The following is a 45,470-nucleotide window of genomic DNA, read 5'->3' as shown; positions in this document are numbered from 1 at the left end:
CGATCATCGACAACGGCGAATTCAATCACGGCCTCACGTATTCGGGCCATCCGGTGGCGGCGGCCGTCGCGGTCGCGAACCTGAAGCTGCTGCGCGACGAAGGCATCGTCGAGCGCGTGAAGACCGATATCGGCCCGTATTTCCGGCGCCGGTTGCGCGACACGCTGGGCGACCATCCGATCGTTGGCGAGATCTCGGGGGGCGGGCTGGTCGCGGGCGTTCAACTGGCGCGCGATCGTGAGCGGCGCGAGCGTTTCGATGCGAGTGTCGATATCGGCACGATCTGCCGCGACTTCTGCTTCAACGGCAACCTGATCATGCGCGCGACTGGCGACCGGATGCTGCTGTCGCCGCCGCTCGTGATCCGCGAGGCGGAGGTCGACGAGATCGTCGACAAGGCGAAGCGCGCGTTCGATGCGACGGCGGAGCGGGTGGGGGACGTGCGGTAAACAGGGCGGACCTGCGTGAGGAGGGCGCGGCGTCGAATGACGCGGCGCCCGTATCGCGCCGGGCACGCGCGACGCCAAAACGAAAAGGGCCTGCGTCGTGAGACGCAGGCCCTTGAATTCTTTGGTGGGCGCCGTCGCAGGTAAAAGGCGAATCGGGCTTGTTCTTTCGTAGCGTCAATGAAACAAACTGCCGCTGGTTTAGTGAAGTGCCTGTCAACGGTGACAGGTAGGCCGACGTGACCGGTATGCGAAAATTATGCGCTTGATCCGGAGCGTTGCCCATGCCGACATGCCCGAGCTTCTTTGAAGCCTTCCAGACGAACATGACCGCACTGCATATGCCCGTTCCGACAACGCTTTTCGCGACGCTACAAACGTCGGTTGCGGCTGTCAGTACGATGATGGGGACGCTAAAGGCGCTTGGCCCCGACGCGACGGTGGGCGAAATGCTCGGTGCGACCACGCTAGTCGAAAAGGTCGGTGTTGTCGGCTCGATCCTTGGCAGCGCTACCTGGGCGCGGTCATCGGTAGCCTGATGGTCGCAACCGATTCGACATTAGCTTGCGGCGCAGGCAAGGGCAACGCGAACACGTCGCTTGCAGTCGCTCGATGGGGCACACGCTATGGGCTGACGATTCATCCGCTCGTCATGGCGCAAATCCTGCGGCATCCGGAGGTTCTCGCGCCCGGCCCTCATAGCTATTTCGGGTTGAAGATGAACACGGCGATCCGAGGTGCGCGATGAAGTGGATTGCCGACCGCCTACTTCTCATCGGCACGGCGATAGTCTGTTTCGCCGTTGCTTGGGCCATCATCGCCGGAACCGGCGAATGGTTCCCCACCGTCATGATGCTGATCGCGTTCGCAACGCTATGGGGCGATAACGCCCGCCTGCGAAAACTACTCGAACAAAACGGCATCGATCCGCGACGGCGCAAGCGTTAATACGGGAATCGTAAGGGGCGGTGCGCGGAAACGTGATGGCGTTGTGAGCGGGTTAGGCTTAGAGTCACCGCAAAAGAAAAAGGCCCTCGGCTTACGCCTGAGGGCCTTTGTTCTTCGGGCTTCACACACCGATGAATCCTTGGTGGGCGGTACTGGGATCGAACCAGTGACCCCTGCCGTGTGAAGGCAGTGCTCTACCGCTGAGCTAACCGCCCAAAGAAGAATCAAATTATGTCAGAGCTTTTGGGGTTCGTAAAGCCCTTTCTGCAAATTTTTTCAAATGCCCCGCAACCACCGGTTCGCCGGCCGCGTGCTCAGCCCGCGAGCGCGGGCAGTGCGTCGATCGATGCGCGCACGTAGTCGGCAAAGCGCAACGCCACCGGTTCGGCGGTGCCGCTGCGTTTCAGCGCGAGCGTGCGCGATTCGAGCGACGCGTCCTTCAGCGGCACGAACGCGAGCCGGTCGCTTTTCGCCTGCTGCAGCACGCGCGGCACCAGCGCGATACCCATCCCGAACTCGATCATCGACAGGATCGTCTGCCACAGCCGCGCCTCGTGGCGGATCAGCGGACTGAACCCGGCGTTCACGCACTGCGCGATGATCAGGTCGTGATAGTGCGGCGCGGCGTCGCGCGGAAACAGGATGAACGGTTCCGCGGCCAGCGCGGCGAGTGCGACCTGGCGGCGCCGCGCGAGCGGATGCGCCGCGGGCAGGCAGCACACGAACGGCTCCGCATAGACGGGCACCGATTCGACGTCGGCTGGGAAGCGGCCCCAGTGCGCATAGCCGAGATCGATCTGGCCGCGCTGGATCGCCTGCACCTGCGCGTGCGTGTTCATCTCGCTCAGCACGACCTCTACGCCCGGATAGTCGGCCTCGAAGCGCCGCACCGCATCGGGCAGCCCGCGATACAGCATCGAGTGGACGAAGCCGATCCGCAGCCGCCCCCCGAGGCCGGATGCCGAACGCACCGTGAGCCGCTCGGCTTCGGCCGCCTGCAGCAACAGTCGGCGTGCTTCGCCGAGCAGCACCTCGCCCGCGTTGGTCAGCGCGACGGTCTTGTTGGTGCGCGAGAAGAGTTGCACGCCGAGTGCGTCCTCGAACTTGCGGATGTCGAAACTCAGCGCCGGCTGCGAGATGAACAGGCGCTTCGCCGCGCGCCCGAAATGCAGCTCCTCGGCGACCGCCACGAAGTAGCGCAACTGCCTCAGTTCCATGGTGTCTCCTCCCGGCGTCGACATCGATAAGCGATATCTATCGTACCGGACAAATCCTGTATTGGACGCTTATCGACTGCACGCCTACGCTCTCCGGAAGGCTTGATGCAGGACCAGCCGGCCGTGGGTGGCACGCGGCCCCGGCAACTGCGCAGGCAACCCAGGAGACGCATGCATGAACGACACCGCTCGCACGCCGGACGCCGGCGCATCCAACATCCCCGACAGCCGGGGCCTCAATTTCTTCACCGTCGATCCCGATCTCGGCGCGTTGCTGAAGCTGCATCTCGGCGACGCGCACTATGCCGAACTCGAGCCGCGGCTGCGTGCGCTCGGCGCGCGCGTATCGGGCGAGCTCGACGAATGGGCGTCGCGCGCGGACAAGCATCCGCCCGTGCTCGAGCATCGCAACCGGCGCGGCGAGGCCGTGCAGCGGATCGACAAGGATCCGGCGTACGTCGCGCTCGAACGCGTCGCGTATGCGGAACTCGGGCTCGCGTCGCTGAGCCATGGATCCGACACCGTGCCGCCGCTCGTCAAGTACGCGCTGACGTTCCTGTTCGTGCAGGCGGAATTCGGGCTGTGCTGCCCGGTCAGCATGACCGATTCGCTGACGCGCACGCTGCGCCGTTTCGGCGATCCCGCGCTCGTCGCGCGCTACCTGCCGAGGCTCGCGTCGCGCGACTTCGACACGCTGTATCAGGGCGCGATGTTCATGACCGAGCAGGCGGCCGGCTCCGACGTCGGCCGGATCGCGACGCGCGCGACCTGCGAAACCGACGCGCACGGCGAGACCGTCTGGCGCCTGACCGGCGACAAGTGGTTCTGTTCGAATGCGGACGCCGATCTCGCGATGGTGCTCGCGCGGCCCGACGGCGCGCCGGACGGCATCAAGGGCCTCGCGCTGTTCCTGCTGCCGAAGACGCTGCCGGACGGCACGCGCAACCGCTACCGGATCGTGCGCCTGAAGGACAAGCTCGGCAGCCGTTCGATGGCGAGCGGCGAGATCGCGCTCGAAGGCGCGCAGGCCTGGCTGATCGGCGAGATCGGCCGGGGCTTTCACCAGATGGCCGACATGATCAACATGTCGCGTCTGTCGAACGGCGTGCGCGCGGCGGGGCTGATGCGGCGCGCGCTGAACGAAGCGCTGCACGTCGCCGCGCATCGAGAGGCATTCGGCCGCAAGCTGATCGAGATGCCGCTGATGCAGCGCCAGTTGATGAAGATGCTGCTGCCCGCGGAGGCCGCGCGCGCGATGTTCATGCAGATCGCGATGCTGCTGCCGCAGGCCGATGCAGGCGACGAGCAGGCCGCGCGCTGCGTGCGGATCCTGACGCCGCTGATCAAGTTCCGCGCGTGCCGCGATGCGCGCCGCGTGACGGGCGATGCGATGGAAGTGCGCGGCGGCACCGGCTATATCGAGGAATGGAGCGACGCGCGGCTCGTGCGCGACGCGCACCTCGGATCGATCTGGGAAGGCACGAGCAACATCGTCGCGCTCGACGTCGCGCGCGCCGCGCAGCGCGAGCATGCGCTCGACGCGCTGCGCACGTTCCTCGGCGATCGTCTGGGCGCGGCGCCGCTGCCCGACGCGAGCCGCACGGCGCTGCGGCGCATTCTTGCGCGGGCGTGCGATGCGCTCGCACGGGTCGCCGGGGAAGGCGACGACGCGCGTGTGCGGCAGGCCGCGTCCGCGCTGTATTACGCGAGCGCGGCCGTGTTGATGGCCTGCGAGGGCGCACGGCTCGCGCCGGATTTCAGGCGTCTCGCGCTCGCGCACCTGATCGTGCGGCACAAGCTGTTGCCGGTCGATCCGCTCGCGCCGGCATCGCGCGACGATGAATCGGCTGCGTCCGATGCGCTGCTGCGCGGCACGCCGGTGCCGCTCGACATGGCGCTCGATCTGCTGCCGGAGGTCGAGCGATGAGCACGGCGACCGAGAACACTCCGCGCGGCGCGCTGCACGGCCTGAAGGTCGTCGACCTGAGCCGCGTGCTCGGCGGCCCGTACTGCACGCAGGCGCTCGCCGACCACGGCGCGACGGTGATCAAGATCGAGCCGCCCGACGGCGACGAGACGCGCGGCTGGGGGCCGCCGTTCCTTGGCGAGACGGCCTGGTATTTCATGGGCGTGAACCGCAACAAGGAAGGGCTCGCGCTCGACCTGTCGCGCGACGAAGGGCGCGCGATCCTGTGGCGGCTGCTCGAAAGCGCCGACGTGCTCGTCGAGAACTTCAAGCCGGGCACGCTCGCGCGCTGGGGGATGGACTACGCACGCGACCTGCAGCCGCGCTTCCCGCGCCTGATCCATTGCGCGGTGACGGGCTTCGGCGACGACGGCCCGCTGGGCGGGCTGCCGGGCTACGACGCGGTGATTCAGGCGATGGCCGGGCTGATGAGCGTCAACGGCGAGCGCGATGGCGCCGCGACGCGCATCGGTTTGCCGATCGTCGACATGGTCACGGGGCTCAACGCGCTCGCCGGCATCCTGCTGGCGCTCGCGGAGCGCGACAAGAGCGGCCGCGGCCAGTCGATCGACGTGGCGCTGTACGACTGCGGCGTGTCGCTGCTGCATCCGCATCTGCCGAATTTCTTCGGGTCGGGCCGCGTGCCGGAGCGCAGCGGTAACGCGCATCCGAACATCGCGCCGTACGACAGCTACCGCACGGCGACCGTGCCGATCTTTCTCGCGGCCGGCAACGACCGGCAGTTCGCGCGGCTCGTCGCGCATCTCGGCGCGCCGGCGCTCGCCGACGATCCGCGCTTCGTCGACAACCGCAGCCGCTGCGCGCACCGGCCGGAGTTGAAGGCCGAACTGGAACTGCGGCTCGCCGCGCATGCGTGCGAGCCGCTTGCGCGCGACCTGATTGCGGCCGGCGTGCCGTGCGGGCCGGTGCGCACGGTGGCCGACGTCGCGCACGATCCGCATGCGCTGCATCGCGAGCTGTTCGTCGAGATCGGCGCGTATCGCGGCACCGCGTCGCCGGTGAAGCTGTCGCGCACGCCGGCGACCTACCGGTCGGCGCCGCCCGCGCTCGGCCGCGACACGCGCGCGGTGCTCGACCGGCTCGGCGTCGATCGCACGCTCCAGCAGCAACTGCTCGATGCCGGCGTGCTGAAGGTCGCGCCGGACGAGACGTGACGGGCGAGGGCACCTGCGGACGAGCGCCGTCCCGAACCGACCGATCGCAACGTCAGCGTCAACCCCAGGCAACGCAACGTAGCGCAACCCCGCCAGCCGGCGGCGCAAGGCCGGCCAACCGGCCGCGCTCGACAGCCGCGCCGCCGATCACAAACTTGGAGACATCGATGAGCCGTCCGCAATCCTCGCCCGCCGCACCGCCGCGGCCCGGCCGCGCCGCCCTCGCGGCGTTCGTCGGCACCACGATCGAGTGGTACGACTTCTACATCTACGGCACGGCCGCCGCGCTCGTGTTCGGCAAGGTGTTCTTTTCCAGCACGATGGATCCCGGCGTCGCGACGCTGCTCGCGTTCGTCACGTTCTGGGCCGGCTTCGCCGCGCGGCCGCTCGGCGGGATCGTGTTCGGCCATCTCGGCGATCGCGTCGGCCGCAAGACCGCGCTCGTGATCACGCTGGTGATGATGGGGCTCGCGACGACCGGCATCGGCCTGCTGCCCGGCTACGCGTCGATCGGCGTCTGGGCGCCCGCGGGCCTCGTCGTGCTGCGCGTGCTGCAGGGCATCGCGGTCGGCGGCGAGTGGGGCGGCGCGGTGCTGATCGCGAGCGAGAACGCGCCGAAGCATCGCAGCATCCTGTATGCGGCGTTCGCGCAGCAGGGCTCGCCCACCGGCAACCTGCTGGCCACGGCCGCGTTCTTCGCGCTGAGCGCGCTGCCGACGCCGTCGTTCCTGATGTGGGGCTGGCGCATTCCGTTCCTGCTGTCGGCCGTGCTCGTGATCATCGGGATGGTGATCCGGTTGCGGCTCGAGGAGTCGATCGACATGCAGCGCGTGCTTGCGCGCAAGCGCACGGTGAAGCTGCCGCTGCGCGACGTCGTGCGCGACCACTGGGTCGTCGTGCTGCTGGCGGCCGGCACGCTGCCGGTGATCAACGTCACGTATTTCCGCAGCACGTTCGCGCTGTCGTGGGCGACGAAGACGCTCGGTTACGCGCAGGGCACGTTCCTCGGCATCCTGTCGATCTCGCTCGTCGTGCAATTCCTGATGCAGCCGGTCGGCGCGTGGTTCGTGTCGAAGGTCGACATGCGGCGCGCGATGTGCTGGATCCTGATCCCGGAAATCGTGCTGATGCCCGTGATGTTCCATGCGCTCGCGACGCGTTCGTACTGGGTCGCCGTCGCGGGCATGTGCATCTCGACGATTCCGTCGGCGATGTTCTACGGCGCGGTCGGCGGGGTGCTCGCGCGCGTGTTCCCGGCGAACATCCGCTACACGGGCCTGTCGCTCGCGTATCAGTTGAGCGCGCTGGTCGTCGGCGGCGGCACACCGGTGCTCGCGCAGGCGATCCTCAATGCGACCGGCAGCATCGTCGGCGTCGCGATCGCGTCGGGGCTGTACGCGCTCGTGTCGCTTGCCTGCATGCTGGTGCTGCTGAATCGCACCGGGTATCGCGCCGACGAGCTGTCGAGCGCCGAGCGCAGCGATGCGGCCGAGTGGGGTGTCGAGAGCACGGGGGCGGGAAGCCCCGCGGGCGAAGCCGTGCAACCGGACGATCGCGGCACGTTGAAACCGGCGGGTTGAGCCGGCAGGCATGGCGTCATGCGATGCGGTGAGGTGAGGTGGCGATGCGGCGATTCCACGGCATCGGGCGTCGGACGGCCCGCGTCGCGTTGCCTTCGCGCGCGTCGGATCACGCATCCCAAAAGCAAACGGCACCGTGCGATACACGGTGCCGTTCGGGCGTTTGCTTCACATCGCGACGACGCCGGCACGGCCGGCCGTCTCGCGTCGCGTCGTCGCTCAGCCTTCCGTCGGCGGCACGTAGCCGGACGCCTGGTCCGCGCCCTCGCCGAAGAAGTACTTCTCCGTCTGCTTCATCAGATACTGGCGCGCGCGCGGGTCGGCCATGTTCAGGCGGTTTTCGTTGATCAGCATCGTCTGCTGCTTGAGCCAGCCTTGCCACGCTTCCTTCGAGACGCTCTCGTAAATGCGCTTGCCGAGTTCGCCCGGCAGCGGCGGGAAATCGAGGCCTTCGGCTTCCTTGCCGAGCTTCGCGCATTGGATCATTCGAGCCATCGTGTACTTCTCCTGTAATCGGTCTGGGGGGAAGGGCAGGCGTGCCTGCGCTCAGAGCTGCTTCATCAGCACGAGCGACTTGCGCTGCCAGTTATAGAGTTTGCGACGGTCTTCCGGCAGGTCGTCGACGCTGACCTTGACGAAGCCGCGCTTGAGGAACCAGTGCTCGGTGCGCGTCGTGAGCACGAAGATGTGCGTGAGGCCGCGCGCGCGGGCGCGCTGCTCGATGCGCTTGAGCAGGCGTTCGCCGTCGCCCGAGCCTTGCGCTTCCGGCGCGACCGTCAGGCACGCCATCTCGCCGATCTTTTCCTGCTGATACGGATACAGCGCCGCGCAGCCGAACAGCACGCCATCGTGCTCGATCACCGAGAAGTGGTCGATGTCGCGTTCGATCTGGTGGCGGCCGCGCCGCACCAGCGTGCCGTCGGATTCGAGCGGCTCGATCAGCGACAGGATGCCGCCGACGTCGTCCGGCGTCGCCTCGCGCAGGCTTTCGAGGTTCTCGTACGAGATCATCGTGCCGACGCCGTCGTGCAGGAACAGTTCGAGCAGCATGCTGCCGTCGAGCGATTGCGGGATCAGGTGGGCGCGGGTCACGCCGCCGCGGCATGCGCGGATCGAATGCTTCAGGAAGAACCCGTCGTCGCCCTGGATGTTGCCGGAATCGAGCAGCTCGGCCGCCGCGTCGAGCGACATTTCACGCACCAGCTCGCCTTCGTCGTCGACGATGCCGGGCCCTTCGGTCAGGAAGATGATCTTGTCGGCGCGCAGCGCGATCGCGGCCGCCGACGCGACGTCTTCCATCGACAGGTTGAACGCCTCGCCGGTCGGCGAGAACCCGAGCGGCGACAGCAGCACGAGCTTGCGGCTCGCGAGCGAATGACGGATCGATTCGGCATCGATCTTGCGCACGATGCCCGTGTGCGCGAAATCGACCCCGTCGAGAATCCCCACCGGCCGCGCGGTCACGAAGTTGCCCGACACGACGCTGATGTGCGCGTGCGCCATCGGCGAGTTCGGCAGACCCTGGCTGATCGCGGCCTCGATGTCCAGACGCACTTCGCCGGCCGCTTCCTTCGCGGATTCGAGCGCGCGCGCATCGGTGATGCGCAGCCCGTGCGAAAACTCGGATTCGACGCCGTGCAGGCTCAGTTGCTCCTCGACCTGCGGGCGCGACCCGTGCACGAGCACGATCTGGATGCCCATCGCCTGCAAGAGCGCGATGTCGGACACGAGCGCGTTCAGCAGCCCCTGCTGCACCACCTCGCCGCCGAACCCCACGACGAACGTGCTGTTGCGGAACTTGTGGATATAGGGCGCGACGGAGCGCATCCAGTCGACGAACTGCGCGTGGCTGGCGGCCGAATCGTCGGCTACCGGCGGCGTCGCGGCGCCGGTCTGGGCGGGAGGGAGGTCGGTTTGGGAATTCATGGGCGGGATTATAATGCGCCCCCATGTCGAATGTTTCTAAAAGTCCCGCGCCGACGCGGGCCAATACGCCGTCGGCGAAGCACCCGGATGGTGCGGCCGATGCGCGCGAGCAGCAAGGCCAGCCGCCGCGCCGGCAGCAGGACAAGCCGGCGGGCCAGCCGGCACCCGCGCCGCGCGGGCCGCGCCATGACGAACGGCGCGGCGACGCGCGCCAGCCGGCGGCGAAGGGCGCGCAGCAGCCGGCGGGCGAGCGCGCCCCGCGCCGCGAGCGTGCGCCGCGCGCCGCCGTTCCGCCGAATGCCGTCCCGCCGATCACCTACCCCGAAAGCCTGCCCGTGTCGGGCAAGCGCGACGAAATCGCGCGCGCGATCGCCGGTCATCAGGTTGTCATCGTCTGCGGCGAAACCGGCTCGGGCAAGACCACGCAGTTACCGAAGATCTGCCTCGATCTCGGCCGCGGCCTCGGCGCCGGCGGCACGGGCCTGATCGGCCATACGCAGCCGCGGCGCCTGGCCGCGTCGTCGACCGGCCGCCGGATCGCCGAGGAACTCGGCACGCCGTTCGGCGAGGTGGTCGGCTACAAGGTGCGCTTCACCGACAACCTCGCGCCGGGTGCATCCGTCAAGCTGATGACGGACGGCATCCTGCTCGCCGAGACGCAGACCGATCCGCTGCTGAAGGCGTACGACACGCTGATCATCGACGAGGCGCACGAGCGCAGCCTGAACATCGACTTCCTGCTCGGCTACCTGAAGGAAATCCTGCCGCGGCGGCCGGACCTGAAGCTGATCGTCACGTCCGCGACGATCGACGCCGACCGCTTCGCGCGCCATTTCGGCACCGACGAACGTCCGGCGCCCGTGATCGAGGTGAGCGGGCGGCTGTATCCGGTCGAGATGCGCTATCGGCCGGTGGCCGAGGATCGTCCTGCGGTGAAGAACGCCGAGGGCACGGGCGGCCGCGATCGCGTGAAGACCGCGCGCGAAGCCGAGCGCGACCTGATGGACGCGATCGTCGACGCGGTCGACGAGCTGTGCCGCGAAGGCCCCGGCGACGTGCTGGTGTTCCTGCCCGGCGAGCGCGAGATTCGCGAGGCGGCCGAGGCGCTGCGCAAGCACCATCCGCCGCACACGGAGATCCTGCCGCTGTTCGCGCGGCTGTCCGCGGCCGACCAGGACAAGGTGTTCAAGGCGTCGAACGCGCGCCGGATCGTGCTCGCGACCAACGTGGCCGAAACGTCGCTGACGGTGCCGGGCATCCGCTACGTGGTCGACACCGGCCTCGCGCGCGTGAAGCGCTATTCGTACCGGAACAAGGTCGAGCAGTTGCAGGTCGAGTCGATCTCGCAGGCCGCCGCGAACCAGCGCGCGGGCCGCTGCGGCCGCGTGGCCGACGGCGTGTGCATCCGCTTGTACGAGGAAAGCGACTATCAGGCGCGCGCGCGCTTCACCGATCCGGAAATCCTGCGCTCGTCGCTCGCGTCGGTGATCCTGCGGATGAAGTCGCTGCACCTGACCGCGATCGAATCGTTCCCGTTCCTCGAACCGCCGCCCGGCCGCGCGATCGCGGACGGTTATCAGCTGCTCAACGAACTGGGCGCGGTCGATGACGACAACGCGCTGACGCCGCTCGGCCGCGAGCTTGCGCGGCTGCCGCTCGACCCGCGCGTCGGCCGGATGATTCTCGCCGCGCGCGACCAGCAGTCGCTGCGCGAGGTGCTGATCATCGCGAGCGCGCTGTCCGTGCAGGACCCGCGCGACCGTCCGATCGAAGCGCAGGAGCAGGCCGACCAGGCGCATCGCCGGTTCGCCGACGAGCGCTCCGAATTCCTGCAGTGGTTGAAGATCTGGGCGTGGTTCGAAGAGGCCGTCGCGCACAAGAAGTCGAATCGCCAGTTGATCGACGCATGCCGGCAGAATTTCCTGTCGCACCTGCGGCTGCGCGAGTGGCGCGACGTCCATTCGCAGTTGCTGACGGTCGTGCGCGAGCACGGCTGGCGGCTCAACGAAGTCGAGGCCACCTACGAGCAGATCCATCTGGCCCTGCTGACGGGTCTGCTCGGCAACCTCGGGATGAAGGCCGACGACGATCCGCACTACCTCGGCGCACGCGGGATCAAGTTCTACCTGTGGCCGGGCTCCGCGCTCGCGAAGAAGGCCGGCCGCTGGGTGATGGCGGCCGAGCTCGTCGAGACGAGCCGGCTGTACGCGCGCTGCCTCGCGAAGATCGAGCCGGAGTGGGTCGAGAAGATCGGCGCGCACCTGCTGAAGAAATCGCTGTCGGAGCCGCACTGGGAGAAGCGTCCGGCGCAGGTCAGCGCGTTCGAGCGTGCGACGCTGTACGGGCTGCCGATCTACCACCGGCGGCGCGTCGCGTTCGGCAAGCAGGACCCGGCGCGCGCCCGCGAGCTGTTCATCCGCGGCGCGCTGGTCGAAGGCGAATTCGACACGAAGCTGCCGTTCTTCGCGCACAACCGCAAGCTGCTCGCCGATATCGAGCAGCTCGAGCACAAGTCGCGCCGCCAGGACGTGCTGGTCGACGACGAACTGATCTACGCGTACTACGACCACGCGATTCCGGAAGGCATCCATACGGGCGCCGCGTTCGAGCGCTGGTATCGCGACGAGGTGAAGAAGGGCGGCCAGCCCGACGACAAGCAGCGGCTGCTGTATCTGTCTCGCGACGACCTGATGCGCCACGAGGCGGCCGGCGTGACGACCGACCTGTTCCCGAAGCGCGCGACGATGGCCGGCGTCGAGATGGCGCTCACGTACCACTTCGAGCCCGGCACGCCGCGCGACGGCGTGACGCTCGCGGTGCCGCTCTACGCGCTGAACCAGGTCGACGCGCGCCGTTGCGAATGGCTCGTGCCCGGCATGCTGAAGGAGAAGGTGCAACTGCTGCTGAAGTCGCTGCCGCAGAAGCTGCGCCGGCACTGCGTGCCGCTGCCGGAGTACGCGGCCGGCTTCGTCGAGCGGATGGGGCGCGAGCGCTTCGGCGCCGGCGGGCTCGTCGAGGCGCTGATCGCCGACGTGCGCGGCGAGACGCAGGTCGCGATGAAAACGGCCGACTTCAAGCTCGAGACGTTGCCCGCGCACCTGTTCATGAATTTCAAGGTGATCGACGAGCACGGCCGCCAGCTCGCGATGGGGCGCAACCTCGCGCAGCTTCGCCAGGAGCTGGGCGCGCAGGCGCAGCAGCAGTTCCAGAAGATCGCGGCGGCGTCGACGATCGCGACCGGCGGCGACGCCGGCGCGGGCGACGCAGGCGACACGCCGGCGCCCGCCGCCGCGCCGGGTTCGGCGGCGAAGGGCGGCAAGCCGGGCAAGGGCGCGGCGCCGCAGACGGCCGCCCCGGCGGAAGGCGGCGCGACCGCGCTGTACGAGAACCTGACGACGTGGAATTTCGGCAAGCTGCCCGAGCTGCTGGAAATCCGCCGGCGCGGCCAGACGCTGTACGGCTACCCGGCGCTCGTCGACCGCGGCACGCATTGCGACGTCGAGGTGTTCGATTCGCCGGAGGAGGCCGCGCGCATCCACCGGGCCGGTTTGCGGCGGCTGTTCGCGCTGCAGCTGAAGGAGCCGATCAAGTTCCTGGAAAAGAACCTGCCGGGCCTGCGCGAGATGGCGATGCAGTACATGTCGCTCGGCACGCAGGACGAGCTGCGCGACCAGTTGATCGACACGGCGCTCGACCGCGCGTGTCTGCAGGACCCGCTGCCCGACGACGACGCGAGCTTCCACGCGCGCCGCGACGAGGGCCGCAGCCGCCTGAACCTGCTCGCGCAGGAAATCGCGCGGCTCGTCGGGCAGATCCTGGCCGAATACGCGGGCCTCGTGAAGAAGCTCGCGCAGGCGAAGCCGTTCGCGCAGGCCCATGCGGACCTGCAGCAGCAACTGGCCGCGCTGGTCGGCAAGCGCTTCGTGATCGATACGCCTTACGCGCAGCTTGCGCACTTCCCGCGCTATCTGAAGGGCATCGCGCTGCGGATCGACAAGCTGAAGGCCGATCCGGCGCGCGACGCGAAGCAGTCGGCCGAGCTGCTCCCGCTCGCCCAGCAGTACCAGCGCGCGGTGTCGCAGCGCGGCGGCGTCGCCGATGCGCGGCTCGCGGAATTCCGCTGGCTGCTCGAGGAATTGCGGATTTCGTTGTTCGCGCAGGAACTGCGCACGCCGATGCCGGTCTCTGTCAAGCGCCTGCACAAGGTCTGGGAGTCGATGCAGCGCTAGCGCGACATCGGTTGGCCGGGCTGGACGGGCGGCCGGCCCGGGCTCGCACCGCGGCGCCGGCGGCAGTAGCTCGTCCGGCCGCCGCGGCGTGCGGCGAGGTGACGCAACGGCGGCGCAAAAGCGGTGCAACACCGGCATGGGTCAACCGGAGGGGCCCGCCGAACGTTCTACAATGACAGCTGTTCCACGACGTGAGTCTTCATGCGCACTTTCCTTTCCTTCGGCCGCACGCTTGCGCTGGCCGCCGCCGTGCTGGCGCCCGCCGCACACGCGAATAACGTGATCGTCCTCAATTCGGCCGAAGCGACGCTTTCCCTGATCGACGAGCAGACCCGCGAAGTCGTGTCCACGATGCCGACCGGCAAGGAACCGCACCACTTGATGGCGACGCCCGACAATTCGTCGCTGATCGTCGCCAATTCGGTCTCGAACAGCCTGATGTTCGTCGATCCGAAGACGGGCAAGCTGCAGCGCACGGTCGAAGGCATCGAGGATCCGTACCAGCTCGGCTTCTCGCCCGACAAGAAGTGGTTCGTGTCGACCGGGCTGCGCCTCGACCGGCTCGACATCTACAGCTACGACGGCCGCGACCTGCATCTCGTGAAGCGCCTGCCGCTCGCGGTGATGCCGAGCCACCTCGCGTTCACGAAGGACAGCAAGACGGTGCTCGTGTCGCTGCAGGTGTCCGGCGAGATCGCGGCGGTCGACCTTGCGACGCAGACGGTCAAGTGGAAGATGCCGGTCGGCAAGGTGCCGGCGGGCCTGTGGATGACGCCCGACGACAAATACCTGCTGGTCGGCATGACCGGCGCCGATTACGTCGCGGTCGTCGACTGGCGCAATCAGAAGGTCGTGAAGACGATTCAGACGGGCAAGGGCGCGCACAACTTCCGCTCGCTCGCCGACGGCACGCACGTCGCGATCACGAACCGGGTCGCGAATACGATCAGCATCATCGACGAGATCACGCTCACCAAGGTCGGCGACATCACCGGCCTGCTGCCGGGCCCGGACGACATGGAGCTGTCCGCCGACAAAAAAACGCTGTGGGTGACGTTCCGTTTCGCGAAGAAGGTCGGGATCATCGATCTGGCGTCGCGCAAGCTGGTGCAGACGATCGCCGTCGGCCGTTCGCCGCACGGCATCTACTTCTACGACCGCGCGCCGTGGAAGGCGGCGAACGGCGCGTGACGGGCGGAGGCGAACGATGCTGCACCTGATCGATGCGTTCGTGTCGGACGTCCAGACCTGGCTGTACGTCGACGTCGTGCAGCCGTTCCTCTTCAAGTTCAACCTGATGGACTACGACGAGGACACCTACGACGCGCTGTACTGGGTGATCGTCGGCGCGCTGCAGATGGTGCTGATGTTCGCGCTGCTGCGCCCGCTCGAGGCGCTGCTGCCGGTCGAGCGCTGGAAGAACCGCCGCGCGGTGCGGGTCGACGTGATCTACACCGCGATCTCGAAGCTCGGCATCTACGCGCTGTTTTTCTTCTTCGCGCTGCAGCCGGTATTCGACAACCTCCAGGCGTGGCTGCGCCTGCACGGCGTCGCGAACGTGAACCTCGACTATCTGTGGCCGGGCGTGACCTCGCGGCCGATCGTCGCGTTCGCGATCTACCTCGTCGTGCTCGACTTCGCCGGCTACTGGTATCACCGCTGGCAGCACAAGTTCGGCATCTGGTGGGAGCTGCACGCGGTCCATCACAGCCAGCGGCAGATGTCGCTGTGGTGCGACGACCGCAACCACCTGCTCGACGACGTGCTTCAGTCGTGCTTCTTCGCGGCGATCGCGCTCGTGATCGGCGTGACGCCGTCGCAGTTCGTCGTGCTGACCGCGGTCACGAACTTCCTGCAGAGCATCCAGCATACGAATGCGCGGCTGTCGTACGGCCGCATCGGCGAGCGCCTGCTCGTCAGCCCGATCTTCCACCGCCGGCACCATGCGGTCGGCTATGGCCACGAAGGCACCAAGTACGGCTGCAACTTCGGCGTGCTGTTCCCGTGGTGGGACATGATGTTCGGCACCGCGTCGTGGAACCGCACGGTCGAGCCGACCGGCATCCGCGAGCAGGTCGAGGGCGTGTCCTACGGCGACGGCTTCTGGTCGCAGCACGGCCTCGCGTTCGTGCGGATCTTCCGGCGCCTGTTCTCCGCCAAGCGCGGCGCGGCGTCCGCCTGATCCCGAGCGGGCCCGTCTCCCGTTGAACGACTTTCCCATGCGGCCCGCCTGCGCTTTGGCGCACGCGGGCCGCGTGGTTTATCCTTTCCCCGTTTTTCTCCGTCAATCCAGATTTCATAGGCTCGCATGAACGACCTGCTGCGTTCCTTCGTCCGGGCGCTCGCCAGCGCGCTGCACCCGCGCATGCTGTGGCTCACCCTGATGCCGTTCGTTGTGTCGGCGCTGCTGTGGGGCGTCGTGCTGTGGTTCTCGTGGCAGACGCTGCTGGATCTCGCGCGCGGCGCGCTCGACGGTTTCGTGCTGACGGCCGCGCTGTATCGCGCGTTCGATGCGATCGGCATGTCGCAGCTGCATGCGGTCGTCGCGCCGTTCGTGGTCGTATCGCTCGCGATTCCGCTGATCGTGCTGACCGTGCTGCTGCTGATCGCGACGATCTCGATGCCGGTCGTGATCAAGCACCTGTCGAACCGGCAGTTCGCGGCGCTCGAGCCGAAGCGGGGCGGCACCTTCTTCGGCAGCGTGGTCAATTCGCTCGGCGCGGCGATCGTCGGCGTCGTGCTGCTCGTCGTCACGATCCCGCTGTGGCTGATCCCGCCGTTCTTCGCGCTGCTGCCGCCGGTGATCTGGGGCTGGCTCACGTACCGCGTGATGACCTACGACGCGCTCGCGCTGCATGCGAGCCGCGACGAGCGCCGCGCGCTCGTGCGCCGGCACCGCTGGCCGCTGATCGGCATCGGCGTCGCGACCGGGCTGCTCGGCACCGTGCCGACCTTCGTGTGGGTGTCGTCGGTCTGGATGATGGTGCTGTTCCCGTTCGTGGCAGCGGCGATGATCTGGGTTTACGCTTTCATCCTCGTCTTCTCGGCGCTGTGGTTCGGGCACTACTGCCTGCGCGCGCTGGAAGACCTGCGCGCCAGTGCGCGCGCCACCGCAATCGACATGGGGCAGGCATGAGCATCGGCATCATCATCATCGGCGACGAAATCCTTTCGGGCCGCCGGCAGGACAAGCATCTGGCGAAGGTCATCGAGCTGCTCGGCGCGCGCGGGCTCGCGCTCGACTGGGCCGAATACGTCGGCGACGATCCGGCGCGCATCACCGCGACGCTGGCGCGCGCGATCGCGTCGGGCGACATCGTGTTCTCGACGGGCGGGATCGGCGCGACGCCGGACGACCATACGCGCCAGTGCGCGGCCGCCGCGCTCGGCGTGCCGCTCGAGCTGCATCCGGACGCGAAGGTGCTGATTGCGGAGCGCATTCGCGAAACGCACACCGACCCGGCCACGCCGGTCGACTTCGAGTCGCCGGAGAACCAGCATCGCTTCAACATGGGCGTGTTCCCGGCCGGCGCGACGATCATCCCGAACGGCTACAACCGGATTCCGGGCTTCTCGGTCGGGGATCTCCACTTCGTGCCGGGCTTCCCGGTGATGGCGTGGCCGATGATCGAATGGGTGCTCGACACGAAGTACGCGCATCTGCATCACGCGACGCCGCATGCCGAGCGCTCGCTGTATGTGTTCGAGCTGCCGGAATCGACGCTCACGCCGTTGATGGAGAAGATCGAGCGCGATTTCCCGGGCGTGCGCGTGTTCAGCCTGCCGAGCGTCGGCGACGCGGAGCGCGGCGGCATCTATGCGCGCCGTCACATCGATCTCGGCGTGAAGGGCGAGCCGGAAGCGGTCGCGGCCGCGTTCGTGAAGCTGCGCGAAGGCGTGCACCTGCTCGGCGGCGACGTCGTGGAGCCCGATACGCCGCGCGCGTGAGCGGCGGCCCGCAACGACACGGCCGCACCAAAAGCAACGGGCCGCGCAATGCGGCCCGTCATCGGCATGTCATCGCCCGGCTCGACGATGAGGCTGTCGCAACCGGTGGGCGCGGCGCGCCGTCAGGCGCCGATCCATGGCAGTTTGCGGAAGCACCAGCCGTCGACCGTCTTGCGGTGGCCTTCGGCGTCCTTCGCGCCTTCGAAGCCTTCGAGCAGGTCGAACGCCTTCGTGAAGCCGGCCTGCGCGGACGCGACCGCCGCGAGCTTCGAGCGCGCGGCGCTGCGGCACAGGAACAGGATGGGCGTATCGGCCGGGAGGGCCGCCTTCAGTTCGTTGACGAATTCGGCGTTCGGCACGCCGCCTGGGTAGCGCGTCCATTCGACGTGCAGGTACTGGCCGTCGCCGACGAGCGGGCGGCCGATCCAGTCGAGTTCGGCGCGCGTGCGCACGTCGACGAGGCGCGCCGACGGGTCGAGCTGCAGCAGTTCGAATGCCTCGACCGGCAGCAGCGCGCCGGCATAGTCGAGCGCGCCTTGTGCGCGGCGTTCGTCGGCCTTCGCGTAAAGCTGGTCCAGCGTACTCATGGCGGGGAGTCTCCGTATCGGTCAAACGGTCATTCTAGCGCGACGGCGCCGCACGGAAGTCCGCATGCGGCACGGTGCGCGTGGCGGCCACGGGATCACCAAAAAGGTGCAGAATGGCCGGTGTGCACCAGAATGGACGCATGGCGCCGACGGATCCACCGGATTGCACCATTTCGGTGCTATGGCGTATGCGCCGGTGCGGCGCCCGGCCCCGGAATCGCGCAACGAAGCTCCGCTGCGGCGCGGGCCGGCGTGATTCGCGTCGGTTTTGCGATGGTTGGCACGGAAGCTGCTATATAGAATTCGGTCGAATCGGGGCGCGCTGCGCCAAAGCAAGACCCCGGTCAGCTCGATAAACGAGGCGGTTTCCCAGGCCGCCGGAATTGTTCAATCAGGAGAAGAGGTTATGAGTAAAACCGTCGCCGACGTCATGCAGCTCGTGAAGGACGAGGACGTCAAGTTTGTCGATTTCCGCTTCACGGATACGCGCGGCAAGGAACAGCACGTGTCGGTGCCGGTTTCGGCGTTTGACGAAGACAAGTTCGAAAGCGGTCATGCATTCGACGGTTCGTCGATCGCGGGCTGGAAGGGCATCGAGGCGTCGGACATGCTGCTCATGCCGGATCCGAGCGCTGCCTTCGTCGACCCGTTCTACGAAGAGTCGACCCTCGTGCTGACCTGCGACGTGGTCGAGCCGGCCGACGGCAAGGGCTACGAGCGCGATCCGCGTTCGCTCGCGAAGCGCGGCGAAGCGTACCTGAAGAGCACGGGCATCGGCGACACGGCGTACTTCGGTCCGGAACCGGAATTCTTCATTTTCGACTCGGTCCAGTGGAACACGGACATGTCGGGCTGCTTCGTGAAGATCAACTCGGAAGAAGCGCCGTGGTCGGCAGGCAAGGAATTCGAAGGCGGCAACACGGGCCACCGTCCGGGCACGAAGGGCGGCTACTTCCCGGTCGCGCCGGTCGACACGTTCCAGGACATGCGTTCGGAAATGTGCCTGCTGCTCGAACAGCTCGGCATCCCGGTCGAAGTGCACCACCACGAAGTGGCGGGCCAGGGCCAGAACGAAATCGGCACGAAGTTCTCGACGCTGGTTCAGCGCGCCGACTGGACGCAATGGTCGAAGTACATCATCCATAACGTCGCGCACTCGTACGGCAAGACGGCGACGTTCATGCCGAAGCCGGTGGTCGGCGACAACGGTTCGGGCATGCACGTTCACCAGTCGATCTGGAAGGATGGCCAGAACCTGTTCGCGGGCAACGGCTACGCCGGCCTGTCGGAACTGGCGCTGTTCTACATCGGCGGCATCATCAAGCACGCCCGTGCACTGAACGCGATCACGAACCCGACGACGAACTCGTACAAGCGTCTGGTCCCGCACTTCGAAGCACCGGTCAAGCTCGCTTACTCGGCACGCAACCGTTCGGCATCGATCCGCATTCCGCACGTGTCGAACCCGAAGGGCCGCCGTATCGAAACGCGCTTCCCGGATCCGATGGCGAACCCGTACCTGTGCTTCACGGCGCTGATGATGGCCGGCCTCGACGGGATCCAGAACAAGATCCACCCGGGCGAAGCCGCGGACAAGAACCTGTACGACCTGCCGCCGGAAGAGGATGCAAAGATCCCGACCGTGTGCGCGGGCCTCGACCAGGCACTCGAAGCGCTCGACAAGGATCGCGAATTCCTGACGCGCGGCGGCGTGTTCACCGACGGCATGATCGACGCGTACCTCGCGCTGAAGGAGCAGGAGCTGGCGAAGTTCCGCATGACGACGCACCCGATCGAGTTCGAGATGTACTACTCGCTCTAATCGGCGATGGCGCTTCGATTCAGCGCCGTCATGCCGGTTCGTTCCCGTCGCGCGGCTTGCGGCGGGAACGGCGGAGTCTGAAAGGGGACGGCGTCCGGCCGTCCCTTTTTTGTTCCGACGATTTTCATTTTCTGCCCGGTGAGGCGCGACAAGCACGCAGATGGTTCTGAAGAATCTGATCAAGGCGAAAACGGGGCAGCCCGAACGACTGACGGACGACGAGCGGCTCGCGCGCTCGGGTCTGCTGGCGGGGCTCGAAGCGCTGCCGACGGTCGTGATCGTGCTCGACCGCAAGACGCTGCGGGTCGCGTTCGCGAACCCGTCCGCGGAGGCGATGCTCGACATCTCGCGGCGGCAGCTCGCGCAGCGGCCGTGGGGCGAGATTTTCCCGAACGCGAACGAGCTCGCGTCGACGATCACCGCGATCGGCCAGGAACGCTTTCACGCGACGCACCTCGATACCGTGCTCGACCGGCCCGGCCGCGAACCGCTGCACGTGCATGCGATCGTCGGCTTCCTCGAGAACGCGCCCGATTTCGTGCTCGTCGAGCTGTTCGAGAACGAACGGCAGTCGCGCACCGATCGGGAAGAGCGCATCCACGACCTGACCGCGGTCAACAAGCAACTGATCCGCAACCTCGCGCACGAGATCAAGAACCCGCTCGGCGGCATTCGCGGCGCAGCCCAACTGCTCGAATTCGAACTGGGCGAGCGCGAGCGCGGCGAGTTGCGCGAATACACGCAGGTGATCATCAAGGAGTCCGACCGCCTGCAGACGCTCGTCGACCGGTTGCTGGAGCCGCACCGGCATCCGCACATCGTCGGCGACGTGAACATTCACGAAGTATGCGAACGCGTGCGCGCGGTGATGCTCGCGGAATTCCCGCGCGGGCTCACGATCGAGCGCGATTACGACGTGAGCGTGCCGGACCTGCGCGGCGACAAGGAGCAGTTGATCCAGGCGCTATTGAACATCGTGCGCAACGCGGCGCAGGCGCTGCGCGAACGGATCGCGCAGGGCGACGCGAAGATCGAGCTGCGCACGCGCATCGCGCGCAAGATCACGATCGCGAAACGCCTGTACAAGCTGGCACTGGACTTGCACGTGGTCGATAACGGGCCCGGCATTCCGGAGGAGATCCGCGACCGGATCTTCTACCCGCTCGTGTCCGGACGCGACGACGGCAGCGGCCTCGGCCTCACGCTCGCGCAAACCTTCGTGCAGCAGCACGACGGGATGATCGAGGTCGAAAGCCGGCCCGGACGTACCGAATTTCAGATTCTGCTGCCGCTCGACCATTGAGCGGCAGCATTGCGATTCACCCATACCTGACCGACCTATGAAGCCGATCTGGATAGTAGACGACGACCAATCGATCCGCTGGGTGCTTGAAAAGGCACTCGCCCGGGACAGCTTCGCGACGAAGAGCTTCGCGAACGTGCGCGACGCGCTGGCCGCGCTCGACCACGAGACGCCGCAGGTGCTCGTGTCCGACATCCGGATGCCGGGCGGCTCGGGCCTCGAGTTGCTGCAGGCGATGCACGAGCGGCTGCCGGGCCTGCCCGTCATCATCATGACGGCGTTCTCCGATCTCGACAGCGCCGTCGCGGCGTTCCAGGGCGGCGCGTTCGAATATCTCGCGAAGCCGTTCGACGTCGACAAGGCGGTCGAGCTGATCCGTCGCGCGGTGGAAGAAAGCCTGCGCGGCGGTGCGCCGCAGGACGAGCGCGTGGCCGAGGCGCCCGAGATGCTCGGCCAGGCGCCCGCGATGCAGGACATGTTCCGCGCGATCGGCCGGCTGTCGCATTCGGCCGCGACGGTGCTGATCACCGGCGAATCCGGCACCGGCAAGGAGCTCGTCGCGCGGGCGCTGCACCGTCACAGCCCGCGCGCGAACGGGCCGTTCATCGCGCTGAACACGGCGGCGATTCCGAAGGACCTGCTCGAATCCGAACTGTTCGGCCACGAGCGCGGTGCGTTCACCGGCGCGCAGACGACGCGGCAGGGCCGCTTCGAGCAGGCCGAGAACGGCACGCTGTTCCTCGACGAAATCGGCGACATGCCGTTCGACCTGCAGACGCGCCTGTTGCGCGTGCTGTCGGACGGGCAGTTCTATCGGGTCGGCGGCCACAACCCGCTGCGTGCGAACGTGCGCGTGATCGCGGCGACGCACCAGAATCTCGAGTCGCGCGTGCGGCAGGGGCTGTTCCGCGAGGACCTTTACCACCGGCTCAACGTGATCCGGCTGCGCCTGCCGCCGCTGCGCGAACGCAGCGAGGACATCGCGCTGCTCACGCGCCACTTCCTGCAGAAGAGCGCGCGCGATCTCGGCGTCGAGCCGAAGCGCGTGTCCGACGACGCGCTCGCGTACCTGACGTCGCTGCCGTTTCCCGGCAACGTGCGGCAGCTCGAGAACCTCGCGAACTGGCTGACCGTGATGGCGCCCGCGCAAACGGTCGAGATCAAGGATCTGCCGCCCGACCTCGTGCCGGCCGGTGCGCCGGTCGTCGCGACGGGCGACGGCGCGGACGTGCACGGCAGCGGCAGCCACGCGACGGCGGCGCCTGCCGCGATCGGTGCAGCCCCGACGGCCGCGCCCGCCGCCAGCGCGGCGAACGGCGGCGCGCCGGCCGGCTACCCGCTGTGGGAGCACGGGCTGCGCACCGAAGTCGCGCGGTTGTTGCGCGAGAACTCGACCGACGTGATGGACGAACTCGCACGCCGCTTCGAGGCGGCCGTGATCCGCGAGGCGCTCGACTTCACGCGCGGCCGCAAGGTCGAGGCCGCGGAGCGGCTCGGCATCGGCCGCAACACGATCACGCGCAAGATCCAGGAACTCCATCTGGAGCCCTGACCGAGCACGATCCGCGGCATGTGCGGGCCCGCGCATGCCGCGATCGGACATAATCGCGGTTTGCACGCAGCTTGCCATTCCGCCGATCCTCCATGTCCGATTCCTTCCGCTGGCCCGCCGGGGCCGACCCGTTCCGTTTCCTCGAAGCGCTCGACAGCAAGCGCGCCCGCACGTGGGTCGACGAGCAGAATGCGCGCACGCGCGCCGCGCTGCGCGACGACGATGAATATCGCGCGCTGACCGCGCGTCTCGCGAAAGCGTATCTGCCGCGCGAACGCCCGGTGATTCCGACCCGCTGGCGTGACTGGGCGTACGACCTGTGGCAAGACGATCTCCATCCGAAGGGACTGTGGCGCCGCACGCGCTGGGCCGACTGGCGGGCCGGGCAGCCGGCGTGGGAAACGCTGCTCGACGTCGACGCGCTCGGCGCGGAGGAGGGCGAGTCGTGGGTGTTCGAGCAGGACGCGATCCTGTATCCGGACGGCGATCGGGTGCTGCTGTCGCTGTCGCCGGGCGGCGCCGACGCGGTCGTCGTGCGCGAATTCGATCTCGTCGAGCGCCGTTTCGTCGACGGCGGTTTCACGATCGACGCGCCGGGCCATCACACGGTCGGCTGGATCGACCGCGACACCATGTACGTGAGCTGGGATCGCGGCGAAGCGCATGCGACCGCGGCCGGTTATCCGTATGAAGCGCGGCGCTGGGTGCGCGGCACCGCGCTCGCCGATGCGCCCGTCGTGTTCAGCGGCGAGCCGGACGACATCAGCGCCGGCGCATGGTACGACCCGATCGACCGCCGCCATGTCGCGTGGCGCAGCGTCGACTTCTTCGACGCGCACGCGTACCGGCTGACCGACGCGGGCGAATGGGCGCGCTACGACGTGCCGACGCATGTCGAAGTCGGGTTCTGGGAAGGCTGGCTCGTGCTGGAGCCGCGCCTCGACTGGGATTGCAACGGCGTGCGCCACGCGGGCGGCTCGCTGCTCGCGATCCGCGAGCAGGCGTTCCTCGCCGGCGCGCGCGAATTCACGACACTGTTCGCGCCGCAGCCGACGACGTCCGCCTGCACGTGGACGCACACGCGCACGACGCTGATCGCGAGCTGGCTCGACGACGTGCACAACCGTACGATGCTGTGGCAGCCGCGGCAGGCCGACGACGGGTCGTGGACGTGGGACGCGCGGCCGTTCGACTGGCCGGGCGACGCGCAGATCGACGTCGAACCCGTCGAGTCGACGTTGAACGACGAGGTGTACGTCGACGTCGACACCTATCTCGATCCGCCCGAATGCTGGCTCGCCGACCTTGCCGATCGCGCGGCCGATGCGCGGTCGCGCCGCGTGCTGCTCGACCGGCCGCCGGTGCAGTTCGACGCGGCCGGGCTCGTCGTGCGCCGCGCGAGCGCACGTTCGCGCGACGGCACGGTGGTGCCGTACACGCTGATCGGGCCGCGCGATGCGCTCGATGCACCGGAAGGCGTGGCGCGCATCGCGCGGCCGTGCCTGCTGTCGGGCTACGGCGGCTTTGCGATTCCGAACCTGCCGGGCTACAGCGATGCGTTCGGGATCGGCTGGCTCGAGCGCGGCGGCGTGATGGCGTTCGCGCACATCCGCGGCGGCGGCGAGTTCGGGCCGCGCTGGCACGTCGACGCGCAGCGCGAACACCGGCAGCGTTCGTTCGACGATTTCATCGCGGTCGCCGAGAATCTGGTCGCGACCGGCGTGACGCGCGCCGCGCAGCTCGGGATCGAGGGCGGCAGCAACGGCGGGCTGCTGGTCGCCGCGTGCATGATGCAGCGGCCCGAGCTGTTCGGCGCGGTGCTGTGCCGCGTGCCGCTGCTCGACATGCAGCGCTATCCGAAACTGCACGCGGGCGCCGCGTGGCTCGATGAATACGGCGACCCGGACGATCCGCGTGAAGGCGCGGCGCTGGCCGCGTATTCGCCGTATCACCGCGTGCGCGAAGGCGTCGCGTATCCGCCATTGCTGCTGACGACGTCGACGCGCGACGACCGCGTGCATCCCGCGCATGCGCGCAAGATGGCCGCGCGCATGCAGGCGCTCGGTCACGAACGGGTGTGGTACTGGGAGAACACCGACGGCGGCCACGGCAGCGCCGACGATCTCGAACGCGCGGAAGCCGACGCAGCCGAATTCGGTTTCCTGTGGGCCCATCTCGGGCCGGCGCCCGCGCGGCGCTGATCGCGCGCGGGCCGCCTGGACGATCAGCCGACGATCGCGACGACGGGCGTGTGGTCGGACGGCTGTTCCCACGTGCGCGGCACGCGATCGACCTCGCACGACGTGCAGGTCGCCGCGAGCGCCGGCGACAGCAGGATGTGGTCGATGCGCAGCCCCGCGTTGCGGCGGAACGCCATCATCCGGTAGTCCCACCACGTGAAGGTTTTCTCGGGCTGTTCGAAACGGCGGAACGCATCGACGAAGCCGAGTTCGATCAGCTGCGCGAAGTGCGCGCGCTCCTGCGGCGACACGAGGTTCTGGCCTTCCCATTTCGCGGGATCGTGCACGTCGCGGTCTTCCGGCGCGATGTTGTAGTCGCCGAGCAGCGCGAGCTTCGGGTAGCGCTGCAGCTCGGTGCGCAGCCACGCCTGCAGCGCGTCGAGCCACTGCATCTTGTAGACGAACTTGTCGGAGTCGAGCGCCTGGCCGTTCGGGAAGTACGCGGACACGATGCGCACGCCGTCGATCGTCGCGGCGATCACGCGCTGCTGCGAATCGTCGAAGCCGGGGATGTTGCGCACGACGTCCGATTCGTCGACGGCGAGCGTGTCGCGCGCGAGGATCGCGACGCCGTTGTAGGTCTTCTGGCCGGTGAACCAGCTGCGGTAGCCGGCCGCCTCGAGATCGGCGCGCGGGAATTTCTCGTCCGGCAGCTTCAGTTCCTGCAGGCACAGTACGTCGGCTCCGCTTTGCGCGAGCCAGTCGAGCACGTGCTGTTTGCGGACGTTGAGCGAGTTGACGTTCCAGGTGGCGATTTTCATGAACGGGAAGGGTGCGTGCGGCGTGAATGCGAAGGCCGCCATCTTACCGCGAGCATGGGGTGCGAACGCGCGCGTCATGCGGGTTCGGGCACGAGTCGCGCATCGCCTCGCGGGCAGCGGACGCAGAAATTATGACAAAAGTATTGACGTGAGTACTTCCTCACCCTATAATTTATTTCTCTGACGCGGGGTGGAGCAGTCTGGCAGCTCGTCGGGCTCATAACCCGAAGGTCACAGGTTCAAATCCTGTCCCCGCAACCAAGCACACTAGGCGATGTGCCGCGCAATTGACCGATGCGCACTTCGTCTACGAAAAACCCGGCTCCGTGCCGGGTTTTTTGTTTTTCGCGTCCGGCTTCGTTATTTCGGTGCGCCGGGGCTCCCCGGCAGGAAGCCGTTCTCGAGCAGATAGGTCGTCGTGTTGACCAGCGTGGCCCGCCCGTTGGGCGTGCCCGACAGCACCGCGCACTTGTCCTTGCCCGTATTCAGCCGGATCGATCGCTCGGCCGTCGGGTAGTCCACATCCTTCAGGTAGAAATGCGGCAGCGACGTCGTGTGGCGCGCGTACGGCACGCATGGGCGTTGCATCGGGTCCTTCGACGCCGCGTTGAACGGCAAGTACTCGTCGAACAGATAAGCCGAGCTCGACAGGCCGCCCCAGTCGGCCGGCACCGCAATGCTGCCCGTCGGCGTCGTGGTGCCGGTGGCGACGTCCGTGATGAAGCCGTCGACGGTGGAGCGCCCGTCGCTGCGATCGGCCTGCTTCACGGTGATCTGCAGCCGATAGGCATGGCCGGTTTTCCACGGGTAAGCGATCGAGCACGACGTTCCGGCACCGCCGTCGGCGCCGCTGCGGCAATTCGCGGACAGCGGCCTCGTACCGGTGCCGAACGCGCTGACGATCACCAGGTTGCTGCCTTGCGTGCGCGGCTGGATGCCGGTGTAGATCGGGTGCCCGCCGTGGTCGGACGACACCTGGTTGGCCCAGTAGTAACTGCGGTTGGCGTTGGTCGGCACGACTTCGGGCGTGATCTCCCACGTCATGCGATCAAAGCCGTCCCTGGGCGTCGAGGCCGCCGATGCGGTGATGTTGGGGTCGGCGTGCGCCGTGAGCGTGGACGAGACGGCGAGCAACGCGCCGAGTGCGATGCTGAGTTTCTTCATCTTCCTGTTTCCTGTTGGTGGAAAAGAGACCGCGACGAGCAGCGTCGAATGGGCGCCGCTGCTCGCGTACCAATTTGCGGTCACTTTATTACCAATGGATAACCAGTCGTGTCGGCGCGCCCGCGCGAACCGCGTCGGGTGATTCGCGGGCCGGGCGCGCCAGGCCCGTGTGGCGGGCGAGAGCACGGAGTCGGGCGCGCGGCGAGGCGCGCCCCGGGAGAATGAATCCCGCGGCGCGGAACAATGCGGCGATGCCATCCGGCGACGGTTGCCGCTGCGCGATGGCGCGCGTCGTTCAGCGCGCGGCCCACTCGACGGCCGCCTTCGCGTGCAGCGCGGTCGTATCGAATACCGGCAGCGGCGAATCGTCCGCGCCGATCAGCAGCGTGATTTCCGTACAGCCGAGGATCACGGCCTGCGCGCCGTGCTTCGCCAGTTCGTCGATGATCGACACATACGTTGCGCGCGAGGCTGCCGAGACGACGCCATGGCACAGCTCGTCGTAGATGATCCGGTGCACGTCGTCGCGCCCGCGTTCGTCCGGCACCATCACGTCGAGCCCGAACTTCCCGCGCAGCCGTTCCGCATAGAACGGCAGCTCCATCGTGTAGCGCGTGCCGAGCAGGGCGACGCGCTCGACGCCCGCGTCGCGCAGCGCGTTGCCGGTCGGGTCGGCGATGTGCAGGAACGGCAGCGTCACCGCGGCTTCGATCGCGTCGTGCACGCGATGCATCGTATTGGTCGTCAGGACGACGAGATCGGCGCCGGCCGCTTCGAGCTGCCGCGCGGCGTCGGCCATCCGTTCGCCGAGCGCGGCCCAGTCGTGCGTGCGCTGCAGCGCTTCGATCTCGGCGAAGTCGACCGTGACCAGCACGCTCTTCGCGTTGTGATGGCCGCCGTGCAATGCCTTCGAGTGCCGGTTGATCATCCGGTAGTACTCCGCCGACGATTCCCAGCTCATGCCGCCGATCAGTCCGATCGTTTTCATCCGTCACCTTTGCGTTTCGTGTACCGCGGCAGACGAGTATAGGCGTCGCTGCCCGCGCCCGGCCGGTACGGTCCGCGCAAACCGGCCCGGTGCGGCGCAGCCGATCTTGGGTGGCCGGGCGGCCGGCTCCGGACAATACGCGGCAGTTGAAACCGGCACTGTGTTTTTGTACAGTATCGGCACCGTGAGCCCGACCACCATTCCGCCTGCCGATCCGCCCCAGCCGCCGCCCGGCGACGCGCTGCCGCGCATGCGCAAGATCATTCACTGCGACTGCGACTGTTTCTACGCATCGGTCGAGATGCGCGACGACCCGTCGCTGCGCAACCGGCCGCTCGCGGTCGGCGGCCGGCCCGACCAGCGCGGCGTGATCGCGACCTGCAACTACGAGGCGCGGCGCTACGGCGTGCATTCGGCGATGTCGTCGGCGCTGGCGATGCGCAAATGTCCGGACCTGCTGATCCTGCCGTCCGCGATGGACAAGTATCGTGCGGCGTCGCGGCAGATCATGGCGATCTATCGCGACTACACGCCCGACGTCGAGCCACTGTCGCTCGACGAGGCGTATCTCGACGTCAGCGGGTCGGAACGCTGCCAGGGCAGTGCGACGCTGATTGCGCGCGAGATCCGCGAGCGGGTGCGCGATACGGTCGGCGTGACCGTATCGGCGGGCGTCGCGCCGAACAAGTTCATCGCGAAGATCGCGTCCGACTGGAACAAGCCCGACGGGCTGTTCGTCGTGCGGCCGCACGAGATCGACGCGTTCGTCGCGGCGCTGCCGGTGCGCAAGCTGCATGGCGTCGGCAAGGTGACGGCCACGCGGCTCGACCGGCTCGGCATCCAGACCTGCGCGCAGTTGCGCGACTGGCCGCTGATCGACCTGCACCGCGAATTCGGCGCGTTCGGGCGCCGGTTGTACGAACTGTCGCGCGGGATCGACGAGCGGCCCGTGCAGGCCGACCAGGAGCGCAAGTCGGTCAGCGTCGAGACGACCTACGTGACCGACCTGACGACGCTCGAGCAATGCGCGGACGAAATCCGCCGCCTCGTCGTGCAACTCGACGCGCGCATCGATCGCGCCGGCGCCGCGCGGTCGATCCGCAAGCTGTACGTGAAGATCCGTTTCGCCGATTTCCAGCGCACGACGGTCGAGTGCGTGGCCGACGCGACGAATGCCGAGACGGCCGTCACGCTGCTCGCGAAGGGGTTGTCGCGGCGCGCGCAGCCGGTGCGGCTGCTCGGCGTCGGCGTGCGCATCGACGAGGACACGGCCGAGCGCCACGGGCAGTTCCTGCTGTTCGACGACGCAGTGGGCGACGACACGCCCGCGCCATGAAAAAAGGCACCGCCGAAGCGGTGCCTGTCGATGCAGCCTGCACGGCCGGAAGGGCCGGGCCGCGCGCTCAGTGCGCGGCCTCGGCCATCCCGTTGTGGCGCAGCAGCGCGTCGATCTGCGGCTCGCGGCCGCGGAACGCCTTGAACGACTCCATTGCCGGACGGCTGCCGCCGACCTCGAGGATTTCTCGGCGATAGCGCGTGCCGGTTGCCGCGTCGAGCACGCTGCCGCCGGTGGCGGCCGCTTCCTCGAACGCCGCGTACGCGTCGGCCGACAGCACCTCGGCCCACTTGTAGCTGTAGTAGCCGGCCGCGTAGCCGCCCGCGAAGATGTGGCTGAACGTGTTCGGCCAGCGCGAGAATGCCGCCTGCGGGATCACGTGATAGCGCTCGTTGATCTCGCGCGCGAACGCGGTCACGCCGGTGGCGCCGGCCGGGTCGAAGTCGACGTGCAGCAGCATGTCGAACATCGAGAACACGATCTGGCGCAGCGTGCCGAGCCCGCTCTGGAAATTCTTCGCGGCGATCATCTTGTCGAACAGCTCGCGCGGCAGCGACGCGCCCGTATCGACGTGCGACGACATCGACGACAGCACGTCCCATTCCCAGCAGAAGTTCTCCATGAACTGCGACGGCAGTTCGACCGCATCCCATTCGACGCCGTTGATGCCCGACACGCCGAGCTCGTCGACGCGCGTGAGCATGTGGTGCAGCCCGTGGCCGAATTCATGGAACAGCGTGATGACCTCGTCGTGCGTGAAGCATGCGGGCTTGCCGCCCACCGGCGCGGAGAAGTTGCAGGTCAGGTACGCGACGGGCGTCTGCACGTCGCTGCCGCGCTTCGCGCGCGAACGCGCGTCGTCCATCCACGCGCCGCCGCGCTTGCCTTCGCGGGCGTACAGGTCGAGATAGAACTGCGCGACGAGCGAGCCGTCGCGGTTCTCGACGCGGAAGAAGCGCACGTCCTTGTGCCACACCGGCGCGTCGTCCGGCTTGATCTTCACGCCGAACAGCGTTTCGGTGACGGTGAACAGGCCCTTCAGCGCGGCCGGTTCCGGGAAGTACTGCTTGACCTCGTTTTCCGAGAACGCGTAGCGCTGCTGGCGGAGCTTCTCGGCCGCGTACGCGACGTCCCACGGCGCGAGTTCGGCGAGGCCGAGCTCCTTCGCGGCGAACGTGCGCAACTCGTCCCAGTCCCTGTCCGCGTGCGGGCGGGCACGTGTCGCGAGATCCTCGAGGAACGCGATCACCTGCTGCGGCGATTCGGCCATCTTCGGCGCGAGCGACACTTCGGCGAAGTTGCGGTAGCCGAGCATCTGCGCCTCTTCGCGGCGCAGCTTCAGTGCGTCGGCGACGATCGCCGTGTTGTCCCATTCGGCCTTGCCGGCCCCGTACTGCGGCCCGAGCTCCGACGCGCGCGTCGCATAGGCACGGTAGAGCGTTTCGCGCAGCGCGCGGTTGTCCGCGTACTGCAGTACCGGGAAGTACGACGGGAAATGCAGCGTGAATTTCCAGCCTTCCTTGCCGTCCTTCTGCGCGGCTTCGCGGGCGGCCTCGGTCGCGTCGCCGGGCAGGCCGGCGAGCTCGGCTTCGTCCTTCGCGAAGTACGCGTACGCATTGGTCGCGTCGAGCACGTGATCGGAGAATGCCTTCGACAGCGCGGCCTGCTGTTCCTGCAATTCCGCGAAGCGCGGCTTCTGGTCCTCGGGCAGTTCGGCGCCCGACAGGCGGAAGTCGCGCAGCGCATTGTCGAGGATCTTCTTGCGCTCGGCGGACAGCGTCGCGTATTCGGTGCTCGCGGCGATCGCCTTGTACTTTTCGTACAGCGCGAGATTCTGGCCGACGCTCGACCAGAACTCGGTCACGCGCGGCAGGTTTTCACCGTAGGCGGCGCGCAGTTCGGGCGTGTCGGCGACCGCATTCAGGTGGCCGACGATGCCCCACGCGCGGCCGAGCGGCTCCGTGGCCCGCTCGACCGTCTCGACGACGGCGGCCCAGGTCGACGGCGTCTCGCTCGCGCTCGCCGTTTCGACCGCACGGCCGGCGGCATCGAGCAGCGTATCGAGCGCGGGCGTCACGTGTTCCGGGCGGATCTCTCCGAAACGGGGCAGGCCGGAGAAGTCGAGGAGCGGATTGGGGTTGGCGCTGGCGGACATTAAGACTCCCTGTCTGTTGCCGGATGAACCGGGGTGAAAAGGGTGAGGCGCGATGAGGCGGCGCCCGATACCGACATTATTGGGGCGCATCGTGCGCTTTCCAATCGTTAGTTTCTAATGACGCGATTGACGCAGGGTCGGATGCGGGTGGCCGACGAGGCGCGGCCGGCAAGGAGTGGCCGGCGAGGCGCGGCCGGCGAGGCGCGTCCCGCGCGCCGGCAGGCGCGATGCAGCCGCGCGATGGCGGCTGGCGAGGCGCCGGCGCGCGCAACCGCCGCCGGCCGGGCAAATGCAGCGTCAGGCTGCGGCGGCCGCCGCGCGTTCGGCGGATTCGATCGTGTTGATCAGCAGCATCGTGATCGTCATCGGGCCGACGCCGCCCGGCACCGGCGTGATGTAGCCGGCGACTTCCTTCACGCCCGCGAAATCGACGTCGCCGCACAGCTTGCCCGCGTCATCGCGGTTCATGCCGACGTCGATCACCGTCGCGCCCGGCTTCACCATGTCGGCGGTCAGGATGTTGCGCTTGCCGACCGCGGCGACCACGATGTCGGCCTGGCGCGTATGCGCGGCGAGGTCGCGCGTCTTGCTGTGGCAGATCGTCACGGTCGCGCCGGCGTCGAGCAGCATCATCGCCATCGGCTTGCCGACGATGTTCGAGCGGCCGATCACCACCGCATTCGCGCCTTGCAGCGCGATGCCGTGCGCTTCGAACATCTTCATCACGCCGTACGGCGTGCACGGACGGAACAGCGGCTTGCCGGTCATCAGCGCGCCCGCGTTCGCGACGTGAAAGCCGTCGACGTCCTTCTCCGGCGCGATCGCCTCGATCACCTTGTGGCTGTCGATATGCGCGGGCAGCGGCAACTGGACGAGGATGCCGTGGATCTTCGGGTCGCGGTTCAGTTCGTCGATGCGCGCGAGCAGGTCGGCTTCCGACAGCGTGGCCGGGTACGCATCCTTCTGCGAGAAGAAGCCGTTGTCCTCGCATGCCTTGATCTTGTTGCGCACGTAGACTTCGCTCGCCGGGTTCGCGCCGACGAGGATCACCGCGAGACCGGGCTGGTGGCCGCGGGCGGTCAGCGCGGCGGCGCGTTCGGCGGCCTGGGCGCGCAAGGTCTTCGAAAGGGCGTTGCCGTCGATGAGGAGGGCTGTCATGGTGGTGGGTCCTGCCGGGAAGTTGGAATGCGGGCGTACGGCGCTCGAAGCGCCGTAGCAAAGCACGTAATTATACCGTTCGCCTGCCGCCGTCCGACAGCGAATCAACGGGAAGCGTCATGGCCGCGGCGCGCGTGCGCCGGGAGGAACGGCCGCCGCCGCGCGAGTGGGCCGCATCGCGCGGGGCGGCAAATACCGGTTGCGGGCCGGCCGGGGCGGGCCGTGCCGCCCCGGCCGGAGAACCCGATCAGGCCTGCTTCTTCGACAGCGCGAGGCGCAGCAGGTCGGCCACCGTGTTGACGTTGAGCTTTTCCATGATGTTCGCGCGGTGTGCCTCGACCGTCTTGATGCTGATGCCGAGGTCGTCGGCGATCTGCTTGTTCAGGCGGCCCGCGATGATCCGTTCGAGCACCTGCTGCTCGCGCGCGGTCAGCTTCGACAGGCGTTCGCTCGCGGCACGCTGCTCCTGGACGCTCTTGCTTTCGCTTCGGGCCTTGTCGAGCATCCGCTCGACGAGCTTGCGCAGCTCGGCTTCGTCGAACGGTTTCTCGATAAAGTCCATCGCACCCTTTTTCATCGTCGACACGGCCATCGGCACGTCGCCGTGGCCCGTGACGAAGATGATCGGCAGCGCGGCATTGTCGGCGATCAGGCGTTCCTGCAATTCGAGGCCGCTCATGCCGGACATCCGCACGTCGAGGATCAGGCACGCGATCTGGCCGGCCTGCTGCGCCGGCTGATACGCATCGAGGAACTGCTCGGCGCTCGAGAAGCATTGCACGCGATAGCCGTTCGCCTCCAGCAGCCAGCGCAGCGAGTCCCGTACGGCCTCGTCGTCGTCGACGACAAAGACGGTTTCCTGAGTGGTGGTGACAGGGCTATTCATAGTTCTCCCGTAACGGTATGTGATGCCGATGCCTCGCGCCCCCCTTGGCCGAGATCAGCGGGTTCCCCAATGGGCAGGCTGCAGTGGAACGTCGCGCCGGAAATGCGGCCATCCGGCTCGACGTTGTTGACCACCCACAGACGCCCCCGATGCGATTCGATGATCGAACGGCAGATGTTCAGCCCCATGCCCATGCCATCGGACTTGGTGCTGTAAAACGGTTCGAACAGGCGCTCGGCGGTCGCTTCGTCGACGCCCGGGCCCTGGTCGATCACACGGATGTCGACGAAGCCGGCGTCGATGTCGGCGACGACGCGGATCACGCCGTCCACCGACGCGGGTTTCACGTCGGCCATCGCCTCGGCTGCGTTTTTCATCAGGTTCACGAGCACCTGCTCGATCAACACGGGGTCGACATAAATAATAGGCATTCTTGCGAGGATTTCCGTGACGATCCGGATCCTGCGCTTCCTGGCCTCGATTTCGGCGAGCCCGACCGCGTCGGCGACGATGTCCGCGACCCGCGCCGGCTGGCGCTTCGGCTCGCTGCGCTTTACGAATTCGCGGATCCGCTTGACGATCATCCCCGCGCGCAGCGCCTGCTGCGCGGTCTTTTCCAGCGCGGGCTGGAGCGTCTCCGGCGTGCCGCGGCCGCTCTTCACGAGCGCGAGCGTTCCAGAACAGTAGTTGTTGATCGCGGCGAGCGGCTGATTCAATTCGTGAGCAATCGACGACGCCATTTCGCCCATCGTCATCAATCGGCTCGTGAACTGCAGCTTTTCTTCCTGCTGGTGCGCAAGTTCCTGCGCCTTCTTGCGGGTCGTGATGTCGGTCGCGATCTGCATCTGCGCGAGGTGGCCGTCCACCCACTGGATGTACTGACGACGCACCTCGAACCACTTCTGAATGCTCTCGACGTACACTTCCTGCGCGTCCGCCGTGCTGCTCGTCAGCGCGGCGGCGGGCAGGCCCGCGAACGCGTCGACCATGTCGATCGAGTCGGACGACGCCTGCGCGCGGTCGAAGCCGCCGCCGGACAACTCCAGATGGCCGTCCGGGCGAATGCCGAACAGGTGGCGGTAGTAGCGGTTCGCGAACAGCAGCTCGGCTTCGTCGGCGGCGAGCACCGACACCGCGGCGTCGAGGCTTTCGAGCACCGTCGTGAAGCGTTCGTGCGCGGCCGCGAGTTCTTCCCGCGCGCGCTTCGGCTCGGTGATGTCGGTCATCGACGACATCCAGCCCGTCTGGCGGCCCGAACTGTCGATCAGCGGCGACACGTACAGGCGTGCATGGAACAGCGTGCCGTTCTTGCGCCGCACGCGCAGCTCGAAGCCCGAGCTCGGCGCCTTGCCGCGCAGCGTCATGTCGAGCTGGCGCTGCATTTCGGGGTACGCGTCGCGCGGCCAGTACGGGAACGGCGCGACCTTGCCGACCAGATCGGTCTCGTCCCAGCCGGTCATCCGGCAGAACGCGGGGTTCACGTGCGTGATGCGGCCGTGCATGTCGAGCACGCGCATGCCGATCAGCACCGAGTTTTCCATCGCGCGGCGGAAGAACGCTTCCGCGTACAGCGCCTGCTGCGCCTCGAAGCGCTGGCGGGTGTGCTTCCACAGGCTCCAGAGGCTCCACAGCACGAAGCACGACAGGCCGGCGACGAGCCACACGAGCGTGTTGTTGGTCAGGTTCGTGAGTTGCGGGAACGCATACACGCGCACCGTCAGCCCGTGGCCGGGCGGGTCGAGCGGAAGATCGTAGTGCGAGTCGCGCGGCAGGCGCGGGCGCGTCGACGTGGACGACAGTTCCCGGTTGTTCGAATCGGTGATCGAGATCTTGTACTTCGACGACAGTTCCTGCGGAATGTCGTGCTTCAGGATGCCCTCGACCGAAAACACCGCGGCGAGCGAGCCGAGATATTCGCGGTCGCCGCGCATCACGGGCGTCTGCAACGTGATGAAGCCGTTGCCGAACTCGTCGTAGATCAGCGGCGAATAGGCCTGGCGGCGCGTGGTGCGCGCCTCGTCGTACGCGCCGCGCACGGCGTCCTGCATCTGCGCGTCGCCGGGCTTCGCGAGCCGCTGGCCGAGCAGCGGCGGATGCACGGTCGGCCAGCGCTGCACGCCCGGCGCCGTGTACCAGTTCAGGTAGAGGATTTCCGGATGCGTCTGCATCACGTCCGCGACGGCCATCTGGAACGCGTTCTGGTCGAGGCGGCCGGATGCGAGGTCGCGCGACAGCGCCTGCAACTGTTCCTGCGCGCCCGTCATCGACAGGCGGATCTGCTGCTGGGCCCACGCGACGTTGCGAAACAGGGTGTCTTCCTGCTGCTGCTGTTCGCGCCGGTTGAGGCTCCACAGGATGAGGCTCATCACGACGAGGAACACCAGGATCGACAGCAGCGGCGTCAGCAAATAGGAATTGGACCACCACGGTCCGTGGTGCCAACGAGACGGCTGCGACTCCGCCGGCGGGCCCGGCGGTCGCGCCGAGCGTGCGAAAAGCCGATCGGTCAACATGGCAGGATTGTAGCGCAGCGCAATACATGGAAAACCGATGCCGGATATGTTGAACGGAAACGGTTTTGTTCCGACGAGACGGGCCGCGGAGCCCCGGAATATGGGTGCAGCGCAGCAATATTTCGCATGACGAGAAAAGATCTCATAATTCGAAAATTGTGTTGCGCGCGGCCGTCCACGCTCATTACAATCCGTCGGAGCTTGCCCGCAGCCGGTCGCGCCGCGTCGTCTGCACGAGAGCGATCCTCACATTCCAGGACCCAGGAGACGAGAATGTCCGCTGTACCGAACGAAGTGATGAAGTATGTCGCCGCCGAACGTGACGACGACCCGCAAGAAACCGTCGAGTGGCTGGAGTCGCTCGATGGCGTGATCTCCTCCGTGGGCACCGGCCGTGCGCATTACCTGATCGAAAAGCAGATCGAATTCGCCCGCATGCACGGCGAGCACCTGCCGTTTTCCGCCAATACCCCGTACATCAACACGATTCCGCTCGAAGCCCAGGCGAAGATCCCGGGCGACCAGGACATCGAGCACCGCATCCGCTCGTACACGCGCTGGAACGCGCTGGCGATGGTGCTGCGTGCAGGCAAGGACACGAACGTCGGCGGCCACATCGCATCGTTCGCGTCGGCCGCGACGCTCTACGACGTCGGCTACAACCATTTCTGGCACGCGGCGTCCGACCAGCACGGCGGCGATCTCGTGTTCGTGCAGGGCCACTCGTCGCCGGGCGTGTACTCGCGCGCGTTCCTGCTCGGCCGCCTGAAGGAAGAGCAGCTCGACAACTTCCGCCAGGAAGTCGACGGCAAGGGCATTTCGTCGTACCCGCACCCGTGGCTGATGCCGGATTTCTGGCAATTCCCGACCGTGTCGATGGGTCTGGGCCCGATCATGGCGATCTACCAGGCGCGCTTCATGAAGTACCTGGAGTCGCGCGGCATCGCGAAGACGGAAGGCCGCAAGGTATGGGCGTTCCTCGGCGACGGCGAGACGGACGAGCCGGAATCGCTCGGCGCGATCGGCATGGCGAGCCGCGAGAAGCTCGACAACCTCGTGTTCGTGATCAACTGCAACCTGCAGCGTCTCGATGGCCCGGTGCGCGGCAACGGCAAGATCATCCAGGAACTCGAATCGGAATTCCGCGGCGCCGGCTGGAACGTGATCAAGGTCATCTGGGGCAGCCGCTGGGATGCGCTGTTCGCGCGCGACAAGTCGGGCGCGCTGATGCGCCGGATGATGGAATGCGTCGACGGCGAATACCAGACGTACAAGTCGGAGTCGGGCGCGTACGTTCGCGAACACTTCTTCAACTCGCCTGAACTGAAGGCGCTCGTCGCCGACTGGTCGGACGACGACATCTGGGCGCTGAACCGCGGCGGCCACGATCCGCACAAGATCTACGCGGCGTTCCACGAAGCCACGAACACGAAGGGCGCGCCGACCGTCATTCTCGCGAAGACCATCAAGGGCTACGGGATGGGCGAGTCGGGCCAGGCGATGAACATCACGCACCAGCAGAAGAAGCTGCCGGTCGAGCAACTGAAGAAGTTCCGTGACCAGTTCCGCCTGCCGATCACAGACGAGCAGATCGCCGACGTGCCGTACCTGAAGTTCGACGAAGGCTCGAAGGAACTCGAATACATGCGCCAGAAGCGCATGGACCTCGGCGGCTACCTGCCGCATCGCCGCGAAAAGGCGACGTCGCTGCCGGTGCCGGCGCTCGACGCGTTCGAGCCGCTGTTGAAGGGCACGGGCGAAGGCCGCGAGATCTCGACGACGATGGCGTTCGTGCGGATCCTGAACATCCTGCTGAAGGACAAGGCGCTCGGCAAGCGCGTCGTGCCGATCGTCCCGGACGAATCGCGCACGTTCGGCATGGAAGGGCTGTTCCGTCAGATCGGCATCTGGAACCAGGAAGGCCAGAAGTACGTGCCGGAAGATTCCGACCAGCTGATGTTCTACAAGGAATCGCAGACCGGCCAGATCCTGCAGGAAGGCATCAACGAAGCGGGCGGCATGTGCGACTGGATCGCGGCGGCGACGTCGTATTCGACGCACGGCGAGATCATGGTGCCGTTCTACATCTTCTATTCGATGTTCGGCTTCCAGCGGATCGGCGACCTGGCATGGGCCGCGGGCGACATGCGTTCGCGCGGCTTCCTGCTGGGCGGCACCGCGGGCCGCACGACGCTGAACGGCGAAGGCCTGCAGCACGAAGACGGCCACTCGCTGCTGTGGGCGGCATCGGTGCCGAACTGCGTGAGCTACGACCCGACGTTCGGCTACGAACTCGCGGTGATCATCCAGGACGGCCTGCGCCGCATGGTGCAGGACCAGGAAGACGTGTACTACTACATCACGGTGATGAACGAGAACTACGAGCACCCGGCGATTCCGCAGGGCGAGCACGTGGCGGCCGACATCATCAAGGGCATGTACGCGTTCAGGAAGGCCGACGCCGACAAGAAGGCGCCGCGCGTCCAGCTGCTCGGCGCGGGCACGATCTTCAACGAAGTGATCGCCGCCGCCGACCTGCTCAAGAACGACTGGGGCGTCGCCGCCGATCTGTGGAGCGTGCCGAGCTTCACCGAACTCGCGCGCGAAGGCCATCAGGTCGAGCGCTGGAACCTGCTCCATCCGACCGAGGAGCGTCGCCTGTCGCACGTGCAGAAGTGCCTGAAGGACACGCAGGGCCCGGTCATCGCATCGACCGACTACGTCCGTGCGCTGGTCGACCAGATCCGCGGCCAGATCGATCGCCGCTTCGTCGTGCTGGGCACCGACGGCTTCGGCCGTTCGGACACCCGCGAGAAGCTGCGTCACTTCTTCGAAGTCGACCGTCACTGGGTCACCGTCGCCGCGCTCAACGCGCTGGCCGACGAAGGCACGATCGAGCGCAAGGTGGTCGCGGACGCGATCGCCAAGTACAACCTCGATCCGTCCAAGCCCAACCCGATGACCGTTTAACGCACACGCCGTGTGATGCCGCGCGCCGCTCCGGCGAGGAGCGCGCGCGGCCATGGAGACAGAAACAGATGAGTCAAGCGATCGAAGTGAAGGTGCCGGATATCGGCGATTACAAGGACGTGCCGGTCATCGAGATCGGCGTGAAGGTCGGCGATACGGTCGAGCCCGAGCAGTCGCTCGTCACGCTCGAGTCGGACAAGGCGACGATGGACGTCCCGAGCCCGGTGGGCGGCGTCGTGAAGGAAATCAAGGTCAAGGTCGGCGATTCCGTGTCGGAAGGCTCGCTGATCGTCCTGCTCGAAAGCGGCGCAGGCGCGCAGGCGAACGGCGCGGCCGCGCCGGCAGCCGCTCCGGCCCCGGCAGCAGCGCCGGCCCCGGCCGCCGCCGCGTCCGCTGCCGCACCGGCAGCATCCGGCGGCACGCTCGAAGTGAAGGTGCCCGACATCGGCGACTACAAGGACGTCCCGGTGATCGAGATCGGCGTGAAGGTCGGCGACACGGTCGAGAAGGAACAGTCGCTCGTCACGCTCGAGTCGGACAAGGCGACGATGGACGTGCCGAGCCCGGCCGCCGGCGTCGTGAAGGACATCAAGGTCAAGGTGGGCGATTCGGTGTCGGAAGGCACGCTGATCGTGCTGCTCGAAGCCGCCGGCGCATCGGCTGCCGCCGCACCGCAGGCCAGCACACCGGCTCCGGCCGCTGCCGCGCCGGCGCCCGCCGCCGCACCGGCACCCGCGAAGGCTGCGCCGGCGCCGGCTGCCGCGGCGCCGGCCGCCGCACCGTCGGGCGAATATCGCGCGAGCCACGCATCGCCGTCGGTCCGCAAGTTCGCACGTGAACTCGGCGTCGATGTCGCGCGCGTGCAGGGCTCGGGTCCGAAGGGCCGCATCACGAAGGAAGACATCACGGGCTTCGTGAAGGGCGTGATGACGGGCCAGCGCGCGGCGCCGGCCGCGGCAGCCGCGCCGGCAGGCGGCGAGCTGAACCTGCTGCCCTGGCCGAAGGTCGATTTCTCGAAGTTCGGCCCGTTCGAGGCGAAGCCGCTGTCGCGCATCAAGAAGATCTCGGGCGCGAACTTGCATCGCAACTGGGTGATGATCCCGCACGTCACGAACAACGACGAAGCGGACATCACCGAGCTCGAAGCGCTGCGCGTGCAGCTGAACAAGGAACACGAAAAGGCGGGCGTGAAGTTCACGATGCTCGCGTTCGTGATCAAGGCGGTCGTCGCCGCGCTGAAGAAATTCCCGACCTTCAACGCGAGCCTCGACGGCGACAACCTCGTGTTCAAGCAGTACTTCCACGTCGGTTTCGCGGCCGATACGCCGAACGGCCTCGTCGTGCCGGTGATCCGCGATGCGGACAAGAAGGGCCTCGTCGACATCGCGAAGGAAATGAGCGACCTGTCGAAGGCCGCGCGCGAAGGCAAGCTGAAGCCGGACCAGATGCAGGGCGGCTGCTTCTCGATCTCGTCGCTCGGCGGGATCGGCGGGACGAACTTCACGCCGATCATCAACGCGCCGGAAGTGGCGATCCTCGGGTTGTCGCGCGGCCAGATGAAGCCGGTGTGGGACGGCAAGCAGTTCGTGCCGCGGCTCATGCTGCCGCTGTCGCTGTCGTATGACCATCGTGTCATCGATGGCGCGGAAGCCGCGCGGTTCAATGCGTATCTCGGAGCGTTGCTCGGGGATTTCCGTCGCATCATTCTTTGATGAGCGGGGTGGGGCTCGCGGGGGTGTGGGTTTGTGTTCGGTTTTTGTCCACGCCTTTTCGTTGAACCTGTTGCGCTAACGGTCTATTAGCGTCGCCCCTGCGCGGGGCGGCGGTCACTTTTCTTTGTCTTCCAAAGAAAAGTAACCAAAAGAAAGGCGCGTCCTTGGGCGGACGGCAAAGGTGGTCCTGCCCAGGTTCGCTGCTTTTGTCAGGCCGTAGCCGTAGTCAGGTTCTCTCGCGGGTTCCTCCCCCTCTGTCTGCAGTCAATCAAGAAGGGGACAGTCATGAGTCTCATCGAAGTCAAGGTTCCGGATATCGGCGATTTCAGCGGCGTCGATGTCATCGAAGTCAACGTCAAACCCGGCGACGTGATCGAAAAAGAGCAAACGCTCATCACGCTCGAATCCGATAAAGCCTCCATGGAAGTGCCCAGCGACGTCGCCGGCACCGTCAAGGAAGTCAAGGTCAAAGCCGGCGAGAAAGTCTCGCAAGGCACCGTCATCGCCCTCGTCGAAGCCTCGGCAGGCGCCGCCGCGCCCGCACCCGCGAAAGCGCCCGAAGCGCCGACGCCCGCAGCCGCCGCACCGGCTCCGGCCGCAGCCGCGCCGGCGCCCGCGCCGCAAGCCGGCAGCTACAGCGGCGCCGCCGACATCGAGTGCGACATGCTCGTGCTCGGCGCTGGCCCCGGCGGCTACTCGGCCGCGTTCCGCGCCGCCGACCTCGGCATGAAGACCGTGCTCGTCGAACGTTACTCGACGCTCGGCGGCGTGTGCCTGAACGTCGGCTGCATCCCGTCGAAGGCGCTGCTGCATACGTCGCTCGTCGTCGAGGAAGCCGCGGCGCTCGCGTCGCACGGCATCACGTTCGGCAAGCCGCAAGTCGATCTCGACAAGTTGCGCGACTTCAAGGGCGGCGTCGTCAAGAAACTGACGACGGGCCTCGCCGGCATGGCGAAGGCGCGCAAGGTCGAAGTGGTCACCGGCGTCGGCGCGTTCGTCGATCCGTTCCACATGGAAGTGCAGGGCGAAAACGGCAAGAAGGTCGTCAAGTTCAAGCAGGCGATCATCGCCGCGGGCTCGCAGGCCGTGAAGCTGCCGTTCATGCCGGAAGACCCGCGCGTCGTCGATTCGACGGGCGCGCTCGAACTGCGCCAGTTGCCCAAGCGCATGCTGGTGATCGGCGGCGGCATCATCGGCCTCGAAATGGCGACGGTCTACTCGACGCTCGGCGCCGAGATCGACGTCGTCGAAATGATGGACGGCCTGATGATGGGCGCCGATCGCGATCTCGTGAAGGTCTGGGAAAAGTACAACGCGAAGCGCTTCGGCAACGTGATGCTGAAGACCAAGACGGTCGGCGCGGAAGCGAAGGAAGACGGCATCTACGTGAAGTTCGAGGGCGAGAAGGCGCCGGCGGAAGCGCAGCGCTACGACCTCGTGCTCGTCGCGGTGGGCCGCAGCCCGAACGGCAAGAAGATCGGTGCCGACAAGGCCGGCGTCGCGGTCACGGATCGCGGCTTCATCGACGTCGACAAGCAGATGCGCACGAACGTGCCGCACATCTTCGCGATCGGCGATATCGTCGGCCAGCCGATGCTCGCGCACAAGGCCGTGCATGAAGGCCACGTCGCCGCGGAAGCCGCGCACGGCGAAAAGGCGTACTTCGACGCACTGCAGATCCCGTCGGTGGCCTACACCGATCCGGAAGTGGCATGGGCCGGCAAGACCGAAGACCAGTGCAAGGCCGAAGGCATCAAGTACGGCAAGGCCGTGTTCCCGTGGGCCGCTTCGGGCCGCGCGATCGCGAACGGCCGCGACGAAGGCTTCACGAAGCTGATCTTCGACGAGGAAACTCATCGCGTGATCGGCGGTGCGATCGTCGGCCTGAACGCGGGCGACCTGATCAGCGAAGTGTGTCTCGCGGTCGAGATGGGCGCGGACGCGGAGGACATCGGCAAGACGATCCACCCGCACCCGACGCTTGGCGAATCGGTCGGCATGGCCGCCGAGCTGTATGAAGGCGTCTGTACGGACCTGCCGCCGCAACGCAAGAAGTAACGCGATCGGCACAGCCGGCCACGCGCCGGCCACGAAAAACGCCGCCGCCCGGGCAAACCGGGCGGCGGCGTTTTGTTTTGCCTGGCGTACGACAGGGGCGATCGTGACGGGCCCGTTTGTCACCCGTGCCTGTGCCGGCACCAGAAACGAAAAAGCCGCGCTGGGCGCGGCTCTTTCAGGAGCAGGGGACGCTTACGCGGCCGGCTTGCTCGAACGACGTGCGGCGGCGGCGGTTGCAGCCTTCGTTGCGACGGCAGCAGCGGCGTTGAAGTTCGTTTCAGCGATTTCCACCGCTTGCTTCGTGGCCTTCTGAACCGTTTCGTACGTGGTGTTCGCTGCGTTCAGCGCCGACTTCAGTGCGGCGACAGCCGTTTCCGAACCGGCCGGGGCGTTCTTCGCGACGTTGTCGACGAGTGCCTGGACCTTCTTGTTCTGCTCGTCGAATTGCGCTTCGGCGACCTTCGCGAACTCGGCTTGCGTCGACGATGCGATTTCGTACAGGTGACGGCCGTACGACAGCACCTTTTCCGCGACCGGCTGCGACAGGCTCGCTTGCAGCGCGATCAGTTCCTGCGCGTCCTTCACCGACAGCAGACGCTGCGCGTTTTCCTGGCTCTCGGTCAGCGTCGACTTCACGACTTGCAGGTTGAGTTCGATCAGCTTTTCGACGCCTTCGAACGCCTTGGTCGTCAGACCGAAGAGGCTTTCGAGATTGGCTTTTTGGGCGGCGGCGATTTGCTCGGGGGTCAGCAAGGACATGTCAGGCTCCTGAAAAGCGATCGCGTCGATCGCAAGATAAAGGGCACTACGCAGGGGAACTTCGGCGCCGCGTGCTTTGTGCAACGCAGCAATGAGGCCTATTTTAGGGCAGAGAACGCGGATGTCAAGCATTTTTTGTGCGTTGCACAATCGCGACAAATTATCGATAAAACAACGAGTTATCGCACCCGTTAGGAATCGGTTTCAGGCGCGTTCCCACATGGTGCGCACGGTACCGGGGCAAACGCGCCGCACCATGATCACGCACAGGTAAACCTGACAGGCCCTTGGAACGTTATCCTTTTGTTCCTGTCGAAAAACGCGCCGTTTGGATGCGCGTGCCGTGGTGACGTGCTGCCGCCACGGTCGAGACCGGCCCCTTGGGCACGCCGAGCACCGGATACGTACTTTCCCCGCTTTAAATTGCCTCCGAAGTGACGTTATCTCAATTAACCGCGTGGTAATCGGGAGACGGGCGCTGTCGGGCAGTGCGTCCCATCGATTTTTTCGATGGGAACGGAAGGGTCGATTGGCCGGAGGTTGGCCGACTCTTACATTCCGGTTTAAAGACGATCGGTAAGTGCCTAATATTGCTCTTTTTTTCAGCTTTAACTACACTTGCGGAAACCTCCCGCCCGCTTTGTCCAGACCCCAATGAAAGCCGAATCGTTTTCACCGCGCAGATTGTTGCAGAGCATGACGCTCGGCACCGCTGTGTCGGTCGCAGTCGCGTTGCTGGCGACCACCGCGTCCGTCACGCCTGCTGACGCCTTCGCCGCCACTGCGAAGACCCACGCCGCCAAGAAAAAGGCCGTCGCTCCTGCTTCGTCAGCGAAGAAGAAGTCGGCCAGGGCGACCTCCGACAAATCCGCCAAGGTCGCCGAGGCCGATGCGCCGCGCGCGAAAGCGTCGCGCAAGCGCGTGACGCTCGCGGCGAACAACCTGCGTGGCGGCCATCGCGGCGCGGTGCGCAAGGTCGCGTTCCAGCCGCGCCGTCCGACGGTCGGCCAGGCGTTCGGCCTGCACGATACGCCCGATGCACTCGCGCTGCGCTCGAGCGTCGCGTACGTCGTCGACCAGAATTCCGGCGAGCCGCTGTTCGACAAGAATTCGCACGCGGTCGTGCCGATCGCGTCGATCTCGAAGCTGATGACGGCCATGGTCGTGCTCGACTCGAAGTCGCCGATGACCGACCAGATCGAAGTCACCGACGAAGACCGCGACTACGAGAAGGGCACGGGCTCGCGCCTGTCGGTCGGCTCGGTGCTGTCGCGCGAGGACATGCTGCACATCGCGCTGATGGCGTCGGAAAACCGCGCGGCCGCCGCGCTGTCGCGTTACTACCCGGGCGGCCGTCCGGCGTTCATCGCGGCGATGAACGCGAAGGCGAAGTCGCTCGGCATGACCGATACGCATTTCGAGAATTCGACCGGCCTGTCGAGCTCGAACGTGTCGAGCGCGCGCGATCTCGTGAAGATGGTCAATGCGGCGTACCAGTACCCGATGATTCGCCAGTTCTCGACCGATCGCACCTATGAGGTATACACGGGCAAGCGCAACCTGGTCTACAACAGCACCAACGCGCTGATCCGCGGCAACGGCTCGTGGGACATCGGCCTGCAGAAGACGGGCTTCATCAACGAGGCGGGCGAATGCCTCGTGATGCAGGCGACGATTCACGGCCGGCCGATGGTGATGGTGCTGCTCGATTCGTTCGGCAAGTACTCGCGTTTCGCCGACGCCTCGCGCCTGCGCAACTGGCTCGATGCCGGCGGCGGCGAGCGCCTGACGGCGGCCAACACGCCGAGCGGCGGTACCTGATCGCATGCGGCGGTTCGCCGCCGTATCGGACCGGTCGCCGCAACGAAAAAGCCCCGCAATCGCGGTAATGCCGTTCAGTTAAGGTTCTTTTTAAGGACGCGGACGGCATAGCGTTTTGGCACGGCCTTCACGGCCCGCTCGAATTTTCGAGCGGGCCGTTCTTCTTTGAGTAGCGCGACCAGACGTAGTCGCAGTCGTTGCAGCAGGGCTGGGAGTTTGCCCTGCGCACGGGTAACCGCGGCCCAGTGCA

Annotated in this window: 33 protein-coding genes and 2 tRNA genes; 22 read left to right on the top strand and 13 right to left on the bottom strand. The window is 67.0% G+C overall.

The features are described 5' to 3' along the window. The 3 genes from QZM72_RS33090 to QZM72_RS33080 all read left to right on the top strand — a co-directional run. A partial coding sequence (locus tag QZM72_RS33090; protein ID WP_301740210.1) for an aminotransferase class III-fold pyridoxal phosphate-dependent enzyme occupies nucleotides 1–449 on the top strand: 449 nt, incomplete at its 5' end. Nucleotides 450–730: 281 nt separating this feature from the next. Further along, a complete protein-coding gene (locus QZM72_RS33085; RefSeq protein WP_301740209.1) occupies nucleotides 731–985 on the top strand; it encodes a hypothetical protein in 255 nt (84 codons plus the stop codon). A 205-nt stretch (nucleotides 986–1,190) separates the two neighbouring features. Beyond that, the gene (locus tag QZM72_RS33080) at nucleotides 1,191–1,394 is read left to right on the top strand and encodes a hypothetical protein (protein ID WP_124557644.1); all 204 of its coding nucleotides are present in this window, start codon (nucleotides 1,191–1,193) and stop codon (nucleotides 1,392–1,394) included. A 140-nt stretch (nucleotides 1,395–1,534) separates the two neighbouring features. Here the strand turns inward: QZM72_RS33080 and QZM72_RS33075 are convergent. Together QZM72_RS33075 and QZM72_RS33070 are read right to left on the bottom strand one after the other, a co-directional pair. Beyond that, nucleotides 1,535–1,609 (bottom strand) — tRNA-Val (locus tag QZM72_RS33075). A 99-nt stretch (nucleotides 1,610–1,708) separates the two neighbouring features. Beyond that, nucleotides 1,709–2,611, bottom strand: coding sequence for a LysR family transcriptional regulator (locus QZM72_RS33070; protein ID WP_089467837.1), 903 nt, complete (start codon nucleotides 2,609–2,611; stop codon nucleotides 1,709–1,711). A gap of 175 nt (nucleotides 2,612–2,786) precedes the next feature. On the opposite strand from QZM72_RS33070, the gene QZM72_RS33065 reads away from it, so the two are divergent. The 3 genes from QZM72_RS33065 to QZM72_RS33055 all read left to right on the top strand — a co-directional run bounded on the left by QZM72_RS33065 (nucleotide 2,787) and on the right by QZM72_RS33055 (nucleotide 7,332). Beyond that, on the top strand, nucleotides 2,787–4,538 hold the full coding sequence (locus QZM72_RS33065; RefSeq protein WP_301740208.1) for an acyl-CoA dehydrogenase family protein: 1,752 nt from the start codon (nucleotides 2,787–2,789) through the stop codon (nucleotides 4,536–4,538). Beyond that, entirely contained in the window at nucleotides 4,535–5,752 is a 1,218-nt protein-coding gene (locus tag QZM72_RS33060; protein ID WP_301740207.1) for a CaiB/BaiF CoA-transferase family protein, read from the top strand. The genes QZM72_RS33065 and QZM72_RS33060 overlap by 4 nt, the downstream gene beginning before the upstream one ends. Before the next feature lie 167 nt (nucleotides 5,753–5,919). Then, the gene (locus tag QZM72_RS33055) at nucleotides 5,920–7,332 is read left to right on the top strand and encodes an MFS transporter (RefSeq protein WP_301740206.1); all 1,413 of its coding nucleotides are present in this window, start codon (nucleotides 5,920–5,922) and stop codon (nucleotides 7,330–7,332) included. Nucleotides 7,333–7,551: 219 nt separating this feature from the next. Here the strand turns inward: QZM72_RS33055 and QZM72_RS33050 are convergent, their stop codons facing one another. Next, complete coding sequence (locus QZM72_RS33050) at nucleotides 7,552–7,827, bottom strand: oxidative damage protection protein (protein ID WP_009692666.1); 276 nt, start codon at nucleotides 7,825–7,827, stop codon at nucleotides 7,552–7,554. A 51-nt stretch (nucleotides 7,828–7,878) separates the two neighbouring features. After that, nucleotides 7,879–9,258, bottom strand: coding sequence for an amino-acid N-acetyltransferase (gene argA / locus QZM72_RS33045; RefSeq protein WP_089467834.1), 1,380 nt, complete (start codon nucleotides 9,256–9,258; stop codon nucleotides 7,879–7,881). Between the two features lie 23 nt (nucleotides 9,259–9,281). On the opposite strand from argA, the gene hrpA reads away from it, so the two are divergent. The 5 genes from hrpA (at nucleotide 9,282) to QZM72_RS33020 (ending at nucleotide 17,435) form a co-directional block, all read left to right on the top strand. After that, entirely contained in the window at nucleotides 9,282–13,487 is a 4,206-nt protein-coding gene (gene hrpA, locus QZM72_RS33040) for an ATP-dependent RNA helicase HrpA (RefSeq protein ID WP_301740205.1), read from the top strand. A gap of 201 nt (nucleotides 13,488–13,688) precedes the next feature. After that, the gene (locus tag QZM72_RS33035; protein WP_089467832.1) at nucleotides 13,689–14,678 is read left to right on the top strand and encodes a beta-propeller fold lactonase family protein; all 990 of its coding nucleotides are present in this window, start codon (nucleotides 13,689–13,691) and stop codon (nucleotides 14,676–14,678) included. Between the two features lie 16 nt (nucleotides 14,679–14,694). Then, complete coding sequence (locus QZM72_RS33030) at nucleotides 14,695–15,669, top strand: sterol desaturase family protein (protein ID WP_301740204.1); 975 nt, start codon at nucleotides 14,695–14,697, stop codon at nucleotides 15,667–15,669. Between the two features lie 126 nt (nucleotides 15,670–15,795). Further along, entirely contained in the window at nucleotides 15,796–16,623 is an 828-nt protein-coding gene (locus QZM72_RS33025; RefSeq protein WP_301740203.1) for an EI24 domain-containing protein, read from the top strand. Further along, the gene (locus QZM72_RS33020) at nucleotides 16,620–17,435 is read left to right on the top strand and encodes a molybdopterin-binding protein (RefSeq protein WP_301740202.1); all 816 of its coding nucleotides are present in this window, start codon (nucleotides 16,620–16,622) and stop codon (nucleotides 17,433–17,435) included. Before QZM72_RS33025 ends, QZM72_RS33020 begins: the two co-directional genes overlap by 4 nt. 122 nt (nucleotides 17,436–17,557) lie before the next feature. Here the strand turns inward: QZM72_RS33020 and QZM72_RS33015 are convergent, their stop codons facing one another. Beyond that, nucleotides 17,558–18,022, bottom strand: a complete 465-nt coding sequence (locus QZM72_RS33015) for a rhodanese-like domain-containing protein (RefSeq protein ID WP_301740201.1) — start codon at nucleotides 18,020–18,022, stop codon at nucleotides 17,558–17,560. A 406-nt stretch (nucleotides 18,023–18,428) separates the two neighbouring features. On the opposite strand from QZM72_RS33015, the gene glnA reads away from it, so the two are divergent. The 4 genes from glnA to QZM72_RS32995 all read left to right on the top strand — a co-directional run bounded on the left by glnA (nucleotide 18,429) and on the right by QZM72_RS32995 (nucleotide 24,900). Next, complete coding sequence (gene glnA, locus QZM72_RS33010; RefSeq protein WP_017331833.1) at nucleotides 18,429–19,844, top strand: type I glutamate--ammonia ligase; 1,416 nt, start codon at nucleotides 18,429–18,431, stop codon at nucleotides 19,842–19,844. Between the two features lie 160 nt (nucleotides 19,845–20,004). Further along, nucleotides 20,005–21,147: a nitrogen regulation protein NR(II) gene (gene glnL, locus QZM72_RS33005; RefSeq protein WP_179233407.1), complete on the top strand. Its 1,143-nt coding sequence runs from the start codon at nucleotides 20,005–20,007 to the stop codon at nucleotides 21,145–21,147. A 37-nt stretch (nucleotides 21,148–21,184) separates the two neighbouring features. Next, nucleotides 21,185–22,699 (top strand): nitrogen regulation protein NR(I), encoded by a 1,515-nt coding sequence (gene ntrC, locus QZM72_RS33000; protein ID WP_301740200.1) that lies wholly within the window; start codon nucleotides 21,185–21,187, stop codon nucleotides 22,697–22,699. 92 nt (nucleotides 22,700–22,791) lie between these two features. After that, on the top strand, nucleotides 22,792–24,900 hold the full coding sequence (locus QZM72_RS32995; protein ID WP_301740199.1) for a prolyl oligopeptidase family protein: 2,109 nt from the start codon (nucleotides 22,792–22,794) through the stop codon (nucleotides 24,898–24,900). Between the two features lie 23 nt (nucleotides 24,901–24,923). Here QZM72_RS32995 and xth read toward each other — a convergent pair whose 3' ends face one another. After that, the gene (gene xth / locus QZM72_RS32990) at nucleotides 24,924–25,700 is read right to left on the bottom strand and encodes an exodeoxyribonuclease III (protein WP_089467989.1); all 777 of its coding nucleotides are present in this window, start codon (nucleotides 25,698–25,700) and stop codon (nucleotides 24,924–24,926) included. A 184-nt stretch (nucleotides 25,701–25,884) separates the two neighbouring features. On the opposite strand from xth, the gene QZM72_RS32985 reads away from it, so the two are divergent. Continuing rightward, nucleotides 25,885–25,961, top strand: a tRNA-Met gene (locus tag QZM72_RS32985). 99 nt (nucleotides 25,962–26,060) lie between these two features. Here QZM72_RS32985 and QZM72_RS32980 read toward each other — a convergent pair. Further along, a complete protein-coding gene (locus tag QZM72_RS32980) occupies nucleotides 26,061–26,864 on the bottom strand; it encodes a hypothetical protein (RefSeq protein ID WP_301740198.1) in 804 nt (267 codons plus the stop codon). Here QZM72_RS32980 and QZM72_RS32975 point away from each other — a divergent pair. Next, on the top strand, nucleotides 26,848–27,006 hold the full coding sequence (locus tag QZM72_RS32975) for a hypothetical protein (protein ID WP_301740197.1): 159 nt from the start codon (nucleotides 26,848–26,850) through the stop codon (nucleotides 27,004–27,006). The genes QZM72_RS32980 and QZM72_RS32975 overlap by 17 nt on opposite strands. A 153-nt stretch (nucleotides 27,007–27,159) precedes the next feature. On the opposite strand, the gene QZM72_RS32970 is transcribed toward QZM72_RS32975, so the two are convergent. Beyond that, entirely contained in the window at nucleotides 27,160–27,852 is a 693-nt protein-coding gene (locus QZM72_RS32970) for an aspartate/glutamate racemase family protein (RefSeq protein ID WP_301740196.1), read from the bottom strand. Between the two features lie 160 nt (nucleotides 27,853–28,012). Between QZM72_RS32970 and dinB the strand changes: the two genes are divergently transcribed. Beyond that, entirely contained in the window at nucleotides 28,013–29,188 is a 1,176-nt protein-coding gene (dinB, locus tag QZM72_RS32965) for a DNA polymerase IV (protein ID WP_301740195.1), read from the top strand. Between the two features lie 67 nt (nucleotides 29,189–29,255). Here dinB and QZM72_RS32960 read toward each other — a convergent pair whose 3' ends face one another. The 4 genes from QZM72_RS32960 to fixL all read right to left on the bottom strand — a co-directional run bounded on the left by QZM72_RS32960 (nucleotide 29,256) and on the right by fixL (nucleotide 35,900). After that, nucleotides 29,256–31,343: a M3 family metallopeptidase gene (locus tag QZM72_RS32960; protein WP_301740194.1), complete on the bottom strand. Its 2,088-nt coding sequence runs from the start codon at nucleotides 31,341–31,343 to the stop codon at nucleotides 29,256–29,258. Between the two features lie 297 nt (nucleotides 31,344–31,640). Further along, entirely contained in the window at nucleotides 31,641–32,501 is an 861-nt protein-coding gene (folD, locus tag QZM72_RS32955) for a bifunctional methylenetetrahydrofolate dehydrogenase/methenyltetrahydrofolate cyclohydrolase FolD (protein ID WP_089467820.1), read from the bottom strand. A 247-nt stretch (nucleotides 32,502–32,748) separates the two neighbouring features. Continuing rightward, nucleotides 32,749–33,387 (bottom strand): oxygen response regulator transcription factor FixJ, encoded by a 639-nt coding sequence (fixJ, locus tag QZM72_RS32950; RefSeq protein ID WP_006493245.1) that lies wholly within the window; start codon nucleotides 33,385–33,387, stop codon nucleotides 32,749–32,751. Next, on the bottom strand, nucleotides 33,384–35,900 hold the full coding sequence (fixL, locus tag QZM72_RS32945) for an oxygen sensor histidine kinase FixL (RefSeq protein ID WP_301740193.1): 2,517 nt from the start codon (nucleotides 35,898–35,900) through the stop codon (nucleotides 33,384–33,386). Before fixL ends, fixJ begins: the two co-directional genes overlap by 4 nt. A 273-nt stretch (nucleotides 35,901–36,173) precedes the next feature. Between fixL and aceE the strand changes: the two genes are divergently transcribed. From aceE to lpdA, 3 genes are all read left to right on the top strand, one after another. Then, nucleotides 36,174–38,870, top strand: a complete 2,697-nt coding sequence (aceE, locus tag QZM72_RS32940) for a pyruvate dehydrogenase (acetyl-transferring), homodimeric type (protein ID WP_089467817.1) — start codon at nucleotides 36,174–36,176, stop codon at nucleotides 38,868–38,870. A 68-nt stretch (nucleotides 38,871–38,938) separates the two neighbouring features. Then, the gene (gene aceF / locus QZM72_RS32935; protein WP_301740192.1) at nucleotides 38,939–40,582 is read left to right on the top strand and encodes a dihydrolipoyllysine-residue acetyltransferase; all 1,644 of its coding nucleotides are present in this window, start codon (nucleotides 38,939–38,941) and stop codon (nucleotides 40,580–40,582) included. A 285-nt stretch (nucleotides 40,583–40,867) separates the two neighbouring features. Continuing rightward, the gene (gene lpdA, locus QZM72_RS32930; RefSeq protein ID WP_301740191.1) at nucleotides 40,868–42,640 is read left to right on the top strand and encodes a dihydrolipoyl dehydrogenase; all 1,773 of its coding nucleotides are present in this window, start codon (nucleotides 40,868–40,870) and stop codon (nucleotides 42,638–42,640) included. A gap of 192 nt (nucleotides 42,641–42,832) precedes the next feature. Here the strand turns inward: lpdA and QZM72_RS32925 are convergent, their stop codons facing one another. Continuing rightward, entirely contained in the window at nucleotides 42,833–43,399 is a 567-nt protein-coding gene (locus QZM72_RS32925) for a phasin family protein (protein WP_089467814.1), read from the bottom strand. 654 nt (nucleotides 43,400–44,053) lie between these two features. Here QZM72_RS32925 and pbpG point away from each other — a divergent pair. Then, a complete protein-coding gene (gene pbpG / locus QZM72_RS32920) occupies nucleotides 44,054–45,220 on the top strand; it encodes a D-alanyl-D-alanine endopeptidase (RefSeq protein WP_089467813.1) in 1,167 nt (388 codons plus the stop codon). The last annotated feature ends 250 nt before the right edge of the window (nucleotides 45,221–45,470 follow it).

Origin of the sequence: Burkholderia sp. AU45388, from assembly GCF_030481585.1 — a bacterium.
GTDB lineage: Bacteria > Pseudomonadota > Gammaproteobacteria > Burkholderiales > Burkholderiaceae > Burkholderia > Burkholderia sola.
This window is presented reverse-complemented; position numbering and strand designations above follow the sequence as displayed.

Excerpts from the sequence above, each read along its gene's own strand:
- QZM72_RS33020 (WP_301740202.1), top strand. The coding sequence starts at position 16,620 with ATGAGCATCGGCATCATCATCATCGGCGACGAAATCCTTTCGGGCCGC.
- QZM72_RS32960 (WP_301740194.1), bottom strand. The coding sequence starts at position 31,343 with ATGTCCGCCAGCGCCAACCCCAATCCGCTCCTCGACTTCTCCGGCCTG.
- aceF (WP_301740192.1), top strand. The coding sequence starts at position 38,939 with ATGAGTCAAGCGATCGAAGTGAAGGTGCCGGATATCGGCGATTACAAG.
- fixJ (WP_006493245.1), bottom strand. The coding sequence starts at position 33,387 with ATGAATAGCCCTGTCACCACCACTCAGGAAACCGTCTTTGTCGTCGAC.
- QZM72_RS33055 (WP_301740206.1), top strand. The coding sequence starts at position 5,920 with ATGAGCCGTCCGCAATCCTCGCCCGCCGCACCGCCGCGGCCCGGCCGC.
- QZM72_RS33015 (WP_301740201.1), bottom strand. The coding sequence starts at position 18,022 with ATGAGTACGCTGGACCAGCTTTACGCGAAGGCCGACGAACGCCGCGCA.
- QZM72_RS33035 (WP_089467832.1), top strand. The coding sequence starts at position 13,689 with ATGCGCACTTTCCTTTCCTTCGGCCGCACGCTTGCGCTGGCCGCCGCC.
- hrpA (WP_301740205.1), top strand. The coding sequence starts at position 9,282 with ATGTCGAATGTTTCTAAAAGTCCCGCGCCGACGCGGGCCAATACGCCG.
- QZM72_RS33065 (WP_301740208.1), top strand. The coding sequence starts at position 2,787 with ATGAACGACACCGCTCGCACGCCGGACGCCGGCGCATCCAACATCCCC.
- QZM72_RS32980 (WP_301740198.1), bottom strand. The coding sequence starts at position 26,864 with ATGAAGAAACTCAGCATCGCACTCGGCGCGTTGCTCGCCGTCTCGTCC.
- QZM72_RS33025 (WP_301740203.1), top strand. The coding sequence starts at position 15,796 with ATGAACGACCTGCTGCGTTCCTTCGTCCGGGCGCTCGCCAGCGCGCTG.
- QZM72_RS33060 (WP_301740207.1), top strand. The coding sequence starts at position 4,535 with ATGAGCACGGCGACCGAGAACACTCCGCGCGGCGCGCTGCACGGCCTG.
- argA (WP_089467834.1), bottom strand. The coding sequence starts at position 9,258 with ATGAATTCCCAAACCGACCTCCCTCCCGCCCAGACCGGCGCCGCGACG.
- QZM72_RS32995 (WP_301740199.1), top strand. The coding sequence starts at position 22,792 with ATGTCCGATTCCTTCCGCTGGCCCGCCGGGGCCGACCCGTTCCGTTTC.
- lpdA (WP_301740191.1), top strand. The coding sequence starts at position 40,868 with ATGAGTCTCATCGAAGTCAAGGTTCCGGATATCGGCGATTTCAGCGGC.
- QZM72_RS33030 (WP_301740204.1), top strand. The coding sequence starts at position 14,695 with ATGCTGCACCTGATCGATGCGTTCGTGTCGGACGTCCAGACCTGGCTG.
- folD (WP_089467820.1), bottom strand. The coding sequence starts at position 32,501 with ATGACAGCCCTCCTCATCGACGGCAACGCCCTTTCGAAGACCTTGCGC.
- QZM72_RS32970 (WP_301740196.1), bottom strand. The coding sequence starts at position 27,852 with ATGAAAACGATCGGACTGATCGGCGGCATGAGCTGGGAATCGTCGGCG.
- QZM72_RS32925 (WP_089467814.1), bottom strand. The coding sequence starts at position 43,399 with ATGTCCTTGCTGACCCCCGAGCAAATCGCCGCCGCCCAAAAAGCCAAT.
- QZM72_RS33050 (WP_009692666.1), bottom strand. The coding sequence starts at position 7,827 with ATGGCTCGAATGATCCAATGCGCGAAGCTCGGCAAGGAAGCCGAAGGC.
- fixL (WP_301740193.1), bottom strand. The coding sequence starts at position 35,900 with ATGTTGACCGATCGGCTTTTCGCACGCTCGGCGCGACCGCCGGGCCCG.
- glnL (WP_179233407.1), top strand. The coding sequence starts at position 20,005 with ATGGTTCTGAAGAATCTGATCAAGGCGAAAACGGGGCAGCCCGAACGA.
- QZM72_RS33080 (WP_124557644.1), top strand. The coding sequence starts at position 1,191 with ATGAAGTGGATTGCCGACCGCCTACTTCTCATCGGCACGGCGATAGTC.
- QZM72_RS33070 (WP_089467837.1), bottom strand. The coding sequence starts at position 2,611 with ATGGAACTGAGGCAGTTGCGCTACTTCGTGGCGGTCGCCGAGGAGCTG.
- xth (WP_089467989.1), bottom strand. The coding sequence starts at position 25,700 with ATGAAAATCGCCACCTGGAACGTCAACTCGCTCAACGTCCGCAAACAG.
- glnA (WP_017331833.1), top strand. The coding sequence starts at position 18,429 with ATGAGTAAAACCGTCGCCGACGTCATGCAGCTCGTGAAGGACGAGGAC.
- QZM72_RS33085 (WP_301740209.1), top strand. The coding sequence starts at position 731 with ATGCCGACATGCCCGAGCTTCTTTGAAGCCTTCCAGACGAACATGACC.
- ntrC (WP_301740200.1), top strand. The coding sequence starts at position 21,185 with ATGAAGCCGATCTGGATAGTAGACGACGACCAATCGATCCGCTGGGTG.
- aceE (WP_089467817.1), top strand. The coding sequence starts at position 36,174 with ATGTCCGCTGTACCGAACGAAGTGATGAAGTATGTCGCCGCCGAACGT.
- pbpG (WP_089467813.1), top strand. The coding sequence starts at position 44,054 with ATGAAAGCCGAATCGTTTTCACCGCGCAGATTGTTGCAGAGCATGACG.
- QZM72_RS32975 (WP_301740197.1), top strand. The coding sequence starts at position 26,848 with ATGCTGAGTTTCTTCATCTTCCTGTTTCCTGTTGGTGGAAAAGAGACC.